Source organism: Chitinophaga pinensis, assembly GCF_007896845.1.
GTDB lineage: Bacteria > Bacteroidota > Bacteroidia > Chitinophagales > Chitinophagaceae > Chitinophaga > Chitinophaga pinensis_C.
The window spans coordinates 57,672-115,342 of record NZ_VOHS01000018.1 but is presented as its reverse complement, the minus strand read 5'-3'; the positions used below and the strand labels follow the sequence as shown (position 1 = coordinate 115,342).

General features: G+C 46.1%; 45 protein-coding genes and 2 pseudogenes (1 of these 47 only partly in view). 21 read left to right on the top strand and 26 right to left on the bottom strand.

The window, feature by feature from the left end; translation table 11 throughout:
- Positions 1-859, top strand: partial view of a hypothetical protein gene (locus FEF09_RS18145; RefSeq protein ID WP_146306426.1) — the 3' portion only. It extends 206 nt beyond the left edge of the window; the window shows 859 of its 1,065 coding nt (coding positions 207-1,065); its start codon lies off the left edge, out of view; its stop codon occupies positions 857-859.
- On the opposite strand, the gene FEF09_RS18140 is transcribed toward FEF09_RS18145, so the two are convergent.
- From FEF09_RS18140 to rmuC, 8 genes are all read right to left on the bottom strand, one after another.
- Positions 850-2,208 carry a RagB/SusD family nutrient uptake outer membrane protein gene (locus FEF09_RS18140; protein WP_146306425.1) on the bottom strand — a complete coding sequence of 453 codons (1,359 nt, stop codon included), beginning with the start codon at positions 2,206-2,208 and terminating at the stop codon, positions 850-852. The genes FEF09_RS18145 and FEF09_RS18140 overlap by 10 nt on opposite strands.
- 11 nt (positions 2,209-2,219) lie before the next feature.
- Entirely contained in the window at positions 2,220-5,390 is a 3,171-nt protein-coding gene (locus FEF09_RS18135) for a SusC/RagA family TonB-linked outer membrane protein (protein WP_186774395.1), read from the bottom strand.
- 124 nt (positions 5,391-5,514) lie between these two features.
- Positions 5,515-6,747 carry a FecR family protein gene (locus FEF09_RS18130; protein WP_146306423.1) on the bottom strand — a complete coding sequence of 411 codons (1,233 nt, stop codon included), beginning with the start codon at positions 6,745-6,747 and terminating at the stop codon, positions 5,515-5,517.
- A 52-nt stretch (positions 6,748-6,799) separates the two neighbouring features.
- Complete coding sequence (locus FEF09_RS18125) at positions 6,800-7,312, bottom strand: hypothetical protein (protein WP_146306422.1); 513 nt, start codon at positions 7,310-7,312, stop codon at positions 6,800-6,802.
- A gap of 140 nt (positions 7,313-7,452) precedes the next feature.
- Positions 7,453-7,833 carry a response regulator gene (locus FEF09_RS18120; protein WP_146306421.1) on the bottom strand — a complete coding sequence of 127 codons (381 nt, stop codon included), beginning with the start codon at positions 7,831-7,833 and terminating at the stop codon, positions 7,453-7,455.
- 28 nt (positions 7,834-7,861) lie between these two features.
- Entirely contained in the window at positions 7,862-11,476 is a 3,615-nt protein-coding gene (locus FEF09_RS18115; protein WP_146306420.1) for a response regulator, read from the bottom strand.
- An 84-nt stretch (positions 11,477-11,560) separates the two neighbouring features.
- Complete coding sequence (locus FEF09_RS18110) at positions 11,561-12,253, bottom strand: basic secretory protein-like protein (protein ID WP_146306419.1); 693 nt, start codon at positions 12,251-12,253, stop codon at positions 11,561-11,563.
- A gap of 61 nt (positions 12,254-12,314) precedes the next feature.
- On the bottom strand, positions 12,315-13,736 hold the full coding sequence (rmuC, locus tag FEF09_RS18105; RefSeq protein ID WP_146306418.1) for a DNA recombination protein RmuC: 1,422 nt from the start codon (positions 13,734-13,736) through the stop codon (positions 12,315-12,317).
- 298 nt (positions 13,737-14,034) lie between these two features.
- On the opposite strand from rmuC, the gene FEF09_RS18100 reads away from it, so the two are divergent.
- The gene (locus tag FEF09_RS18100; RefSeq protein ID WP_146306417.1) at positions 14,035-14,640 is read left to right on the top strand and encodes a porin family protein; all 606 of its coding nucleotides are present in this window, start codon (positions 14,035-14,037) and stop codon (positions 14,638-14,640) included.
- A gap of 81 nt (positions 14,641-14,721) precedes the next feature.
- Here the strand turns inward: FEF09_RS18100 and FEF09_RS18095 are convergent, their stop codons facing one another.
- Genes FEF09_RS18095 through FEF09_RS18085 form a run of 3 tightly spaced genes read right to left on the bottom strand, consistent with a single transcriptional unit; the run spans position 14,722 to position 18,685 of the window.
- Complete coding sequence (locus FEF09_RS18095) at positions 14,722-16,419, bottom strand: DUF885 domain-containing protein (RefSeq protein WP_261387577.1); 1,698 nt, start codon at positions 16,417-16,419, stop codon at positions 14,722-14,724.
- An 8-nt stretch (positions 16,420-16,427) separates the two neighbouring features.
- Positions 16,428-17,675: an NAD(P)/FAD-dependent oxidoreductase gene (locus FEF09_RS18090; RefSeq protein ID WP_146306416.1), complete on the bottom strand. Its 1,248-nt coding sequence runs from the start codon at positions 17,673-17,675 to the stop codon at positions 16,428-16,430.
- A gap of 8 nt (positions 17,676-17,683) precedes the next feature.
- A complete protein-coding gene (locus FEF09_RS18085; protein WP_146306415.1) occupies positions 17,684-18,685 on the bottom strand; it encodes a 4-hydroxyproline epimerase in 1,002 nt (333 codons plus the stop codon).
- 227 nt (positions 18,686-18,912) lie between these two features.
- Between FEF09_RS18085 and FEF09_RS18080 the strand changes: the two genes are divergently transcribed.
- The 9 genes and pseudogenes from FEF09_RS18080 to FEF09_RS18050 all read left to right on the top strand — a co-directional run bounded on the left by FEF09_RS18080 (position 18,913) and on the right by FEF09_RS18050 (position 29,334).
- Positions 18,913-21,333, top strand: a complete 2,421-nt coding sequence (locus tag FEF09_RS18080) for a PAS domain S-box protein (protein ID WP_222597019.1) — start codon at positions 18,913-18,915, stop codon at positions 21,331-21,333.
- Positions 21,309-22,523, top strand: coding sequence for a response regulator (locus FEF09_RS31595; protein WP_222597018.1), 1,215 nt, complete (start codon positions 21,309-21,311; stop codon positions 22,521-22,523). Before FEF09_RS18080 ends, FEF09_RS31595 begins: the two co-directional genes overlap by 25 nt.
- A gap of 261 nt (positions 22,524-22,784) precedes the next feature.
- Entirely contained in the window at positions 22,785-23,660 is an 876-nt protein-coding gene (locus tag FEF09_RS18075; protein ID WP_222597017.1) for a helix-turn-helix domain-containing protein, read from the top strand.
- A gap of 122 nt (positions 23,661-23,782) precedes the next feature.
- A complete protein-coding gene (locus FEF09_RS18070) occupies positions 23,783-24,601 on the top strand; it encodes an efflux RND transporter periplasmic adaptor subunit (protein ID WP_146306414.1) in 819 nt (272 codons plus the stop codon).
- Positions 24,602-24,626: 25 nt separating this feature from the next.
- Positions 24,627-24,842: a hypothetical protein gene (locus FEF09_RS18065; RefSeq protein ID WP_146306413.1), complete on the top strand. Its 216-nt coding sequence runs from the start codon at positions 24,627-24,629 to the stop codon at positions 24,840-24,842.
- A gap of 9 nt (positions 24,843-24,851) precedes the next feature.
- Positions 24,852-26,891 (top strand): annotated as a pseudogene (locus FEF09_RS33225) (efflux RND transporter permease subunit).
- A gap of 54 nt (positions 26,892-26,945) precedes the next feature.
- Positions 26,946-27,959: an efflux RND transporter permease subunit gene (locus tag FEF09_RS31580; RefSeq protein WP_222597030.1), complete on the top strand. Its 1,014-nt coding sequence runs from the start codon at positions 26,946-26,948 to the stop codon at positions 27,957-27,959.
- A 20-nt stretch (positions 27,960-27,979) separates the two neighbouring features.
- Positions 27,980-28,516, top strand: a complete 537-nt coding sequence (locus FEF09_RS18055) for a TolC family protein (RefSeq protein ID WP_146306412.1) — start codon at positions 27,980-27,982, stop codon at positions 28,514-28,516.
- The gene (locus FEF09_RS18050) at positions 28,498-29,334 is read left to right on the top strand and encodes a TolC family protein (protein ID WP_146306411.1); all 837 of its coding nucleotides are present in this window, start codon (positions 28,498-28,500) and stop codon (positions 29,332-29,334) included. The genes FEF09_RS18055 and FEF09_RS18050 overlap by 19 nt, the downstream gene beginning before the upstream one ends.
- Positions 29,335-29,402: 68 nt before the next feature.
- On the opposite strand, the gene FEF09_RS18045 is transcribed toward FEF09_RS18050, so the two are convergent.
- The 4 genes and pseudogenes from FEF09_RS18045 to FEF09_RS33215 form a co-directional block, all read right to left on the bottom strand.
- A complete protein-coding gene (locus FEF09_RS18045) occupies positions 29,403-29,717 on the bottom strand; it encodes a T9SS type A sorting domain-containing protein (RefSeq protein WP_146306410.1) in 315 nt (104 codons plus the stop codon).
- A pseudogene (locus FEF09_RS18040) lies at positions 29,681-31,560 on the bottom strand (DUF6055 domain-containing protein). Before FEF09_RS18040 ends, FEF09_RS18045 begins: the two are co-directional and overlap by 37 nt.
- 213 nt (positions 31,561-31,773) lie before the next feature.
- On the bottom strand, positions 31,774-32,670 hold the full coding sequence (locus FEF09_RS33220) for a TonB-dependent receptor domain-containing protein (protein ID WP_261387589.1): 897 nt from the start codon (positions 32,668-32,670) through the stop codon (positions 31,774-31,776).
- Between the two features lie 5 nt (positions 32,671-32,675).
- Positions 32,676-34,154, bottom strand: a complete 1,479-nt coding sequence (locus tag FEF09_RS33215) for a TonB-dependent receptor (protein ID WP_261387576.1) — start codon at positions 34,152-34,154, stop codon at positions 32,676-32,678.
- A gap of 271 nt (positions 34,155-34,425) precedes the next feature.
- Between FEF09_RS33215 and FEF09_RS18030 the strand changes: the two genes are divergently transcribed.
- The 4 genes from FEF09_RS18030 (at position 34,426) to FEF09_RS18015 (ending at position 38,626) form a co-directional block, all read left to right on the top strand.
- Entirely contained in the window at positions 34,426-35,112 is a 687-nt protein-coding gene (locus FEF09_RS18030) for a response regulator transcription factor (RefSeq protein ID WP_146306408.1), read from the top strand.
- Between the two features lie 169 nt (positions 35,113-35,281).
- Entirely contained in the window at positions 35,282-36,727 is a 1,446-nt protein-coding gene (locus FEF09_RS18025; protein WP_146306407.1) for a circularly permuted type 2 ATP-grasp protein, read from the top strand.
- Positions 36,728-36,749: 22 nt separating this feature from the next.
- Positions 36,750-37,691, top strand: a complete 942-nt coding sequence (locus tag FEF09_RS18020) for an alpha-E domain-containing protein (protein ID WP_146306406.1) — start codon at positions 36,750-36,752, stop codon at positions 37,689-37,691.
- Positions 37,692-37,699: 8 nt separating this feature from the next.
- Complete coding sequence (locus FEF09_RS18015) at positions 37,700-38,626, top strand: transglutaminase domain-containing protein (RefSeq protein ID WP_146306405.1); 927 nt, start codon at positions 37,700-37,702, stop codon at positions 38,624-38,626.
- Here the strand turns inward: FEF09_RS18015 and FEF09_RS18010 are convergent, their stop codons facing one another.
- From FEF09_RS18010 to FEF09_RS18000, 3 genes are read right to left on the bottom strand one after another with little or no spacing between them, the layout of a single operon-like run.
- On the bottom strand, positions 38,627-40,045 hold the full coding sequence (locus tag FEF09_RS18010) for an APC family permease (protein ID WP_146306404.1): 1,419 nt from the start codon (positions 40,043-40,045) through the stop codon (positions 38,627-38,629).
- A 13-nt stretch (positions 40,046-40,058) separates the two neighbouring features.
- Positions 40,059-41,510 (bottom strand): aldehyde dehydrogenase (NADP(+)), encoded by a 1,452-nt coding sequence (locus tag FEF09_RS18005; RefSeq protein ID WP_261387575.1) that lies wholly within the window; start codon positions 41,508-41,510, stop codon positions 40,059-40,061.
- A gap of 6 nt (positions 41,511-41,516) precedes the next feature.
- Positions 41,517-42,431, bottom strand: a complete 915-nt coding sequence (locus FEF09_RS18000; RefSeq protein ID WP_146306403.1) for a dihydrodipicolinate synthase family protein — start codon at positions 42,429-42,431, stop codon at positions 41,517-41,519.
- Positions 42,432-42,762: 331 nt separating this feature from the next.
- On the opposite strand from FEF09_RS18000, the gene FEF09_RS17995 reads away from it, so the two are divergent.
- Together FEF09_RS17995 and mgrA are read left to right on the top strand one after the other, a co-directional pair.
- Complete coding sequence (locus FEF09_RS17995; RefSeq protein ID WP_146306402.1) at positions 42,763-43,638, top strand: AraC family transcriptional regulator; 876 nt, start codon at positions 42,763-42,765, stop codon at positions 43,636-43,638.
- A gap of 344 nt (positions 43,639-43,982) precedes the next feature.
- Positions 43,983-44,978 (top strand): L-glyceraldehyde 3-phosphate reductase, encoded by a 996-nt coding sequence (gene mgrA / locus FEF09_RS17990; RefSeq protein WP_146306401.1) that lies wholly within the window; start codon positions 43,983-43,985, stop codon positions 44,976-44,978.
- A gap of 66 nt (positions 44,979-45,044) precedes the next feature.
- Here the strand turns inward: mgrA and FEF09_RS17985 are convergent, their stop codons facing one another.
- From FEF09_RS17985 to FEF09_RS17975, 3 genes are all read right to left on the bottom strand, one after another.
- Positions 45,045-45,875, bottom strand: coding sequence for a hypothetical protein (locus tag FEF09_RS17985; protein ID WP_146306400.1), 831 nt, complete (start codon positions 45,873-45,875; stop codon positions 45,045-45,047).
- A gap of 275 nt (positions 45,876-46,150) precedes the next feature.
- Positions 46,151-46,924: a phosphosulfolactate synthase gene (locus tag FEF09_RS17980; protein WP_146306399.1), complete on the bottom strand. Its 774-nt coding sequence runs from the start codon at positions 46,922-46,924 to the stop codon at positions 46,151-46,153.
- 68 nt (positions 46,925-46,992) lie between these two features.
- Positions 46,993-47,937, bottom strand: coding sequence for an EamA family transporter (locus FEF09_RS17975; protein WP_146306398.1), 945 nt, complete (start codon positions 47,935-47,937; stop codon positions 46,993-46,995).
- A 115-nt stretch (positions 47,938-48,052) separates the two neighbouring features.
- On the opposite strand from FEF09_RS17975, the gene FEF09_RS17970 reads away from it, so the two are divergent.
- Positions 48,053-48,685, top strand: a complete 633-nt coding sequence (locus tag FEF09_RS17970) for a CGNR zinc finger domain-containing protein (RefSeq protein WP_146306397.1) — start codon at positions 48,053-48,055, stop codon at positions 48,683-48,685.
- Between the two features lie 54 nt (positions 48,686-48,739).
- Here FEF09_RS17970 and FEF09_RS17965 read toward each other — a convergent pair whose 3' ends face one another.
- From FEF09_RS17965 to FEF09_RS17950, 4 genes are all read right to left on the bottom strand, one after another.
- Entirely contained in the window at positions 48,740-49,606 is an 867-nt protein-coding gene (locus FEF09_RS17965; RefSeq protein ID WP_146306396.1) for an aldose 1-epimerase family protein, read from the bottom strand.
- Between the two features lie 46 nt (positions 49,607-49,652).
- The gene (locus FEF09_RS17960; protein WP_146306395.1) at positions 49,653-49,862 is read right to left on the bottom strand and encodes a hypothetical protein; all 210 of its coding nucleotides are present in this window, start codon (positions 49,860-49,862) and stop codon (positions 49,653-49,655) included.
- Between the two features lie 53 nt (positions 49,863-49,915).
- Positions 49,916-51,328: an MBL fold metallo-hydrolase gene (locus FEF09_RS17955; protein ID WP_146306394.1), complete on the bottom strand. Its 1,413-nt coding sequence runs from the start codon at positions 51,326-51,328 to the stop codon at positions 49,916-49,918.
- Between the two features lie 93 nt (positions 51,329-51,421).
- Positions 51,422-51,829, bottom strand: a complete 408-nt coding sequence (locus FEF09_RS17950; RefSeq protein WP_146306393.1) for a response regulator — start codon at positions 51,827-51,829, stop codon at positions 51,422-51,424.
- Between the two features lie 664 nt (positions 51,830-52,493).
- Between FEF09_RS17950 and FEF09_RS17945 the strand changes: the two genes are divergently transcribed.
- The 3 genes from FEF09_RS17945 (at position 52,494) to FEF09_RS17935 (ending at position 57,170) form a co-directional block, all read left to right on the top strand.
- Positions 52,494-53,552 (top strand): sensor histidine kinase, encoded by a 1,059-nt coding sequence (locus FEF09_RS17945; RefSeq protein WP_146306392.1) that lies wholly within the window; start codon positions 52,494-52,496, stop codon positions 53,550-53,552.
- A 168-nt stretch (positions 53,553-53,720) separates the two neighbouring features.
- Entirely contained in the window at positions 53,721-54,434 is a 714-nt protein-coding gene (locus FEF09_RS17940) for a LytR/AlgR family response regulator transcription factor (RefSeq protein ID WP_146306391.1), read from the top strand.
- Between the two features lie 135 nt (positions 54,435-54,569).
- Positions 54,570-57,170 carry an outer membrane beta-barrel family protein gene (locus FEF09_RS17935; protein WP_146306390.1) on the top strand — a complete coding sequence of 867 codons (2,601 nt, stop codon included), beginning with the start codon at positions 54,570-54,572 and terminating at the stop codon, positions 57,168-57,170.
- Between the two features lie 88 nt (positions 57,171-57,258).
- On the opposite strand, the gene FEF09_RS17930 is transcribed toward FEF09_RS17935, so the two are convergent.
- The gene (locus tag FEF09_RS17930; protein WP_146306389.1) at positions 57,259-57,660 is read right to left on the bottom strand and encodes a hypothetical protein; all 402 of its coding nucleotides are present in this window, start codon (positions 57,658-57,660) and stop codon (positions 57,259-57,261) included.
- Between the last annotated feature and the right edge of the window lie 11 nt (positions 57,661-57,671).

Below are 57,671 nucleotides of genomic sequence, written 5' to 3'. Positions count from 1 at the left end.
TTTTTCTGTATTACGCCAGCCGGCTATGATCATCACAACATCACTCAAACCCGGCGCTGTGACGGACACTTTCTATATTCCTCTCCGCCCTTCTTTCCGTGATGCTGTCAGTGAATATTTCTTTACACAAGTGAGCAATAACAACTGCTTCGTATTTGGTTATAACATTCCCGCTATCTGCAGGACCGGACGTAAGGACAGCAGCACCCAGCTGTTTACCACACTACCCGCGGGTGGCTTCTCACAGGGATATCTGCTGCGCGATGAAAAACATTTTGTATTGCGTAAACTGCACATACAGGAAAAAGATCAGTTGTTCGTACGCACAGATTTTGAAAGTGATAGTCTGCTGATGGAAAACGGTCTCTCTGAACTGCACAGAGACGGTGGTATGAGCACAGATGGCACACTGACGTACGACAGAAGCACTGGTTTATTTACGTACATCCACTTTTACAGCAACCGGTTCTTCACTTTTGACAGCACGCTTCAACGCCTCAGCAGCTATCATACGATTGATACGTTTGCAGTGTCACGGTTTGCCGCAGCTGGTATTCAGGACAAAGACAAACAGGTATACACGAATGCCGGACCTGATCAGATGATCAATGGGTTCAGCTGTGCGGATAAAGGTATATTATATGTACAGGGGAAATTAAAAGCAGATAACGAGACAAACGAAATGTTTGCGGAACACTGTGTGATAGATCTGTACGCCATCAGCTCAGGTAAATACCTCGGCAGCTTCTATCTCGACATTCCCGCGCGTACGAAGGTCAATCAGTTGTTTGTACAGGGGAATAAACTCGTCGTACACTGTGCTGATAAAATTTATGCAATACAACTGGCTCACTCGTAGCCATCATTCTGCGAAAGGTTAGGATTCCGGTTCCGCTCTTCCTGCGGAATCGGATACAGGGCAGCGGTTGGCTTCCACGTAGGTTTTAACGCCCGCATCAGAGAATCAATCTCATCTGTGCGTTTTAAGGTGATCCAACGGTCACCCCATTCTGTAAACAGTTCCATACGTCGCTCCCGCTCCACATACATCAGGCAGGAATCTCTCATCGTACCAGCATATAACGGTGGTAATCCGGCTCTGGCTCTCAATACATTAAGATCTGCAACAGCACTGGATATAAGGTTCAGTTTTGCCGCTGCTTCCGCACGGATAAGATATTGCTCTTCTATGCGCAGCATCATCACATATTCTTCCCTGCCGGGCAAAGCAGCAGTACGATTACGATACTTACAGGAATTATAATACAATGAACCACCATAAAAAAAAGGACTCGTCCAGCTGGTTCTTCTTTTATCATCCGTTTCGAAAGTGCGCATAAAATCCGTTGTAAACGGATAGAAGGAAAAGGCGCCTACCCCCGTTGCTGGTAGAAAAGTCTGGCCGGCATAAGTATATCCTTCATTACGCCATAACTGCAATATCGCCGGACGGCTATTCCGCAGAAAAACGCTGTCTAATGCAATCAGAGGTGTATACTCACCGGAATTAATCACTTCTGAAGATATAGCCAGCGCATCCTCCCATCTCTCCTGCTGCAGATAAACCCTTGCCAGCAATGCCATCACCGCCCAGCGGTTAGCCCTCACTTTCTCACTGGTCACATAGTAGGGAGCCAGTAACATCGCCGCATCAGACAGATCAGTAACAATCAGCTCATACACCTGATTGACAGGTGCTCTGCCTGCGAGGGCCGTTTCTTTCACATCGGTTGTCGTAATCAATGGTATATCGCCCCAGCAATTCACGAGATAGTAGTAACAGAATGCGCGTAAAAAACAGGCTTCTCCCTTCAGTTGCCGGGCCTTTCCACCTGACAGGCCCGTATTGGTTGCAATGCCTTCCAACAAGGCATTCGCACCATATATCACCTGATACATCCTTCTCCAGCAGGACAATAGTTGTATATCTGATGAGGGAATCGCATTAGTGGGATATTTCAGCTGACTGGTATTCAGGGTGGTCAGTTCATCTGCTGTCATCCCATTGATCAGTGGCAGGATATTGCTGGGAAAGTAGTCTGATAACTGAAAATAAAGATCCGCTACCGCCGCATCTGCCAGACGGTCATTGTTATATACGTCTTCAGCCGGAATTTCGTCTGAAGGCGAATCTACCTCTATCAGTTTCTTACAGGAAACTGTGAGTAAAAAGCAGCAAATGATAAAATACAATACACGGTACGACATCTCTTCTCAGCTTATAATGTTAACTGCACACCACTGGTGATCACTCTCAACACAGGCATAAATATCTGTGTCTCCGGATCTGCTCCTTTATATCCTGTGATGGTCAGCAGATTCTGACCTTGTAGATATACTCTGCATAACTGTAATCGTAGTCTTTTTAATACCGGCTCCGGCATGTTATAAGAAATAGCCACGTTCTTTAATCGCAGATAGGAGGCATCCTGATAAATGGTATTGGAAGTAGCCAGCTTACTGCTCAGATCATATGCTTCACTCCCCACGGTTGCTGTTGCACGCGGAATATTGGTATGATCTCCGGGCTGACGCCATCTGTCCAGACTCTCTGTCAACTGATTGGCAAATTCCCCGGGACGTATCGCAGGTAATGCACCTTCCTGTTTAACAAACTGCCAGAAAAAACCCAGACTGAAGTTTTTATACCGCAGGTCATTCTGCACACCACCATAATAGTGCGGATCCAGATTAGCGATCGTCACAAAATCATTAAGGGTGGATAGTTTCCCGTCATGATTTACGTCTTCAAATCTCGGGTTGCCTGTCTGCGGGTCTATGCCCATAAAATGATACCCTCTCTTGATATTAAGCGACTGCCCTATTACAAAAGCATTGGCGTAAGAGGACACAGCCAGACTCTGAAAGCGTTTTAAAGTATTACTGAAGAAGGATATGTTCGCGGCTGTTGTCCAGCTGAAATCCTTCCCGTTGAAATTATTCGTGCGTAGTTCCAATTCCCAGCCGGTATTCTCCACGACTGCCGGCAGATTGGCCTGATAACTGGTAAAGCCGGTTACACCGGGCAACTGATAACCTACCAGTTGATTACTACTACGGTTACAATACTTTGCCGCCGAAAAGAAGAGTTTATCATTCAAAAAGCCCAGCTCTATGGCCGCTTCCATCTTCTTGTTGGCTTCCCAGCTATATTTATCATCCGCAATACGCAGCGGCGCCAGTGTATTATCACCGATATAGTTGCCATTGCTGCCATAGTTACGCATGTATTGATAATCCGTGATCTGGTCATTTCCTGTAAATCCGCCACTGGCTCTTAGTTTACCAAAACTCAGCCATGACAACCGTTTCACAAATGGCTCTTCTGTAAATACCCATCCTAATCCGACGGCACCAAAATCGCCAAATTGTCTCCCCGGTCCGAAACGCGAAGACCCGTCACGTCTGTAACTCACATTCAACAGATACTTCCGCTTCCAGTCATAGGTAAAGCGACTAAAGAAGGAGATATACCGATACAAGGCATAAGTATCCGGCCGGTGTATGATTGTATCTGCGCCTTCCAATGAATGCATCGCGGCTTCGTCCGGATATCCCTGACCGATGGACAGTGTGCCATTACGCGTTGTTTGTTGCCAGGTACCGCCTATCAATGCATGCAGATTCCCTTTGGCAATACGCATGTTATAGTCAGCCTGCGGTTCCACAATAAAAGACTGCCTTTTGTTATCAGCAGAACGGATAAAGCTGGTAGGCGCATTATTGGGATGCTGGGCTGACTGTGGGAACGAGAAGAACTGCTTCATCCGGATGTCTGCCAAACCCAGACTGGTCTTCAGCATCAGTCCGGGTAACAGTCTGTATCGCAGTACCAGATTACTCAACAGATTATTAGTCTTGCTATTGGATTGTTGTTGCAGATAGGCCAGCGGATTATCAAAGGAGGAACCCCAATAAAGATGACCACTGCTGTCAAACAAAGGATAATTAGGCGGGAGATTATAAAATGCAAAAATATCATTGGCGATACTCTTGTTATTGTCCGCCATAAAGCTTGCGGTAAACCCTGTTTCGAGCCGGTGTTCCGGATGATGATGCTGATAACTCAGGTGAAAACCGCCACGGTTATATCCCAGATCTGCGGGCAATACGGTCCCTTCTCTGTAATAATTCCCGCTGAGCAGGAAAGTATTATAATTACTGCCACCTGAAAGGCTGAGCTGCGCATTTGTAACAGGTGCTGTACCACCCATTAGTTGCTTAAACCAGTTTGTATGTTGTGTCGTATCCCAGATCTTCAGATCAGGAGCATTAGCGGCAGTCGGCTGTACCCCATCATTGGCAAACGCCTCTCTTCTGATCCTGAGATAATCACCGATTTGCAGCATATCCATATGTCCGGCGGTCACACCAATACCGGTACGTACATTAAGATCTGTTGTCAGTGGTCCGGCTTTCCCTTTTTTTGTCGTAATCAATACGACACCATTAGCACCTCTGGAACCATAAATAGCGGTAGCATCTGCATCCTTGAGTACATCAATACTGGCGATGTCGGCGGGATTGATACTGGTAAAAGGACTGATACGTCCGGCAGCGCCGAACAGGTCTTCTGTATTATTAAGTGGTGTGATATCGAATGGTACACCATCGATGATGAAGAGCGGATCATTCCCTGCGGCAATGGAGTTCCGGCCACGTATAAACAGTTTTACCTGTGCACCGGGCAATCCGTTGGTGCTGGCCACCTGTACGCCGGGTATTTGTCCCTGCAGGGCTGACAATACATTCGCTATGGGTTGACTGGCCAGTTGTTCGGCCGTCATTCTGCTGACAGCACCTGTCAACCTCCTGCGGCTGCTGGAACCATATCCGATTACAACTGTTGCATCTAATGTATTGACCGCGTCTCCCAGCTTTATTTCGTGCAGGGGTTCGTTGCTGAGGAGGGTGTCTATGGGACGGTAACCCAGTGAAGAAATACGTAACATGGCTCCCGGCGATATGCCGGCTAATACAAACTCTCCGTTTGCGCCGGTGGTTACACCACGGGAAGTACCTTTTACAAGAATGGTAGCACCGGGAACCGGCTGGTTGCTGATATCTGTAATATGGCCACGGATGGTGACCATAGTTTCTACTGTATTATTGAGTTCGTTTTTTCTGTTTGTTTCTGCTACCTGCAGATAAATACGTTTCCCTTGTTTTAGCCAGCTGATATTCCTGTTCTGCAGCACATAAGTGAGCACTTCTTCCCAGGCGGCATTTTTATAATTGAGTGAGATCTTTTCACTGCCATCGATAATGGCATTATCAAAAACGAAATAATACCCGGTTTGCCGGGCAATACTTTTAAAAACGTTGGTGAGTGGAATATGCTTACCGGTAATAGTGACCCTTGCCCCATCCGTTGTGCCCTGTGCTATCATTCGGGTAGCTGGAAACAACAGACAGCACAGTATCAATAGGATTCTGATCGCCTTACAAACATGCTTTACCATTTTTTCAATTTATGGTACGGATATCATAGTTGGCTTTCGATTCAGATGTGGCTTATTTTGTCCTAAGATATATTTTATCATCCGAAATTCTATACGTTATACCGGATGTTTTGTCAAGGCTTTCCAAAAATTCCATGAGCGGTTGATCACGTTCAATCACCCCTGTCAGCATTTTGTTGGCCAGTGCCGGGTCGTCAAATAACAACTGCTTGCCGTACCAGTGGGAGATGACGGCGTCCAGCGTACCTAATGGTTGATTATAATAGGCATATTCTCCTTTTCTCCAGCTCAGGGTAATTGCTTCATCAAAGCTTTGCTGTTGCTGGCGGTAGCCTTTGCGGTATATTGATGCCATACCCGGTTTCAGATAAAGGCTGTCATTATCCTCTGCATCGCTCACGACGCTTCCTGATACCAGTGAGGTAACAATCAGGGAATCATTATAAGCGTTGATGTTAAAGGATGTACCCAGCACTTTCACAGAAGTTCCGGTAGTATGTACGATAAATGGCTGATCTGCTTTTTTTGCGATATCGAAGTAAGCCTCTCCTTCCAGATACACTTCCCTGTTATTACCATCAAAGGAGAAAGGGAAACGGAGGCGGGAAAATGCGTTCAGGTGTACGACAGAACCGTCTGACAATTGCACCTTATAGTCTTTACCGGTAGGAACGAAAAGCGTATTCCAGCCACCCGCACCATCTCCCGGCTGGAAAGACAGCATACCGTCCCGCTGGTGTAACAACGCATTCTGTGTGTTGATATCAGCTGCGGTTGCAGCGGAAAGATGTACGGTGTCTCCCTCTTCCAGTAAAAGACGTACATCGCCCCATGCAGGAGTGGCGGCGATCTGTGTGCCCCTGTCATCCTTCACAGCTGCTGAACGACCACCCAGCAGATAGTATCCGCCGGTAGCGATCAGTAAAGTAATGGCTGCTGCCAGCCACCATCTGTTGCGGGAACGGATTTTACCTGTTTCCTGTAAGGGAATCACGGTTTCATCCACGGCGGCAGGTATAATAATGGTATTTTTCTTTTCGGGGTCTTTTTTCTCCTGGTCGGCATGCAATAAGGAGAGTACGCTGCTCCAGGCCCGCTCATTATGAAGATCATTCATAAATTCGGGCCCTGCTACGTCACGGGCGCCTTCCAGTTCTTCAAGACAACGTTTTACGTTGGGATCTACCCGGGATATCTGCTCCAGGTAACGGTTGTCTTCATCGCTGATGTCGCCGCTTAATTTTTCCAGTATCAGCTGGAAGATATGTTCTTCGTTATAACTCATGTGGGAAAAACAAAGTTCTTACTCATCTGGGCAATAGGTTTTTCGTTGGCACTCATAGTCTTATCCGGAGTATCAGGGATTTTAGGGCTGCTGTACTTTTGCTTATTAAAACCTGAATACGATGTAATATAATAGAAAAATCCGGTCGAAATCTATCGTCTGATAATAAAGACAAACTGATTCCTTCACTACAATCCACCGACACCTGTCTCCTTCGCAGCATCAGAAACCCCTGTAAAGGTATAAGGATTGGCTGCATCAGTAAGAACCCCGGATCGTTTGTTAAACGGTTATTGGAACCTTTTTTTAATTGAAGTACACAATTATTATGTACCAATCTATAAAAATAACCTCCAACCGAGTGTTCTATTTCCAAATATAATTTCTCTTCCCATACCTTCACAAAAACACTTCTTACCAGCCCTTCCGCATCCTCCATATTGTTCAGCATCATGCGTGCTTTCAAACAGAGCGGCTTATAATACTTCATGAAGAAATACTGATAAGCTTTTATTTCGCCCTCTTTAAGCGCACTAAGCATTGCCGAATCATCCATTTGCTGCATAAGAGTTGTTTTGGGGGGTACGTTAACAGTTGTTAACGTAAATATCCGTTTTCCAGCAGCTTAAAAGAGTTAATTACATGTTAACACGCATATATTATGCATTGTTTCACAGGTGAAAGATAGTTAATATTTGGGCTTTATTACATATTGAATTTATTTTTCAGGATGTCGAGTAGTATATCCTGATCGATGGGCTTGGAAACATATTCGGACGCACCGGCTGCGAGGCATTTTTCCCGATCCCCCACCATTGCCTGTGCGGTAACGGCAATTACAGGTATAACGGCTGTACGGGCATCCCCCCGTATCTTACCAAGTGCTTCATAACCATCCATTTCGGGCATCATCATGTCCATCAGTACAATACCGATGTCCGGCTGATCTGCCAATAATTGTAACCCCGTCTGTGCATCCATCGCTGTAATACAGTCATATCCTTTGGCTTTCAACACCATGCGCAACGCATAGATATTTCTGGTATCATCATCGATGATCAGCACTTTCTTTGAAGAGGAACCCATGCTATTTGTATTCTTAGTCTTTTAATGATCAACCTCTTGCATTATCATACAACCACACCCGTAACAGTGACACCAGCTGATCTATATCTACCGGTTTGGAGATATAATCGGAGGCGCCGGCTTTGATACATTTCTCACGGTCACCCAGCATCGTCTTGGCCGTCACTGCCAGTATCGGCAGGTGTCTGTATTTAGGGATGTCCCTGATTGTCCGGATCGTCTCATAGCCATCCATTTCCGGCATCATCATATCCATCAGTACGATATCTATCTTAGGATTATTTTCCAGCTGCTGCATGGCTTCCTTCCCATCCAGCGCAGAAACAATCGTCATCTTATGCTGTTCTAAAGCTTTCGTCAGGGAGAAGATATTACGTACATCATCATCCGCGATCAACACTGTTTTACCCTGTAATACTTCTTTTAATGGCGCCTGTTGCTTTTTTGCCGGCTTGTTATGACCCGCTTTCTCTTCTACCAGATGCAGGAACAACGCTACCTCATCCAGCATACGCTGATAAGAATGAGCCGTTTTGATCACAATAGAATCTGCATACTGGCGGATACGGTTTTCTTCCGCACGGGACAGGTTCTTACCGGTGAAAATAATGATCGGCAGATTCTCCAGTCCGGGATTGCTCTTCACTGTTTCGAGCGTCTCATAGGCATGCTGGTCTGGTACACCCATATCCAGAATCACACAATTGACATCCTTCTTCTGTAAAGCAGCCACGCTGCTACTTATATTACCGGTAATTTCCGTACTGACATTAAAGTTTTCAAGGAAGTAAGCCAGTGCTTCCGCGTGTTTCGGATTCTCCTCCACGATCAGCACTTTCTTCGGATTCTGCATCAGTGCATTCTCCAATTGCTGGAAGATCTGTGGCATCCTGTCCAGTGCCATCGGCTTGTTGATAAAATCTACGGCTCCTTTCTGCAGGCTCTCCTTCTTTGCTTCCAGTGAAGAAATAATATGCACCGGAATCGGACGGGTAACCGGATTGGATTTCAACGCTTCCATCACCTGCCATCCACTTTGTACCGGCAATACGATATCCAGCAGGATAGCCGCCGGCCTGTAACGCTGCGCCATCTCTATACCATGGTCACCGCGTACTGCCACAATACCTTTATAACCACGCTTACGGGTGAAGTCCAGCAGAATACCTGCATATCTGGTATCATCTTCTACGATCAGGATGGTCTTATCTTCCGCTTTCAGATTATCTCTGTCATCCGGTATTTCCTGTGGTATTTCTGTCGCGATATAATCGTCTCTTTTCTCTTTTGCTTTTACAGCTTCGTGATACACTTCTTCCGCCTGTTGCTGTGTAACCTCGTGTACGGGTTGTTGTTCTCTGCTGTCCTGCGGACGAAGCGGAATCGTTACCACAAACTCACTGCCATGTCCGGGCTCACTATCCAGACGGATCTCTCCTCCCAGCAGTTTCGCCAGTTCACGGCTGATGGAAAGGCCCAATCCTGTACCACCGTACTTACGACGGGTAGAACCATCTGCCTGTTTGAAGGCTTCGAATATCACCTGCTGTTTTTCAGCCGGTATACCAATACCTGTATCTCTTACTGCAAATCGTACAACAGACGGATCCTGCGCAACGGCAGTCACCTGAAGGGTAACAGCACCTTTCGCTGTAAACTTCAGAGCATTCGACAAGAGGTTTTTCAGGATCTGTTCCAGACGCATCTTATCCGTTTCTATCAGCGCCGGTGCATCTGCCATCACCTGAACATTCAGTGCAAGGTTCTTTTCACGGGCAATAGGACCAAATAAGGCCTCCATATCATTACAGATCTCATGTACCGGTACCGGTGCAAATTCCAGATCCATTTTACCCGCCTCGATCTTGGATAGATCCAGAATCTCATCAATCAGGTTTAACAGGCCCTTACCGGAACTCTGGATAACCTGTGCGGATTCTATCTGATCATCTGACAGGTTCTTTTCATTGTTCTCCGCCATCAATCTGCTTAACAGCAGTATAGAGTTCAATGGCGTACGCAGTTCATGGGACATATTCGCCAGGAACTCCGATTTATATTTCGTGCTGATCTCCAGCTCTTCTGCTTTCTTCTGTATTTCGAGGTTACGCTCTACAATCACCTGATTGCGGTCTTCCAGCAAACGGGAACGTTCTTCCAGTTCCTGATTGGCCTGTTGCAGTTCTTCCTGCTGTACGCGTAATTCCTCTTCGGAAGCCTGCAGCTTTTGCGCCTGTGCTTCCAGTTCGGTATTGATGTTTTCCAGTTCTCCGTGTTGTACCTGCAGCTCTTCTGACTGTGCCTGTGTTTCTTCCAGCAGTTCCTGTACACGACGGCGGTTTTCGGACGTATTGATCGCCACTCCGATGTTATGTGTCACTGATTCGAGGAATGCGAGGTCATTTGGCGTGTAGGCAGTGAGTGATGCCAGTTCGATCACACCTCTTACGTATCCTTCATAGTGAATTGGTACTGCTACAATATTCCGCGGACGGATCTCTCCGCTGGCGTAGCTGATTGTAATATTGTCAGGGCTGATATCCTGTAATAATAATGTTTTACCACTGGCTGCACATTGGCCCACCATTCCCTGTCCCACAGGAATTTCCCGGCGGTTTTCCCTGTTAGCCAAAGCAAAACTACCAGTCAGGTATAATTTATCAGCAGGACCACTGAGGTATAAAGCGGCTACCTGACTATGTGTATATTCTGCGAGGAATTCGATGATATGCGCAGTCAGTGTCTCTACCACTTTCTCTCCTACCATTTTATTGTTCAGACCAGCCACACCGGTCTGATGCCATTCCTTATCTGCCAGTTCATTAAAGGAGGTTTCCAGTGATGCCGCCATTCTGTTCAGTGATACGGACAGGCTGCCCAGACCATCTTTCTCTTCATCATTTACGCGGATACTGTAATCTCCGGCAGATATTTTCTCTGCGATACTCTGTATGATATTGATACGACGGGTAATTTCACGGTCTTTCTCTTCCAGTTCCTCCTGCAGGCGGGAGCGTTCTTCAAAGTCCCGCTTGACACGTATATAAAAGACGGAGGTAATTAACAGGGCCAACAATGCGGCTATCACGATAAGAATAGGTGTATAGCCGGAAATGCGATTGAGGTTTGCTGTACGGACAGCGAGTAATTTCTTTTCCCGGTCTTCCATGTAATTCACCAGCCTGCGGGCATCATCCATGATAATACGCCCGTTCTGTAAAGTATCGAAGCTGATGGTCTGTCCGTTTTTACGGGCCTGAATAGATTCACGTAATAATGACTGGCGGCGTACCACCAACAGACGTAATTGCTCTACGGCAACCTGCTGTTCGTTGTTGTCCTGCGTAAGATCCTTCAGATTATTCAGTGTGGCCTGCACACTATCATAGGCGCCTTTATAAGGGTCGAGGAAACGCTCGTCTCCTGTAAGCAGAAAACCGCGCTGACCGGTTTCCGCATCCTTCATAAAAGACAATGTACTTTCCAGTTTGAGTATCACCGTATTAGTGTGATCTACCCAGTAGGCACTGGCGAGGAGATTGCGAATACTAAAAAAAGAGGCAACGGAGCTCACCACCAGCAGTAGCAGGGATACTCCAAATCCAATCAGCAGATTCCTTTTAAAAGTAGCTTTCACTTTCATCCATTATAGTTAAAACCTGTAAATACTTAAGCCGTGTATATCATCAAAAGGGTCCCGCCCCTTACGAGACAGGACCTTTTGGAATTAAATCGCCGGATTGGCAGCATATTCTTTCCACAGTTCATCGAGTGTGCTTCCTGTAAGCTCCTTCCAGATATCAGCTGTGTATTTTTTTTCACGCATTGAGGAATCTAATTTCCTCACTATGTTCTTGTTCTTATGTTTTTCAATCCATATGAGGAAACGGGCAGTGATCCTGTAGCTCTGTGTGTAGTGCTGTTTTTCGTTAAATTCAGGCAAAGCCCATTTAGCGCCCGCATTATCTACACCCATCTCATTTCTCACATAATCAGCGATTCCTTCTGTGATCCAGCCCGGACCTGCATGGTGAGGATAAGCCTGCACGATGTGCATGGCTTCATGCGTTACGACATCAATATCACCCGGATGACTACGGAACCAGGCAGGATTGAAAGTAACGACATCTCCGCTGGTGGCTGCAACGCCGTCATAGGCAGGATCGATCACAAAAGTTACTTTTTTAGCTGTTTTCTTGTTGTAGCGCGCAGCTTCTTTCGGATAAACCTCAAAAAAAGCCTCGATCAGCCGTTTTCCGACAACAGTATCGAAATCAGGCGCCTTGTTCGTGTATTCGAGCGTATAGCCTTTACGGGTGATCGTTTCTGTCTGCTGCGCATGTGTCAGCGCCGGCAGTGTACAAAGGGACAGGCATAGCATCCCCACAGTTCTTTTCAGACCTTGAGTAGAGTGGACCATTAATTACGTGGTTGTTATTTAATACAAATTAAAAATCAGCCACAAAATAATCAATATTGTTTCACCTGGTATCCTCCCCTTCTCCCGGCTGCAATTCATCCTGTTGCAATGCGCTGTATCTCACACCCGCCTCTATTGGCTTTACGTCAGGCAGCGGATGCTTGAGCGCTGGTCCCAGACTGTACAATTTCCGTGCCTGTGGCACAAATCTGCTTTCGAGGGAGGCAACGGCATCGTTGTAGTGGTTGAGTACCGTTTTCAGACTGCCGCCTATGTTAGTGAAGTGTCTTAATAATACGTTTGTACGGTTGTACAATTCTATACCTGCCATCCGGATATCTTCGATATTCGCAGCTACATGCAGCTGTTGCCATACAAAACCGACCGTACGCAGCAATGTGATCAGCGTAGTCGGCGTGGCAAATACCACCTTATTGCGGATACCATCTTCTATCAGGGTCGGATCAGCCTGTAAAGCAGCTCCGAAGGAAGATTCGATCTGCATATACAGAATGACGTAGTCCGGAGAATGCTGCCACTGGCTCCAGTAAGCTTTGGCACTCAGTTTCTTCAGGTGATCGCGTACTGCCGCAGCATGCTGGTTCAGGAACACTTTGCGTTCTTCTTCGTCTTCTGTTTCAAATGCACGCATATAAGCGCTCAGCGGTACTTTAGAGTCAACGATGATAGTCTTTCCTTCCGGCAGTTTGATGATCATATCCGGACGTAATACACCATCTTCTGACTGTACAGACACCTGTTCATTGAAATCACAATGTTCTGTCATACCGGCAAACTCCACCACCCTGCGCAATGCAATCTCTCCATAACGCCCTCTGATATGCGAGGTCTTCAGTGCACTGACCAGATTATGGGTTTCCTTCTGTAACTTTTCGGTGCTTTGCTGGATACCAAGTATAAACTGGTTGATCTGTCCGTATTGTTGCTGACGGTTACTTTCCAGCTGACGCATATTTTCGTCAAAGCGGTGTAAGGTCTCATTCAAAGGTTTCACCAGCGCATCTATTGCCTGCTGGCGTTTCTCCAGATCACCCTTTGCATCTGTCACCTGCGTTTCAAGCACTGACTTCGCCAGCGCCACGAAAGAGGCATTGTTGTGTTTCAATGCTTCCGCAGAAATAGCATTAAAGGCTTCCTTCAGCTTCTCATTGGAATGATCGATAAACTCCTGCTGCTCACGCAACCGGTTCTCCGCCTCCCGGTAACGCGCCTCCCCGTTACTTTCTATACGGATAGTCTCTTCCTGCATGATCTGCAGACGGGTATTCAACTGCTCTATTTCAGATTGTTTATCCTGCACCTGGGTACGCAGGCCCCCCGCTGTCTCATTGAGGGCTGACAATTGAGTTTCCAGAACGGCAATGCTGGTTTTTAACTGATTACTCCTGATGACAACCTTAATAACCGCTCCCAGGGCGGCACAGGAGATCAAAGCGAAAATTATTACGATAAGATGGTCCATATTCGACCACAATGTTACTGGAAAACAATAATAAATAAAAAAAGAAGAGAAGCGTCCGGCAGGCAATAAAAGATACTTTTTTGCTATTCGTCGATAATTACGGCGGTTCTGTCCTGTTAGTGCCAGGTCATTTTAAACTACCGGCCTTAAACGACATCTAAGATCTGACAAAACTTTTAGGACATAATAATTATGATCTAGCATGAATTACGTATGTTTGCCCGCGAATTTTTTAGCCTGAATTGCGGACAAGCGACGTAATTCATTTTTGATCATCTGTAATCGTCAATTAGTATCTATGAAAAAAGGATTATTACTGGCAGGGATCCTTGCAGTAATTACAGGAACGGCAGCTACTGCACAACGTGTAAATTACGGGTTGAAGGCCACGTTAATGTTCTCTAACGTTAAGGGTGAGGGCATTAATCCGAACTATAAACCGGGATTTCAGGGAGGAGCTTTCTTCGAGTTCGATCTGTCAAAGGACAAAAAATGGGGTATCCAGCCGGAATTGCTTTTTACACAGACTTCAGCTAAAAAAGGAAATGACTTTGCCCAGAAATATGTGACCTATCACAATACCGAAGGCAGAGACAAGATCAAGATCAGTGCAGCAAGCATTCCATTACTGGTACGCTACTCACCGATTCAGGCGCTGACCTTTAATCTCGGTGCACAGTACACATATATGTACTTCATTGATGAAAATCTGCTGAAAGCTAACAGAGACGCCTTCAAGAAAAGCGACATCGGCGCTGTTGCCGGTGCACAGGTCAACGTTGGTAATGTTCGTTTCATCGGCCGCTACGTACTGGGCCTGACCAACATCAACAATGTTCCGGCGCCTCAGTACGACTGGAAGACACATCAGATTACACTGGGTATAGGAGTTGCTTTTAAATAAGCACTGCTACATCATCCGTATTGTACAATATTATCGGGCCTGCACTATGCTGCAGGCCCGTTTTTATTGAAAGTACAAAGCTTATAAGCTGTAAAAACGCCAGTTTGTTTTAAAATCCTTTCCAATCTGCTGATTGGTCAGGATGACACGGACCATCTCCACCGGCAGCGAATTCTCCTTCATCACCGCATCATGATATTGCTGATAAGTCATTTTACCGCTGTCTACCAGCTCTTTTTTCAGCGCCATAAACTGTAAGCCGCCAATCATATAAGCCACCTGATACAAGGGACTGTAATCGCCTTTAAATGAGCGACGCACTTCTCCCGCCGCATTCGCTCTCTCATGCCCTACCCTGTCCACCAGAAAATCAATACACTGCTGTGGTGTCCATTTACCCAGATGATAGTTCAATGAGAAAAGGATACGTGCACAACGGTGCATCCGCCAGAACAACATACCGATACGGTCTTCTGGTGAGCGGGGAAATTTCATATCCCACAGCAACATCTCCCAGTATAATGACCAGCCCTCTATCCAAAAAGGAGTATCGAAATTCCGGTAGGTCTTATAACGGTTGTTCATGAACTCCTCCAGTGCATGACCGGCAAACAGCTCGTGGTGTACAGTGGCACGCGAGAAATGCGGATTATTCCCTCTCATGCTCATCAGCTTATCTGCCTCTTCCATATCATTGACAGGATAGGAAATGCTCAGCACCTCTCCTCCTGTAAAAAAGGGATTCACCAGCTGTCTGTCAGGCGTCATCATTATCATACGCCAGGTCTCCGCGGCCAGTGGTGGTATCGTAATCAGGTTCTTTTCTTTCAGAAAGGCCATGGACTCATCATATATCTTCATGATGGCATCCGGCTGTTCACCGGCAGGCACATAGGTATTCTTCACCTTTTCCATCGCTTTATGCCAGTCTTTACCGAATCCCATTTCCTCACTGGCCTTCAGCATTTCTGCGTCGCAGAAGGCAAACTCCTTATTGGCAATTTCAATTAATTCTTCCGGTGAATAAGGAATCAGTTCATTTCGCAGCTGACGCACCAGCTCCTCTCTTCCGATCGGATAACCGACAATTCCACTCCCATCATCCTTGCCTCCCGGCATCGTTCTGATCTGTTGCTGCCAAAGCTCTCCATAGGCTTTTAACACACTATCGAGTTGTTTATACGGCGCCGGGATCCACCATGTAAACTGCGGATCATAGCCATCATAAAAATCATGAATACTATGTAACGCTGTCTGTAATCCTTTGGTGATAGCAGCCCCTCTGCGGAGCTGAACGATATTCAATCCTTTTGCTGTGCCCAGTTGTTTCGCTTTCTCCTGCAATCCCACAGACATCTCCCGTAAGGTCAGGGCCAATGCCTGTGCATCCTGTTTCGTGCCCCTTCTTCTCAGCTTCTCTGATGCATAGATCTTGTCTGCCAGTGGAAACCAGTCCGCCACCTGTTTATATTCTGTCTCTTCTACTTCCAGCTGTCTTACTTCCTCCTGTAGTTTAAGCCTGAAGAGGACATAATCTACACGTTCTCCGACAGCCAGTTTATCGAAATCCAATCTGTTCAGCTGTTGCAGATAATCATTGTAAAAGACTTTAAATCTGTCTCTTCGTTCGGGCGCATTTTCTATCCGGTAGAAACGCAGCAGACTACCCCTGTCAGCATTATAATGCTGTTGCAGCGATACCATGTCTTTTTCCTGCGCAGTGACCCGGCTGGTTATCAGGCAACCAGCTGTTAACAAGCAGTAAATCAATTTCATCATAAGTTCGTTTAACTGAATCTTTCAACTTTAAAAGGTGAGATATCCATGGATAGTGGTGCCTTGGATACCAGTTCGCCCACCAGCTTACCGGTCCCTGCCCCCAGACTGATCCCCAGCATAGAATGCCCGGTCGCTACGGTCACATTCGGATACCGTTCCAGCGTTCCGATATGTGGGAGGCCATCAGCGCTGCATGGACGATACCCATACCAGACATCCTCCGGTGATGGTAATGGGATATCATAAGCCGGAAAATATCTTTTTACAGACTCCAGAATGCCCTGTACCCGCTGCATACGTGGCGGTGCATTGAGTCCGGTAATTTCCATTGTACCGCCAAAGCGGATCTTGTTGCCATTCATAGGAGAAATGGCCACCCTCGCTTCGCTGAGAATCACTGAATGCCTCACTTTATAAGGCGCATTTTCAAAGGTTACAGAGTACCCGCGACCGCCTACCATCGGGATTTTTAACTGTAATTCCCTCGCCAGTTCCCTGCTCCATACGCCTGCCGCAACAACAATATGATCAGCTGCATATACGCCTGACTTTGTTTTGACGCCTTTTACCTTGTTGCCATCCGTAATAAACCCTGTTACCTCTTCATTGCCCCTGAACTGCACCCCATGACTACGTAACCAGTCTTTCAGGCTATTCATCAACTGATTCGGATATAACTGTGCATCACCGGGGAAATAAACCGCTCCTAACGCATTTATAGCCGTATCCGGCTCCATTTGCTGCAAGGTGGCCTTATCTATCAGCCGGGCATCCAACCCCAGCGCACGGGCTTCTTTAATGGTTTCTTCCGCATGGTGCGCATTCTCTTCCGTATTGAACAATTCCAGCATTCCCTGCGGATCATAAGAAAAATCCAGTCCGGGTACCTGTGTCCAGTCTTCATAGTGACGCTTGCTTAACAAGGCTATATCTCTCAGAGGTACAGCAGCACGCGCTACATGTTCTCTGGTCGCGCTTTTCATAAACTGCCATCCCCAGCTGATCATATCCGGACTCAGACTGGGCCGGATATAAAAAGGACTTTTCGCGTTCAGCATCCACTTTAATCCTTGTCTGACAATCCCGGGTGTAGCTAATGGCACGAAATGACTGGGACAAATGTATCCCGCATTGCCATAGGAACATCCCTGCTGCATATCTGTTCTGTCGATTACAGTCACTGTATATCCTGCCTGTTGCAGATAAAAGGCACTGCTCAGACCAATAATTCCTCCGCCAATAATGAGTACTTCCATAGTGTAGTTTAAATCACCTGTAATCCATATGCATACGGATCATCTTCCGGGTCTATTGTAATGGTATTATATCCGTAAATTCTGGCCCATCCTTCTATACCCGGTCTTATCGCCGGTACACCGGCTACCGTGGTCTCTTCTTCTATTGTTCCTATAAAGCGGGAACCAATGATACTCTCATGAATGAACTTGTCGCCTTTTTTCAGTTTTCCCTTTGCATACCATTGCGCCATGCGGGCGGAAGTACCGGTACCACAGGGAGAACGGTCTATCGCCTTATCACCATAAAAAACCGCATTACGGGCAGTAGACGAAGGGTCCATTACCGCACCGGTCCATAATACGTGTGAACAGCCATTTATATGAGGATTGTCCGGGTGTACGAAGGTGTATTTTTCGTTAATGCGCTTCCGCAGCTCTCTGGCCCATCCGATCAGCTGAGAAGCCGTATAATGCTCCAGTCCGGGGAAGTTCTCCTGTACGTCTACGATCGCATAGTAATTACCTCCATAAGAAACATCTACTTTCAGTGGCCCCAGATCCGGACATTCTACCACAAGGTCCGTTGCTGCCAGATAAGAAGCCACATTCGTCAGCTTAACGCTTTTCACTTTCTTTCCTTCCTGTCTGTACTCAATCAGTACCAGCCCTGCCGGTGCTTCCATGCGTACCAGTCCGGGTGTCTTCGGCTGGATCAGGCCCTCTTCAATGGCAATCGTAATTGTACCGATAGTGCCATGTCCACACATCGGCAGACAACCACTTGTCTCGATAAACAGCACGCCCACATCATTCGCCGGATCATGCGGCGGATACAGTATGCTGCCGCTCATCATGTCATGCCCTCTGGGTTCGAACATCAGGCCCGTTCTGATCCAGTCATATTCTTTCAGAAAATGATTCCGCTTTTCACTCATATTATTTCCGTGGAGCGCAGGTCCTCCTCCGGCTACTAACCTGACGGGATTACCACAGGTATGCGCATCGATACAAAAAAATGTTTTCTTCACGAGTCCTTTTGGTTCTGTTTAACAAGATTTGGTTGATTACCCTTTTTTCAAAAATACCGGTTGGGTCTGAATAGGATATTACAGGTTTTCACCAATGGTGTGCAGAAATTAACATAAATAAGTGAGACCGCACCAGATAAGTTTCTCCTGCCAGTCCCTGTCTTTTTTATTGAAAATCAGTATGTATTGATTATCTGACTATATTGCATCTATAGTTCCATGTCCATATGAATGAGAATGCTGCCCCCAAAAGTGAGATGGAAAGGTTAAGAGCGCTTCAGGAGTACGGGTTACTGCAGCTCATACCGCAGCCGTCCCTCGATCAGTTTAGCATACTGGCGCCCCTTATCTGTCATTTTCCCTTTTCCGCAATCTGTATTGCCGGAAATGACCAACAACTGATTATATCCGCTACCGCTGTACCCGGTGTACAGGAAACAGCGCCTGACTGGGGCTTTATGCAGCAGATCGTGCATAAAGGCTTGTTCACCGAAGTAACAGATACTTTAAATGATCCCCTCACACGCGATAACAAAGCCGTAGTGGCTGCACCCCATATACGCGCGTTCGCAGGTTTTCCGCTAAAGGACAAACAGGGTTTTCTGCTGGGCGCATTCATCGTCATGCATACCGAACCCGCCAGTCTTTCTGCTAACGAGCAGACCGCGTTATCCATCATTGCAGAAAAGATTTCAGATACGATCCAAACCAACCGGCGAAAAGAAGAGATGCATTATTTCACCAGACTATTCGATCTTTCCGAAGGACTGGTATGTATCACTGATTTCTCCGGCAGGTTATGGCAATTTAATAAGGCTTTTACCACAGTGCTCGGTTGGCCGGAAGCCGACCTGCAGACAATGTCAGCACTGGACCTTGTACATCCTGATGATACCGCCAGCACAGCAGCAGAACTGTCTAAAATGGGAGAAGGTCAATCAACCATTTCATTCTCCCATCGCGTCAGGACCAGCGACGGTGACTACCGCCTCATACAATGGGTAGCCACTCCCGAACCGCATACCGGAAATATCTTTGCCATGGGTAAGGATATCACCAGCGAAACACGCAAAGAACAGGCGCTGATTGAAAGTGAGACCAATGCCCGGACCTTCTTTGAAAACTCCCTTGGCATGATGTGCAGACATGATCTGGAGGGTAATATCACTTACGTTAATAAAGCCAGTGCCGATAGCGTCGGATACAGCATTGAGGAACTACTGCAGATGAATCTTTATCAGCTGATCCCGCAGCAATATCATGCTGATCTTGACCAATATCTCAGCAATATCCGGCTCAAAGGGAAAGTGACAGGACTGATGCATACCCAACATAAAAAAGGTTACATCCGTATCTGGCTGTTTAACAATGTACTGATCAATGACGGCAAAGGCAGCGCCTATGTCATTGGCAATGCCGCTGATATCACGGAAAGACACGAACTGGAAACAGATCTTAAACGTACCAAAGAACTGCTGGAACGTACCAATCAGGTGGCCCGGATCGGTGGATGGGAATTTGATCTCAGCAACCAGCGTTTATACTGGTCAACCGTCACCTGTGAGATACATGAAGTCCCCGCAGACTTCCTCCTCACTCCCGAAAATGCCATGTCTTTTTATACCGATGGCAACCGCACAGAACTGGACGCCGTTGTACAACAGGCGACCATCAGCGGTACACCATGGCAGATAGAACTACAAATTACCACCTGGCGCGGCAGAAAGTTATGGATCAGATCCATCGGACATGCGGAGTTTGAAGATGGCGTGTGTAAAAGACTATACGGTACCTTTCAGGATATCGACGAAAAGAAAAAAGCGGACCTCGCCATTCAGCAATCCCGTCAACTACTGGAAGATGTATTAGAATCTGCCTCTGAAGTCAGCATCATCGCGACGGACCACGAAGGCATTATCACCCTCTTTAACAAAGGTGCAGAACGCTTACTTGGCTACCATGCCGGCGAAGTCACCGGAAAGGAATCCTGGACCATTCTGCATGCCGAAGAGGAGATCATTAACCGGGGCATTGAATTATCCGCTATATCCGGACAGCATATCGAAGGTTTCGGGGTATTTACTTACGTCCCCGAACTGGAAGGCTCCGAACGAAGGGAATGGACCTATATCCGTAAAGATGGTTCGCAGATCATCATATCAATGGTGGTAACACCCATAAAAGACAATGCCGTCATTACCGGTTATCTGGGTATTGCGGTGGATATCACTGAAAGAAAAAAGGCAGAACGCGACCTGAAAGAAGCCAAAATACAGGCGGAATACGCCAGTAAAGCCAAGTCCGAATTCCTCGCCAATATGAGCCATGAAATACGTACACCGCTCAATGGGGTAATCGGATTCACCGACCTTGTACTCAAAACCGCATTAAATGAGACACAACAACAATACGTGGCCATCGTCAATCAATCTGCCAATTCCCTGCTGAGTATCATTAATGACATACTGGACTTCTCCAAGATAGAAGCCGGTAAAATAGAGCTGGATATCAGCAAATGCGATATCTATGAATTCAGTAGTCAGGCCAGCGACATATTAAGTTTTCAGGCCCAGCAGAAAGGGCTGGAAATGTTGTTAAATGTCTCCCTGAACTCCCCCGATTTATGTGGGCAGATATCGTCAGATTAAAACAGATCTTACTGAACCTGTTAAGCAACGCGGTTAAATTCACCGAAAAAGGAGAAATTGAACTGGAAATAAAACCGATCGCCTACCCCTCTCTAGGTATGACCACCATCCGTTTTGAAGTAAGAGACACCGGTATCGGCATCCGTAAAAATAAGCAGGAAAAGATCTTCGAAGCCTTCCTGCAGGAAGACATCTCAACAACTAAAAGATACGGTGGTACCGGCCTCGGTTTAAGCATTTCCAATAAGCTGCTGGCCCTGATGGGGAGTAAATTACAGCTGGAAAGTGCAACGGGGAAAGGCAGTACCTTCTTCTTTGACCTGAATGTCAGAACGGAAGACGGCGAACCAATCGAATGGGGTAACATGGATCTGGTCAGGGATGTACTGATCGTGGATGATAATATCAACAACCGCACGATCCTTAAAACCATGTTGCAGCTAAAAAACATCCGTTATGATGAAGCGGCCAATGGCATTGAGGCCCTGCAATTCCTGATGACCAGTCAGCATTATGACGTCATCCTGATGGATTACCATATGCCGGTCATGGACGGCATCGAAACTATCCGCAAAATCAGAGAAAATTTCAGCGATCTCGATAAAGACCCTGCTATCATCCTGCTGCATAGTTCCGCCGATGACGAAAAGCTGATCAAAGCTTGCGAAGAACTGCATGTCAATCAACGGCTGCTCAAACCCATCAAGATACAGGAGATGTTTCATGCCCTGTCCCATTTGTTCATTAAAGAAGACGCTGAGAATACACTACAGGTGAATAAAGAATCCAGAAAAATCAAGGGCAATATCAGAATACTCATTGCTGAAGATAATCCCATCAATATGCTGCTGGCCAGCACTATTATCCGTAAAATCGCTCCGGCGTCCCAGATTGTAGAAGTAAAGAACGGCCGGGAAGCCGTGGAAAGCTGCGAACAGCATCTTCCTGATATGATCTTTATGGATATCCAGATGCCGATCGTGAATGGTTATGAAGCTACCGGCCGGATCAGAGAACTCAGTCCCCATGTACACATCCCTATTATCGCACTGACAGCCGGTAATGTGAAAGGAGAACGTGATAAATGTATAGCAGCCGGCATGGACGATTTTGTGACCAAACCTTTTGTAGAAAGCAATCTGGTAGCAGTATTTGAGAAATGGCTTACCCGGCGTTCCGTCGGACGGTAATTTTCTCCGTGCAAATGCCCGTCTGTTCTGTACTTTTTACCTTTTTCCAGCATTAAACCCTTACTACATCGATATTACGTCATTATTTGTCCGTTCATAAACGAAGGAATAGCGTCGTAATGCAGGTGTAATAACGGTATAATACGGAGAACAGACACAAACATGCTATGTTTGATTTTTGCAGCAAATGGATTGAATATGGTAGCCATCCTCCTTCTCAAAGGATATAATTTTGCACCATCATCATTCAATTTCTACATCATGGACCAAATATATACCGTTGAGGATTTCTACCGCGCCAAACTTAACTGGATGCCGGAAAATCTGAAGAACGAACTGGGTCATTTCAATGTATTCCGGCTGAGTGATTTTGTACACAATAGTACCAAATGCGGATCCTACGTCAGAAAGGAATACTTCAAGGTAAGCCTGATTAACGGACGGCATAAATATGAATATGCAGACAAGACCATCCAGATAGAAGACAACGCACTGATCTTTGGCAATCCCAACATTCCCTATCACTGGGAACCGTTGGATGATGCGCTATCCGGCTATGTGTGTATATTCACGGAGTCTTTCTTTCATCAGTTCGGAGCTGCAAAGTTCAACGAATATCCGGTATTCCAACCCGGCGGCCATCCGATTTACTTTCTCTCTGACACACAAAAACAACGTATCACGGAACTGTTCAACCGTATGTTTGACGAGATTGGTTCTGAGTATACGTATAAATATGACGTCATCAGAAACCTCGTATTCGAACTCATACACGAGGCCATGAAAATGGAACCGGCTACTACCTTATTTACCAGCAGTAATGCATTCGCACGCATCTCGTCTCTTTTTATGGAACTGCTTGAAAGACAGTTCCCGATCTCCTCACCGATGCAAAGAGTGAAATTCCGTTCTCCAACTGATTTCGCCGGACAACTCTCCGTGCATGTCAATTCACTGAACAGAGCATTGAAGGAGACGACCGGCAAAACCACCTCACAGCTGATATCACAACGTATACTACAGGAAGCCCGCTCCTTACTGAAGTATACAGACTGGAATATCTCCGAGATCTCGTGGAGTCTTGGTTTTGAAGAACTACCACACTTCATCAATTTCTTTAAAAGAATGTACAGGTAACACCAAAGTCTTACCGTAGCTAAGCAGCCATAACAACAAATAGCAAAGGAATGACCGGCATCCATATGCCGGAGTGACTTTGTCATGCCCGTACATCACCATAAAACATAAAATACAATACGATGAGCAACGATCTTATCAGACAACAAACACAACTATTATTCGCAGGCATCGTAATAACGCTGTCTGCCTGTACAACAGCTGCTTCTGACAAAAAGCAGGATCATACAACAACAGCCACTCCCGGTATTCCCGTTGATGCGATTATACTCAAACCGGAAGAGCTCTCCGAAAATATGGAGATCTCAGGTACACTTGCTGCTGTGCAGGAAGTCAATATCATGAGTGAACTGAGTAAAAAAGTAAGCACAGTGTATGCCGCAGAAGGTAAACAGGTAGCCGCCGGTACACTCCTGTTTAAACTTGATGATGCTGACTTACAGGCACAACTTGATCAATATTTGCAACAGGAAAAACTCGCTATCATTAACGAACGCAGACTGGCAGATCTGATCGCGAATCAGGCCGCTATACAACAGGACTATGATCAGGCATTGACCACTCTGCGCGTATTACAGGCACAGATCAGACAGATCAGGGTAAATATCGAAAAGACACGTATAACGGCTCCATTTGCCGGTAAAATAGGGTTGGTGAATATACATCCCGGCGCTCTCGTCACACCCGGACAAACACTCACCACACTGGAAGACAACAGCAGGATAAAAGTAGACTTCTACATCCCTGAAAAATATGCCGCCAATTTCAAAACCGGCGATCCTATTCACTTCAAGGTGGAATCTAACAGCAAAGAATACAACGGTAACATCATCGCACAGGAAGCAAAGCTGAACAATGATACCCGCACCCTGATGCTAAGAGCTATCACCGGCAATACGGACGGCGACCTGCTGCCGGTCAGAGCGCCAGAGGGCTGTTAGTCTGCATAATGTCAAAGACGCTGTTATGGTACCTAATCAGGCATTAATGCCTTCAGCAGCCGGCTACAATGTCTTCGTGATAAAAAATGGGCTGGCGGATATCAAAACTGTCAAAACGGGCGAACGTAATGCCAATACCGTACATATCACAGAAGGACTCAATACCGGCGATACGGTTGTCATCAGTAATATGCTTCGCCTGTCAGTAGGTGCTGCTGTTCAATTTACTTCCATCAAATAATTCTCCATCATGGCATCTTTATCTAAAATAAGTATCACCCGTCCGGTACTCGCCGCCGTCATGTCAGTATTGATTCTGCTGCTGGGTATCGTCGGATATTTCTTTCTGGGTACCAGAGAATATCCGGTAGTAGATTCACCGGTAGTCACCATCACAACAGTCTACCCCGGCGCCAGCGCCGATGTGATCGCGTCACAGGTTACCAAACCTCTGGAAGAAGCCATTGCAGAAGCAAATGGTATCCGCACCATCAAATCCGTTTCCCGTGAACAGGTCAGTGTCATTTCTGTCGAATTCAACCTGAATACAGATCTGGAAGCCGCTGCCAGCGATGTACGCGATAAGGTATCCAAGTCGAGAATGCAGCTACCGACCGACATAGAACCGCCTGTTGTGGAGAAATCAGGTCCTTCGGAAGCACTTGTATTCCTGATCGTACAAAGTAAAACAAAAAGCCTCGAAGACATCACTGACTTCGTCAACACCAATATCAAAGAAAGGCTGCAATCTATTCCCGGGGTAAGATTAGTCAATGTCTACGTAGGTCGTAAAAGATCTATGCGGCTGCGCATGGATCCGGTTAAAATGAGCGCTTATGGTCTGACACCATCTGATATACAACAAGCCTTACAGCGTGAGAATGTAGAACTGCCCAGCGGCAGGATCGAAGGACAAAATGCAGAAGTCTCTCTGCGTACAAAAGGCAGACTCGTCACAGAAGATGATTTCAATAACATGATCATCAGTCAGAAAAACGGTGCAATGATCCGTTTCAAAGATATAGGAACAGCAGTCATGTCATCCAAAAACGAGCGTACTTCTATGATTACCTTCAGAGGTCCTACTGCCAATTTGCGTGGGAACGAATGTGAGTCCGCAACGGGGTGCTAACTCGCTGGCTATCGTGGATGAGTTCAACAAACGTTTCGAAGAGATTAAAAGACAGCGCCAAAAGACTACGAAATCACACTTGGTAAAGACTTTACCGAACCGGTACGCAACTCTCTGGCAGAAGTGGAGGAATCACTTTTTCTGGCTTTTATGCTGGTGTCCCTGATCATCTTCATCTTTCTCCGTGACTGGCGTAGTACCATTATTCCGTTGGTGGCCATTCCGGTATCTATTATCTCTGCATTCTTCATCATGTATGTGGCCAACTACTCCATCAATGTGCTGACACTTCTCGGCCTTGTACTGGCGATCGGTCTGGTAGTAGATGATGCCATCGTGGTACTGGAAAATATCTACAGTAAAGTGGAAGCGGGCATGACGCCAAAAGAAGCGGCGATCAAAGGCTCTGATGAGATCTTCTTTGCCGTGATATCTACCACTATCACATTGGCCACTGTGTTCCTGCCTATTCTTTTTCTCGGTGGGGTAACCGGACAACTGTTCCGTGAATTCGCCGTAGTGGTATCCGGCTCAGTAATGGTCTCCGCATTTGTAGCGTTGACATTATCTCCGATGATGAGCGCCTATCTGTTGAAAGCGCATACGGGGCATAACTGGTTATACCGTAAAACAGAACCTTATTTTATCGCCTTCAACAATGCCTACGAAAGGTCATTAAAAGCTTTCCTGCGGGTACGTTGGGTCGCATTTATATTGCTGGCAGCATCATTCGGACTTACGTTCTGGTTACTGCCCAAACTACCATCTGAGCTGGCGCCACTGGAAGACCGTTCCAGTATAGGTATCGCGGTCATTGCGCCGGAAGGTACTTCTTTCGAAAGTATGGAGGCAACCATGAAAGAAATAGGTCAGTATATCAAAGATTCTATTCCTGATCATAAGGATGATATTACCTATGCCGTTACCGCCGGTGCACTTGGCGATCTGGAACAACCGGTTAACAGTGGCTTCCATTGGATATTCCTTGAGAAACCAGCACACAGAAAGAGTAAACTGACACAGGCACAGGTCTATGATAAACTGGTAGCTGCCTCCGGCAGATTCCGTAAGTGTTGTTCATACCGATCCAGTTCCCTACCATCAGTACAGGCGACAATACACAACCAGTACAATACGTGGTACAGGCACCCGGATTAAAAGAACTGACAGACCTCATGCCGAAGCTCATGGCCGAAGTATAAAAGCAAAAAACTGGTATTCTCTGACCCTGATTTTAAGATTAACCGGCCGGAAGTAGGGATCAGCATCGACCGTGACAGAGCAGCGCAACTCGGTATTTCTACAGAAGAAATAGGTCGTACACTGCAACTGGCACTAAGCGGGAGAAGGTATGGCTATTTCATCTACAACGACAGACAGTATGAAGTGATCGGACAACTGGATCGTAAGGACCGTTCCGCACCTGCTGATCTACGTTCCCTGAATATCAAAACACCAACGGGCGAAATGGTATCGTTAGACAATCTCGTACAACTGAAAGACGCGATCAGCCCATCTGCTATCTATCGGTATGATCAGGCATACAGTGCGACCATTTCTGCAACACCGGCACCGGGTGTGAGTCTGGGAGAAGCACTCAAAGAAATGGATCAGATCACGAAAAAGGTATTGCCAAAAGATTTCCGTACCAGTCTCGCCGGACAAAGCCGCGACTACGCAGAAGGCAGTTCAAGTCTGATGTATGCATTCCTCTTTGCTATAGTACTCATCTATCTTGTACTGGCCGCACAGTTTGAGAGTCTGCGGGATCCTTTCATCATCCTGCTGACTGTTCCTATGGCACTGGCAGGAGCATTGCTGAGCCTCTGGTTCACCGCACAGACGGTCAACATCTTCAGTCAGATCGGTATCATTATGCTCATTGGTCTGATCACTAAAAATGGTATCCTGATCGTGGAGTTTGCTAACCATGCCAAACAGGAAGGCGCCTCTCCACTGGAGGCAGCCAGTGCCAGTGCCGTATCCCGGTTCAGACCTATCCTCATGACCACCCTAGCTATGATTTTAGGCACACTGCCTATTGCACTCTCACTGGGCGCTTCTTCCGGCAGTCGTAAGTCATTGGGCATTGTCGTAGTAGGCGGATTGGTATTCGCAGGTATATTGACGCTCTATGTCATCCCTGCGGTCTACTCCTACTTCTCCGCCCATAAAAAACCAGCTGCTCATGCGAAGACAACAAATGAAAGCATCGCAGCGGTATGAGGATTTAAAACAAACAGATCATGAAACAGTATCATCATTTAAAAGCTTATATATTTACAGGCCTGCTTGCACTCCATATACTGGGTGCAGGCAGTAGCCACCTGATGGCGCAGGCTATCAGTCTGGACAGCGTTATCAGTAAAGCGCGCAGGAACAATAACAGTCTGAAGGCCGATGCACTAGAAATTGACCGTGCGCAATCGCAGACGATCATTTCCAGAACTTATCTCAGACCTGAAGTGAGTTTCTCGTCTGCTGTGAATCACTACTTTCAGCAACCTCTTTTCTTTGGATTCGGCGACGCAGGTACAACACCCGCTGACAAGATCGGTTATGGCCGCTTTGGTGGTAAAGATCAGGCGAATGCCTCACTCGATGTGAGCATACCTATTTACAGTCCGGTGAACAGATCTACTATAGAAAAGAATAAACTGGAAGAAACACAAAGCCGGCTGCAACACCGCATGAAAGAGGCGGATATCACAGCTGCGGTCAAACAGGTTTATCTGCGCATACTCGTACTGGAAAGAAGGAACAATTGCAACAGGAAAGTATAGAACGAAACAAACGCGCACTGGCAGATGCGAGATCACTGTATATACAGGGTAAGGCATTATTAGTAGACACCCTCAGGGCATATACCTCGTGGAAGAACCTTGAACCAGATCTGCTGCGGATCAGCTATGCGATCGACGTCAGTAAAGAACAGCTGAATATCCTGATGGGAGATGATCCGGCAGCACAGATCAGTCTTGCAGATACCTTAGAGGCGCCGGGAAATAATATACTCCCTGATGAATCTTCTTTACTTGCGCAATCATTACAGGAAAGACCGGAATTACAATTACTCTCTCTGCAACGGGACATTCGCGGAAAAGAAGTCAGTACGGCAAAGAATGCCAAATTACCTGTCATCACAGGTGTAGGGCAATACCTGTTGCAAACACAGGCCGGTAGTTTCAGATACTATGATGCCTACTACCCTTCTACTTCCTTCGTGGGGGCCAAAATCACACTGCCGATCTACGCAGGTGGCAGGCACAATGAGCGTATCAAAAGAGCGCAGATAGCACAACAACAGGCGAATATTCAATACACTGATGCAAGCGACAAACTACATGGTCAGGTAAAACAGATCGTTGCCAATCTGAATGAAACCTATCAGCGTATACAAACACAAGCAACGGTGACCAGTACAGCTGAAAGCAGTTATCGCCTGACTAAATACCGCTATGAAAGAGGAGCAGCCACAAGGCTTGAACTGGTAGACGCAGAACTGTCATTGACAAGCGCCAGATCAGCTTATCTGGAAGCTGTATATGATTTTGAAGCTGCGAAGATAGAGATGGAAAGGCTGCTGGGGAAAACGAACTAAAAATTAAGCATTAAGAATCAGGAGTCAGGCTGCTGATAAAGCCACAACTCCTGATTCCTGATTGTCATTTATCTGCTGATTACTATCTTCCGTACAAATTCTTTCTTTCCACTCACCTTCAAAATATACACGCCCGGCTGCAGTTTCTCAGCTACAGCGTCCAGCGTAAAATTAGGGGTGGCTTTTATTCTCCTATTCACCACCACAATACCTGCACTGTTATATAATGATATCAGCACATCTTCATCAGTATCAAAATTACGCATGCTGATGTTCAGCTGTCCGCGGACAGGATTAGGATATACAACCACATCTTTCAATGCACCAACAGCTGTATGCGCAGCAGCTAAAGCAGTACAGGCCACACTACCGGAGAAGGCCATCTGTGCATCTGTAATTGTGTATAAGCAGCATTTACATCTGTATTGGAAGTGTGTGAGACGGGTCGTCCATCACATTCAGTACGGCCATTGTTGGTATGCGGCACCTGTAAATAAACGCCCGCTGTGCTGCAACTGCCTATTTCAGCATCTCCTCCTACAGTGACACCTGAACCGAAGCTAACGCCCCATTCCATCGCATTGCCTTTTACAATAGCAGTACCTGATACCGTACAGTTATTCAGGATAGCATTCTCACTAATATTCGCAGAACCGGTGTAAGTGCCACCCCATACATTCGCATTGCCGGTGATCACTACATTATTCTGCACAGTGGCATTTTCCACCCATGCTGTACCTTCTATCCGTGCATTACCAGATACGTTGGAAGAACCCCTTACAATAGCTTTCGGTCCTACGTAGGCAGTTGCGGCGACAGTCGCCGTATTGGATACCCAGCCACCACCGTTGCTATGAGTATGTCCATTTGTTTTATAAGCAGCCCGGTAATCACTTTGATATCCTTCGGGAAGCGCATTCGCAATACGGAGTTCGTAAGGATATCTTTTTATTTTCGGCCATCCCGGTTCCCACACATAAGAAGTGTGCGTAGTCGGCGCTCCCATAACAACCAGATATAATCCCGTTTCATTACTATTCAGCTGAAAACTGATCTGACTCTCATTCGCGCTATTCAGTGCGCCATAACGGGACACTGTACCATTGGCATTTGTCGCCACAAAACCATAGCGCCATCCGGCTGTACTGTTGACCTCTGTATGTCCTTTGAATTTCACCGTTACGGTCCGGGAACTACAGGTAGGATACAGCGGAATGATATTATAACCATAGTCTTGCGGCGCAAATGCATCAGGTACTACATAGCGGCCTGTTGATGCACTGATCTGCGTCAACATCGTATACAGCCGCCATACATAGTGCGGTTCAGACGTTTTCAAAGCTTCTCTGGCGGCACGCATGATACTGCCGAAGTTATTACTGGTATAGTCGTAGGTCACCTCTTTCTTTGCATAGTTGAATAGAAAGTCATTCAGCTGGGATTGGTTCCAGCTTTTCAGGCGGCGGTAAGTAATAAGGGGATGCTCATTGGCGAGTGACTCTTTCCATAATCTGTTGACCATATTAATGCCTTCCGCATCCTGTATGGTATACAACCATTTGAAAGTACCATAGTGATGACGGGTAGAGCTCAGGTGAAAGCTTTGGGTACCCATCCAGCGGGGCAGGTCATCTCCTGCAAAACGCGGATACATCTGCGTACGCATATAGTTGGCGTGCGCTTCCCAGAAGAAGCCGGCCGGTTCCCAGCCTACATAACCTCCACCTACGGTATTCTCCTGTATAGAGATCATCCCCTGCAGAGCATGCGTCAGCTCATGACTGATCACTGCACCATCACGGGTAGCATTCGGATGTACCCACATAGCGCCGATCGTATTGCCATATGTGCCGCCAAAAGCCCAGCCGGAAGGACCACCGGAACCCCATGTGTCATTCATGACAATGATGATTTTGTATTTACCGAGGTTCTTTGTGGCGGCGTCAGAACAGAAGGCCAGTTCAGTGACAAATTTTGTATAGATCTTCTCCAGAGTATCACAGACGGACTGCGGGTTAAAGCGCAGATTAGGGTCTGAATAGGTTGCAGGACTGGTACCCACTATATTTCCCAGAATACCACAAAATTGGCAGACTGATATGACTTACTGTAAGACCAGGTGTTTAACGGAGCAGACGAAAATTCTGACGGAATAAAAACAGTTTTTTGTGCAGCAATACGGCCTGTCAATAACAGGCATAAGAATAACAGTACATGTGTTTTCATGAATTGTGTTTTTAATACAGCGGTTAACGATTAAAGTGGGATCGGGCTACAGACGACTCAGGGCTTTTCTACAGGTGACTATGACGGAAATAAAATTAACGGAAAAGCATACGGGGGTCATGACAGATATTAACGCATATGGACAGGATTTTAACAGAAACAGCCGGCGCTGCAATGCGCCGGCTGTCATCCTTACTTTGGGAGTAGCAACAACTAGAATTTATAAGATACTGTACCAACAAATTGGGTTGGCGGTATCGGATTAATACTGTAATTCTCGTGTACGTAGTAGTTATAAGTATTGGTGATGTTGGATACTTTCGCCATCACGCCAAAACGTCTGAAAGAATAACCGGCACTCAGATCCAGTGTGGAGAATCCGGGCACAGAGATCAGGCGGTTATATTTTTGTGACTGATTGATGGTATTATTCCAACCCGCAAACCGTTGTCCGATATAATAGTAACCCACACCAAATTTCAGTCCTTTCAGTGCAGATTGCTGCAACGTGTAAAACACACTGGCATTTGCCGTATGATTTGGATTACCCACCAGCCGTTCTCCTTCTACTGCACCACCTGCTACACCGCTGGTGCTTTCAATAGTGATGTTGTTATAGCTGTAACCTGCGATTACATCCAGACCAGCCATAGGGTGACCTGCGATATCTACTTCTACACCACGGCTGAGGGTTTTACCGATCAGCGCTTTCAGGTTTGCGTTATTATTAGGCGTCACACCATCTTTCTGGAATGGAGATGTCTGCGCATAGTTATTATTTCTGATCTGGTAAGCCGTTACGTTTACTGACAGTTTACCTTTCAGGAAATCGTTTTTGATACCCAGCTCATACTGGTCAATCACAGATGGCTTCAGGGCATTGCTGTCAACATCTAAACCGTTATTAGGCGTAAAGGAGTTAGCATAGCTGACAAATACTGCTGTACTCGAGATTGGTTTGTATACCAGTCCGAAACGAGGCGAGAACGCATGATCATATTTTGCCTTCGTCTGTGTAGACGCGTTGGTTTTGAGATCAAGTGTGGTGGGTGCTTCATTCTGCAGATAAGAGAAACGTACACCTGCGAGGAAATTCAGTTTACTGTTGATCCTGATCAGGTCCTGTACATATACACCCAGACGATTGATCGGAGTCGTGACGCTCTTGATTCTGGAAGCCTCGGGATATCTGTACGTGGGGTATACAGATCAGGGTGCAGTATATTGATAGTATCGTAAGTGGCAGGCTGATTATAAGAAAATGCTTTCGTGTAATAGCGGTCACCATCGATACCTGCGAGTACATTATGTTGCAGACTACCGGTTTTGAATTTAACCGTCAGGTCTACCTGCGCGATGTAATAATCTTCGGAGTTATATGCTCTGTTCAGCGGACGTGCCCATTTACCGGTCGCATCTGCCTGTATTCTTTCTATTGCATAATAGTCTCTGCTATAACGCTGATAAGTGAACATACCATTGAGGGTCCAGTTATCGTTCAGTTGATGTTTGACAGAGGCGCCTGCAGAAGATTGCTGTGTATGCGCATATTGCCATGGTGTACCATAGAAGTTGTTACGCGGCACATCTGCAATCTTTGTATTATCCAGAGAACCGATACCGAAATCAGGTGTAAAATCATGTTTCAGGTAATCACCCTGAACAACCAGTTCTGTACGTTCGCTTAATTTGAAGAGCAAAGACGGATTAACATAATAACGTTTGGAATGTACTTTATCGCGATAGCTGTCAGTAGTTTCAAAAGTACCATTAACACGGTAAGCTATTTTAGAAGATAGCGGACCATATACATCAAACGCGGGTTTAAACAGGCCATAGCTACCCGCACGAATGTTCAGTTCACCGCCAAAGTTAAACTTAGGCTGTTTGGTCACCATATTCATGACAGCACCCGGCGCAACGTTGCCATACAGGATAGCTGCACTCCCCTTCAGGATCTCTACTCTTTCCAGTGAACTCATTTCAGGCATCACACCGGAATTCACACGTGCACCGTTCTTAAACATATTGGAGCTGGAGAAACCATATCCTCTTGCATTAAAAGACTCCTGAGTACCTGCCCTGCTGGAAGCCATATACACACCGTTTACACTTTTCACGACATCACTCATACGCTGTACCTGCTGATCTTCCAGTACCTCATGACCAATAACAGCAACACCCTGTGGCAGATCGATAGCAGCTACCGGCAATTTACTTACACTGACAGGACGTTTGTTGATCGTACGTGTTCTGCTGCCTTCTACGACGATTTCATTCAGCTGGGCGGAAGTCGCTTCTAATGAAAGGGACATATCGGTGGTCTGGTCGGCGGTAACGCTTACCGGTTTGTGTACTGTTTTCATACCTGTACAGGAGATGACCAGTACATGTTCACCTTGTCGGATGTTCTTCAGTATAAACTCACCCTCTTCACTGGTAACAGCTCCTTTTTTGGTGTCTTTCAGTCCGACGGTGACGAATGCGGCCGGATGGCCATCAGCAGAAGTGATTTTTCCTTTAATGTTGCCGTTTTGTGCAAATGCGGCGAGATTAAATAAAGCTAAGATCAGAATCAGGTATATATGTTTCACGCGGTGATAGAATTTTCTGCAAAGAAAAAATGTATGCACCGCTCTGCCGAGACGTATCCGGAAAAAAACAGCACTATGATTTTGGATAGTCCGGCGACAGAAAAAACACGTTCAGAATTAAAACAGATTCCAGCAAATCCTTCACCACAGAACAATACAGCATCACATAATGTTTTATCATAAAGCTATGCAAAGGTGGATCAGGCATTATTTGTCCATAAAGGGCCTTCAAATTCAAAATTGATTTAGAATTCAGAGATAATATTGTGGTATGAAAATACTGATCATTGATGGCGAGTTGTCTTTATCGCAGGTGATGATCTCCTATTTATCAGCCGAAAACTATATATGTGAGTATGCCAATACTTACAAAAGAGCACAGTCGAAGATCGCGGTATATGACTATGATTGCATTTTACTGGACCTGGACCTGCCCGATGGTGATGGAAGCAAGCTGCTGGAGGAAATCAAGAAGAGAGACAAACAGGAAGGCGTTATTATTATCTCCGCGAGACAATCGTACGAAGATAAAATCTACGCTTTACAAAACGGAGCAGACGATTACCTTACTAAACCGTTTTATTTACCTGAATTGGGTGCCCGGATCTTCTCAGTGATCAGAAGAAGAAAATACAACAACTCCAATATTATCAGACAGGGCGCTTTAACGGTTGACCTGCTGGCAAAAACCGTCTACATTCATGAAGTACCTGTGCCGCTTACGCGCAAGGAATTTGACCTCCTGATCTACTTTATCGGTAACAAAAACAAAGTGCTGTCCAAACAGGAACTGGCCGAACAGCTCTCCGGCGATATTGCCGGTTTGCGGGATGACCATAACGTCATCTATGCCCATATCAAAAACCTTAAGAAAAAACTTCAGGAAGGTGGAGCAGGCAACTACCTGAAAACGATCTACGCTACCGGGTATAAGTGGGATTACTGTACGCAGGATTAAATACATTAAAATAAAATCAATACGAATATTTTATCCATAAAAGATATATTTTATTGGATCCAATCCCTTATTTCTACACTTTTTTGCAGCGAACACTGGCATTTATCCCTCTAAAAGATTAAATTGTAGCTGTCACCCATATACTTACTAACCCATTAAATCCACTGGAATGAGTCTGCCAACTTTACTGGAACACTATGATCAGGGCACCGGCACCTGGGATGAAATGTGCGACCGCCAGCAGATACGGGAGCAATACAATAAGGTCATTGCCACCCTCCGGCAGTTCAGTATCAACGATCTGCAACGGAAAGACAGACTGGCCGGCGAGCTTTTCATGAATCAGGGCATCACCTTTACCGTGTACAGCGAAGATGCCGGTATTGAGCGCATTTTCCCCTTTGATATCATTCCCCGTATCATCACCGGAAAAGAATGGCAACATATCGAAGCCGGCATCAAACAACGCCTCAAAGCCCTTAACCTCTTCCTCAAGGATATCTACAATGAACAGCAGATCCTGAAAGACAAAATAGTACCTGCCTCACTGATCGCCTCCTGTCCGCATTATACCCGGGAAGTATTCGGGATCAGGGTGCCGCATGATATTTATGTCCATATCTCCGGTATTGACCTGATACGGGGGGAAGATGGTCACTTTTATGTACTGGAAGATAATCTGCGTACCCCCTCCGGGGTCAGTTATATGCTGGAAAACAGGGAAGTCACCAAAAGGATCTTCCCCGAACTACTGGCTGCCAGTCATGTGAGAAGGGTCAGTAATTACCCCCTCATGTTGCATGAAATACTGCAGCAGATGGGCCCCGGACAATTATCCAATCCGCGGGTAGTATTACTGACACCCGGCATTTATAACTCCGCCTATTACGAACATACCTTTCTGGCCAGACAAATGGGTATTACCCTCGTAGAAGGCCGGGACCTGCTGGTTAACAACCATAAAGTGTACATGAAGACCACTGATGGTCTGGATCAAGTCCACGTCATCTACCGCAGAATAGACGATGAGTTTCTGGATCCGCTCATGTTCCGGCCGGATAGCGCACTGGGTATACCCGGCTTGATGAGTGCCTATCGGATGGGGAATGTCGCCATCGTCAATGCCATCGGTAACGGTGTGGCCGATGACAAGGCGGTATATGCCTACGTACCCGCCATGATCCGGTATTACCTCAACGAAGAGCCTATTCTGCCCAATGTGCCTACTTACGAAATGAGTAATCCTGACGCCAGACATTATGTGTTTGAAAACTATACCAATATGGTGATCAAACGTACCAATCAATCCGGCGGCTATGGGATGGTCATGGGTAATAAAGTCTCTCCGGAAGAATGGCTGAAAGCCAAAGCTGCCATCGAAGCAGATCCCCGCAGCTTTATCGCTCAGCCGATTATCAGACTCTCCACTGTACCCTGTTTCATAGATGGCACCTTTCAGGCCAGACATGTAGACCTGCGCCCTTATGCACTTTGCGGTCCGCAGGGCGTACAGATCGTCCCCGGCGGACTCACACGGGTTGCCCTGCGAAAAGACTCCCTGATCGTTAATTCCTCCCAGGGCGGAGGCAGTAAGGATACCTGGATTATAGATTGACCTTTAAAACGAACTCATATACATGCTAAGCAGGATTGCTGATTCACTGTTCTGGCTCGCCCGTTATATGGAGCGGGCTGAAAGCTTACTACGCGTTACGGCTACGCATAATCTCCTTTCGCTGGACAAAGACGTCAATGGTCCCCTGACATGGCGACCGGTATTGGAAACCTTTACCAACACCAACGCAGAAGAGATCAACAATATCTCACACAACAGCGGCGCTGCCCTGAAGAAACTATTGACAGATCCGGCCAACAGTAATTCCCTGAAAGCCATCATCGGCAAAGCCAGAGAAAATGCCCGCGGTATACAGGATTATATCACCAAAGAGGTCTGGGAAGAAGTAAATTCATTTTATCACCTGATCAATCAGCCTTCGCTGGACAGCCGGCTCACCAATTATGAAGCCGCCGATGTACTTGACCTCTTCACCCGTCATTCTGTGCTTTATACCGGTATTACGGATATCACTATGGCAAGAGGCACCGGCTGGGGTTTTATGAATCTCGGGAAATACATAGAACGTTGTACAGAAACCATCGTGCTGACCGACAAACAATACGCCCTGAACCACTACCGTGTAGACGATACCAAGGATATCATGCAATGGCGGCATCTCCTGATGTCCCTGTCCGGTTACGAGCTGCACTTAAAAACATACCGCTCTTATCAGTATACCCACGACGTATTGCATCAGGTATTATTTAATGAAGATTTTGCGCATTCCGTTATATATTCGCTGGGCAGAATTGACCGTCACTTACAGGATGTGACCAAAGGTCATATTTCTGAAGAGAATGCAGCACTGATCCGTAATTTCGGGCGCCTGCACAGCAAAGTGAAACACATGGAAATTGACGATCTGACCAACAGGAGCCTGCAACCATTTCTGGAGACTTTACGTCATGATCTCCTGTATTTCGCCAACCTCCTGACGCAAAAATTTTTCTCCTACGCATAAACCAGCATATGGCCATTTTCAGAATACATCATATTACCAGATACGAGTACGACAGACCGGTCAAAGAAAGCGTCAATGAAATCAGGGTATTTCCATTTCAGTGTCCCGATCAGGAAATACTACAGCATGAACTGCTCATTACCGGTCAACCGGAAATCCATACGTTCACTGATTATTTTGGTAATAAGGTGGGTAACTTCAATCTGCTGCCACCACATAAAGTGCTGAGCATTGAAAGTAAACTGCTGGTACGTACCACCGCCTCTTCGCAGTTACAGATCAATTTCCACTCCGGCTTTACACAACTGGAACAGGAAATGACAGATAGCCTCCTGCTGCTCGAACTGGCCCGTCCGGATATGATCAGCAACCAGAGCGCTATTGACAATATCATCACGGTGATCCGCCAGCCGGAGAAAAGTGTCGCCGCTGTAACAGAACATTGCAGCGAATACATCTTTAAAAACTTCAAATACCTGAAGGGTATTACCAATATAGAAACAACTGTTGATGAGATCCTGCAACACCGTGCAGGCGTCTGTCAGGATTTTGCACACCTCATGCTTCACATACTCCGCTCCTGTGGTATCCCCTGCCGTTATATCAGCGGATATATCTGTCCGAATAAGGACGGTATGCGCGGAGAAGGCGCTACGCACGCATGGGTGGAAGCATGGATACCCGGATACGGATGGGCAGGTATTGACCCGACCAACAATATCTGGGTAACTAATAAACATGTGAAATTATCTGTCGGAAGGCATTTCAATGATTGCAGTCCGGTGAAAGGTACCTTCAAAGGGCCCGCCAGACAAAAACTCTCCGTATTTGTCGCGGTCGCCTATGAAGACGGAAAAGTATTCGAAGAAACCAACGACGTACACCTGCACGGCGTAACAGCAATGTCGGTGGAACCGTTTTCCGGTCAGCAGTAACTACTGCTCCTTTTTCCATACCAGATAATACACCGGTATACCCAGCAGGACGATACATAGTCCGGGCCATGTATAAAGTGGTTTATAGACCAATAGCGCCACGCAAATGACACTGGCCGACACAATATACAACAAGGGTAATACAGGGTAACCAAAGGCCTTATATGGCCTTGGAAGATCAGGTCTTGTCCGGCGCAGCCGGAAGATACCCGCAATGGTGAGGATATAGAAGATCAGTACGACAAAGATGACATAATCCAGCAACTGACCATACCTGCCGCTCAGGCATAACAAAGAGGCCCAGATACACTGGATCCACAATGCTTTACCCGGCACAGCGTTCTTATTCAATGTTGCCAGTTGTTTAAAGAATACGCCATCCTTCGCCATCGTATAACAGACCCTCGCACCAGATAGTATCAGTCCGTTGTTACAGCCGAAAGTGGAGACCATCAGCAGACCGGCAATAATATAGGTTCCCCTGGCGCCAAAGATCTTTACGGCTGCGGCTACGCCTACCCTTTCGTTTTCTGCGAATGCAATTTCCCGGAGGGATAACACTCCCAGATAAACCAGATTGGTGGCGACGTAAATGACCGTCACGATCAATGTACCGAGGAAAAGACTTCTCCCGATATTACGCTCCGGCCGCTTGATCTCACCTGCAATGAAAGTAACATTGTTCCAGGAATCACTGCTGAACAGGCTCCCTACCATACTACCGGCAATGGCCCCCAAAGCGGCAAATCCCGCACCGGCGTATGCGCTTAAATGCGTTATTCCTCCCTGTGCAGTCATTTGTTGCAATGAGAACCCGGTCTGCCAGTTGGCATCCCATATCGTCTTATCAGCCGCAAAACAACCGAATAAGATCAGGGCCAGTAAGGCAGCAATCTTCGCCAGTGTGAAACCGGTCTGTATCAGCTTCCCTTCCTTTACCCCAAGGGTGTTAATGAAAGTCAGCAGGACGATCAGCAGAATAGAAGTGAGTTGTGCGGCAGATATGGTAATAAAGCCCAGATCTGCCACAATATTTTTCTCACTCAATACCGGAAAGATATACGCAGAAAACTTCGCAAAGGCCACGCCCACTGCTGCAATAGAACCAGCCTGTATCACTGTAAAGAAACTCCAGCCAAACAGAAAGCCCGTCAGCCGGTTAAACGCTTCTTTCAGGTAAACGTACTGTCCGCCTGCATGCGGAAACATGGCGCTTAACTCTCCATAGCTCAGCGCTGCTGTCAGCGTCAGGAGACCGGTAATCATCCATATCAGCACCAGCCAGCCGGCGGAGCCTACATTGCGGGTAATATCGGCGCTTACCAGGAAAATACCTGAACCGATCATAGAGCCGGCTACAATCATCGTAGCGTCCAGCAGTCCGAAGGACCGCCGGAAAGATGTTGGTTGATCTGACATAGGGTATCTGGGTTTATCGCACAAACTGATTATCCACCTGGCGCCATATGCCGAGGGGATTAGCTGCCTTCAATGCATCGGGCAACATATCATCTGTGAAGTTCTGGAAACATACAGGTCTTACCCAACGGCGGACAGCACTCGTGCCGACGGAAGTAAAACGTTGATCGGTGGTAGCGGGGAAGGGTCCTCCGTGTACCATCGCTGCGCATACTTCCACACCGGTAGGCGGGTTATTGAGAATTACACGACCAGCAAGGGTCGATTGTATAGTGATAACATCTTTCCATTGGGTGGTATCTGCCGGTGTACCGACGATGGTAGTGGTGAGCTGTCCGTGCAGACTTTTCAATACCGCTATCAGCTCGGCTTTATCCGCACATTCCACGAGCAGGGAATATGGTCCGAAGAGCTCTTCTTTCAAAGCCGGATTCACCAGAAAAGCATTGGCAGTTGTTCTTGCAAGTGCCGGCCATGCTTCCATGGTGGCGGGTACGGCTGACTCATTGACCAGCGTTACCTCCGGTTCTGTCAACATACGGGTACGGCCTTTATCATAGGCTTCGCAGATACCTTTGTGCAGCATCTTCTGCGGTGCAACAGCCGCGATAGCCGTTCCAAGCTGCTGTATAAAGCTTTCCAGTGCATCACTTTTCAAACCGATCAGGATACCCGGATTCGTACAGAACTGTCCCATTCCCAATGTAATCGAAGCAGCAAAAGTCTGTGCCAGTTGTGCGGACTGTGTGGCCAGTGCATCCGGATAAAACACCACCGGATTGATGCTGCTCATTTCTGCGAATACCGGTATAGGTACTTCCCGTTGTGCTGCATAATCCAGCAGGGCTTTACCCCCCTGAAAAGAACCGGTGAAGCCAACACCTGTCGTCAGCGGATGCATAACCAGCTCGCGGCCGATCGCATTCCCCTCTCCCGTCACATGTTGCACTGTATCCGCCGGCATACCGCTTTCTTTGATAGCAGTCTGTATAGCGCCATACATTAACTGCGAAGTACGCGGATGCGCCGGATGCCCCTTAATAACAACAGTAGCCCCGGCTGCCAGTGCGCTGGCGGTATCTCCTCCTGCGGTAGAGAAAGCAAAAGGAAAATTACTGGCGCCAAAAACAACTACCGGCCCTACGGGCAACAGCATGCGGCGGATGTCCGGTTTAGCCGGTGTAGCATCCGGTTTTGCAGTATCGATTACGGCTTCTACCCAGCTACCTTCTTTTATCAAAGTTGCAAAAAGCTGTAGCTGCGAAGTGGTACGGGTGATCTCCCCATTTAGTCTGGGTAGTGGCAGATTAGATTCTGCATGGGCCGCCTCCACCAATGATTCCCTTTGTGTTTCAATAGCGGCAGCAATTGCGCCGAGAAACACAGCCCTTGCGGCAGGCGTCGTATACCTGTATTCCTCAAAAGCTGCCGCTGCGCGCTGCATGATTTCATCTGTCTGCATCATAGCTCGTTAAAGTGAAAGATAATCAGGTAATACCGGTCTGCTGGCAATAGCATCATCTATCACTTTCAGGATCCGTGTTCTTTCTTCTCCTACCAGTGCGAGACGTGGCGCTCTTACCGTTTCACTGCCTAATCCCGCCTGTTGTTCTGCCAGTTTGATATACTGCACCAGTTTAGGATGCAGGTCCAGTTCCAGCAATGGCAGGAACCAGCGGTAAATAGCCAGTGCTTCTGCGATACGACCTGCTTTTGTGAGTTTATATATTGCTACGGTTTCCGCAGGGAATGCACATACCAGTCCGCCGACCCAACCATTCGCACCCAATATCATCTCTTCCATTGCCAGTGTATCTACACCACACAGCAGACTGAAACGATCACCAAAACGACTGATCATACGTGTTACGTTAGATACATCGCGGGTAGACTCTTTTACCGCCTGTATATTGCTATACGCCTGCAACTGATCAAAAATCTCCAGTGTCACTTCCACTTTATAATCAACCGGATTGTTATAGATCATAATCGGCAGTTCTGTAGAAGCAGCCACTGCCTTAAAGTACTCCGCTGTTTCACGTTCATCGCTTTTATAACGCATCGGAGGCAACAGCATCAAACCTTTTGCACCCCATTCAGCTGCCAGTTTTGCCTGTCTGATCGCTTCCGCAGTAGCACCTTCTGCGATATTCATGACAACCGGGATCTTCCCCGCTACCTGTTCTACTGCATACTTCGTCAGTGTTTCCTTTTCTGCAGTCGTAATAACACTGGCCTCACCCAGTGAACCGCCTAAAATAACCCCATCAATACCGGCAGCGATCTGGGCTTGCAGGTTCTTTCCGAACAGCGGCAGGTCCAGTTCATCAGCGGCTGTAAACTTTGTGGTAAATGCGGGAAATATTCCTTTCCATTCAATAGCCATAGAAGAACAATTTTTTGTTCAAAAGTATCAGAAAGAGATAAAGGGCACCTATCTGATAGTAATCAATTATTACCTGATATTAACCTGTTTTCAGGGGCTCTGGTTCATATATTCCGGGACTTAACCCTTTTTTGACCTGATCTTATATTTTTTTGCAAAATCCGGGTTAAAATTTGTAATATTGGTACACAGTGAATAATTGTAAGATTCACACTCATTAGTGTCAGAAGTATCAACCAATATAACGCGTACTTACTACGTAAGAAAGATTCAAGACCTGTAAATACATTCCTGCAAGCCAACTTGCGATTACTATTAAAATTGCTACCAGATGAAAGTGTTACAGTTTACCATACCTGTTCCGCTGGACAAATCCATTATTGTACAGAAAGATGTACTGCCTTACTTCTATCCCCATCTGCACAGGCACCAGGAGATCCAGCTCACCTGGATTCAGCAGGGTGAAGGTACCCTGGTGGCCGACAATAATATGCATCCGTTCCGCCCCGGTGAACTCTATTGGTTAGGGGCCAATCAACCGCATATTTTCAAGAGTGAGGCCTCTTATTTTCAACCCAAAAGCCGGAAAAAAATAGTGGCGCTGGTAATATTCTTTAATCCCGACGGTGAACTGGCAGGCTTCTTTAATCTGCCGGAGATAAAGGTGCTGAAGAACTTTATCCAGCAGCATCAGTCAGGTTTTAAAGTACCACAGGACTATGCTACGGAGATTTCCAGCCGCATGTTAAAGGTCACTAACAGTTCAGGCACAGAACAACTGTTACAGTTTGTCGAACTGCTGAAACAGTTATCTGGTTGCCCGGATATGACACCGCTGGCTTCCGGTCAGCGTGCACAACCTGTCAGTGAACATGAAGGCATCCGCATCGGGAATATCTATAACTATATCATGCATCATTATGATAAACCCATCACACTGGAAGATGCCGCCAAACAGGCTTGTATGACACCGCAGGCCTTCTGCCGCTTCTTTAAAAAGCATACACTGCATACCTTCGTATCCTTCCTGAATGAAGTAAGGATCAATGAGGCCTGTAAAAAACTGACAGATGGCAGTTATGATAATATTGCTACAGTGGCATATACCTGTGGGTTCAACAGTATTACCAATTTTAACCGGGTATTCAAATCTGTTACCCAACGATCTCCCAGTGAATATATGAACAGCTATTTCCAGAGTGTATAAGTACTTACAACATATGCTACATGCCGAAAGACTGACAGACAGATCAACTGAAGCAGCGTAGCGTTCAATAACATTATCTTTATCACTGTTTCCCTTCCTGTATATAGTCAGACTATACTTATCCTTCGTTAATGCTACGTAAAAAAGGTAGCATTAACGAAGGATAAGTATAGTCTGACTACTATCAAAGCAACTCCCCTTCCGGTCAGCCCGGTTTTACCGCTATCTGCGGATGTCTTTACGCTCGTTTTTAATAGTAATCTTCTCTCTTTTTACCAACAATACCGGCATAGCTGTTTTTCTTACAAATAGCACTATCTTGTACGTCCAAAAAAAACCACATTATGAGTGCTTATGTTCCTGCAAGTGACCGGTATGATACTATGATATACAACCGTTGCGGTAAGAGCGGTATCCGCCTCCCGGCTATTTCACTGGGTCTATGGCATAACTTCGGGTCTATCGATAACTTTGAAAATGGCCGTGCTATCGTACGTCGGGCCTTTGATAAAGGAATTACCCACTTTGACCTCGCCAATAACTACGGTCCGGTACCCGGATCTGCAGAAGAGAATTTCGGCGCGATCCTGCGAAAAGATTTTACAGGCAACCTGCGTGATGAACTGATCATCTCTACAAAAGCCGGCTATCATATGTGGCCCGGTCCATACGGAGATTGGGGCTCCCGCAAATATGTACTGTCCAGCCTCGATCAGAGTCTGCGTCGTATGAAACTGGATTATGTCGATATCTTCTACTCTCACCGTCCCGATCCGGAAACACCGATAGAAGAAACGATGGGCGCACTGGATACGGCTGTTCGTCAGGGAAAGGCATTATATGTTGGCTTATCTAACTATACTGCAGAACAGACAAAAGCAGCATTGGCAGTATTAAAATCACTGGGTACTCCCTGCCTGATCCATCAGCCTAAATACTCTATGTTTGAAAGATGGGTAGAAGGTGGTCTGCTGGATGTACTGGAAGCCAATGGAGTGGGTTGTATTCCATTCTCTCCGCTGGCGCAGGGCTTACTGACTGACCGTTACCTGAAAGGTATTCCGGAAGGTTCAAGAGCCAGCAAACCAAGCGGCTTCCTGAAAGCAGATCATATCACAGATGAGAAACTGGATAAGATCCAGCGATTGAATGCCATTGCATTGCAAAGAGGTCAGACACTGGCACAAATGGCACTGGCGTGGTTATTAAAAGACAAACGTGTGACGACTGTACTCATAGGTGCCAGCTCCGTAGAACAGCTGGATAACAACCTCGGAGCCCTGCACAAGGTACAGTTTGATGCAGCAGAACTGAAGGAGATTGAAAGCATTCTGCAATAAGCAGCAGATCTGATAATAAAAAAGGCAGCATGATAATCATGCTGCCTTTTTTTAAGATGTATATCCTTATTTTTTGATGTAAATCATGGTACGATTATCAACACTGGAACCGATCTCTATACCACCCTGTACCTCTTTTCTGGTAGATATTTTGGTAATAGGATAGTTCTCCGCATCATACGTATACACGTTGGTAATAGTCTGTTTAGATAGCTCGAACTGGGTTGTTGCTGTCAGAATATTATTGGCAGAAAGTGAAGCTGCAACTTCTTCCACATCGATCAGATAAAGCTCCAGCTGCTTTGCAGTGTAGTTTACTTTATCGTCATAAGTCAGTATGGTAGTAGTTGTATCTGTTGCTTCTTTACCGTCAGCGAAAGCAATTCTGTGTGTTTTCACAACATTGCCTTTTGCATCCCATTCAAACACGTTCTTTTCAAAGAAACCAAGATGGTTAACTACAGCCACTTTTTCTGCAATATATACAGCAGATACGCGACCATCGGCATTATAAGCAATACTATCGTACTGGTTCAGACTTCCGTCTTCTACATCGTAAAAGTTTACAGTAAACACTTTACCCGCAGTATTATAACCAAAAGCTACCGCTTTGTGCGTAGCTGTCTGTTCATTAGGACCAGTAAGGAATGCAATAAGCTGGTTATTTTCATATGACGGTTTTGCAACCATGATGTCATCATCGCTGTCAAAACCATAATACTTATACAATGACAGTTTTTTACCTGCATCATAAGTAAGTACTGTACTGTCGTATTTAGAGGTCTCTTTCGCCAGCAGTTTTACAGGAACATCAGGTTGTGGGGTATTGGTCTCATCATCTTTACAGGCAGTAAAGAACAGTCCGAGTACAGCAGCACTCAAAAGAATTCTCTTCATAGGTTTTCTGGTATATTGTTCTGATTAAAAATTTGTGTGGTTATGTATGGGTTTAAAAGTTGGGAGAATTATCGGGTCTTTTGTTATCAATGAGATGCATATATATATATTTATTTTTAAATATCTATGCTATTTTTAGTACTTCAGACGGACAATCTTCCGGTCAGGAGGCAGAACTTACTGATAATCTTATCATAGCGTCCGGGATAAATGTTCTTTTTACAATAAAAAAAGCCGGTCATTAAGACCGGCCTTCCTGCATATCTGCCATTATTTTATTTCGTTCCGTCCAGATAGAAGTGGAAACTATCCCCGCGTAAACCTACGCGCATCGCTTCGAGGGAAATCACTTCGTTATAAGCAATATTACCCAGATTCGCATTACAACCCATCAGATCGAGGAAATACAGCTGCTGGTCCTTTCTGGGTGCTTCCCAGATGATCTTCTCTCCGGCAACCTGTGTCAGGATCTCCTGTACCAGTCCTTCTCTTACCTCACCGGAGTCACGATACAGGCCTACTGTACCTGTCTCCCTTGCTTCTGCGATGATGTATTCAGAGCCTGCTGAAAGCTCCGTTTTGATCAGTTCTATCCATTTGTAAGGAGGTGTGATATGCTCACGGTCTTTATCTTTTGAACCGATTTCACTCAGTACGGTGCCCAGTTTTGCCAGTTTCTCGATATACCCGCATTTCTCTGCATGTGGGATAGAAAGAGAGCCGTCAGACACTTCAAAATAATTGATGCCATACTTTTTCACTACATCGATGTAATCATCAAACTGATTACGGATGATGAAAGCTTCGAGCAACAAACCACCAAAATAAACAGGGATATTATATGATTGATATACTTTGATCTTTTCATCCAGGTTAGGCGTGACATAAGCCGTACCAAAGGCCAGTTTCACCATATCCACGTGTGCTGAAGATACGGACAGGAAGTCTTTTGTATCCTGCAGGCTCAGCCCCTTGTCAGTCACCATTGTAATACCATATGAACGAGGTTGTTTCGTACGTTCAGGAATTTTGTCCAGGTTAAAATTCATTTTCCTAAGTTTTGCTGCGTTTACTTCCTTATTTAATAAACTCACGGACAAAGGTATTTAAAAAATGCTCAGGCACGTTGTCTGTTAAAAGATAGTTTATAGTTGGGGAAATTAGTTAACAATACGCCTACCAGTATCACAAACATACCAAGTAACTGCATCCAGCTAAGTTGCTCATTTACAAAAGCCCAGCCCATCAGCACCGCTACTACGGGATTAACGTAGGTGTGGGTGCTGACCAATGCCGGCGGACGCACTGTTATGAGCCAGGTAAATGCCATATAGGCTATCAGGGAGCCAAAGAAAACGAGATATAATAATCCGGCCCATGCGGCGGCCGGCACCTGTGCTATGTGAAAGCGGGACCACTCTCCCGTCGCACCACTCAGTAAACCACTGGCCACAGAAGCCGCCAGTAACTGAATAGCACTACTGAGTATATTGGGTGTCCGCTTATCCAGTTTACCTTCTGCATGTAATGCACCTGCCACCCAGAATACCGTTCCCACCAGTATCGCACCATATCCAACCCATTGCATCGTATTATCACCTGCCTGCTGTGCAGCACTATTTCCTCCCCCGAAAAACAGGATGATGCCTGCAAACCCTACCAGCAACCCCGTAATAATAAATGCATTACCAAAATATTCGCGCCAGCGCTTTCTGTCTGCCAGCAAAAACACAAATGGCTCTGTTGCAATCATAATCGCCGCCTGTCCTGAAGTAACATACTGCTCCGACCATGCCACAATACCGCTACCACCTACGAGCATCAGGATACCGCTCACCACACATACCCTCACCACTGACCATCCCGGCCATGCAACCCTTCTGACACCGCACCATCCCAGCAACAGTATAGCCGCCAGCAGATAACGCAGTCCGGACAGCATAAACGGAGGAAATCCCCGCAATCCATAGATCACAGCCAGATACGTTGTGCCCCAGACGATGTACACCGCCATAAAAGCCAGTATGATCAACCACTGCGGCGCATTCCGTTCAGCATTCATGTCTCCGTTTTTACCTGTTAAATCGTATTTACTGGTATAAAAGTAATATTTTTTTATTACCAGCAAACTATTTTTTGATGGTAATAATATCAAATGCCGTATTTTTGAGTACGCAATGAGTAAGGAAAGATCAATAGCAACATTATCCCTTGATGGCGGCGCCCTCTGTTTCCATTTTATCAATACGGTAAATGCATGGAGGGGGATCAATCTGCATGAATATCTGGGTAGCTATCAGGAAGTAGTAGAATGGTGCAAAAAGGTAGACATCCTCGATGAGGCACAACGTAATGCACTCCTGCAGGAAGCGGCCAAAGATGCAACAGCCACGGTACTCGCCCTGCAGAAACTAAAGAAAACAAGAGAAACACTATACCAGTTCTTTTCCGGTATCGCGGAAAATAATGGCAGTACACTCAGCACCGGTGTACTGGATAAATTTAATAAAGCGCTTGCCACCGCACTTTCAAAACTGCAGTTTGATCCTTCCGATACGGGTATACGTGCTATCCTGAAACAGGAATATACCGATCTTCTTGCACCGCTGTGGACGGTGATGAAATCAGCTTATGACGTACTCACTACGGAAGAGCATACACGTATTAAAGAATGTGAGACCTGTGGATGGATCTTTCTGGACCAGACCAAAAACAATAAAAAACGCTGGTGCAGTCCCGGCAGCTGTGGTACTGCGGATAAGTCAAAACGCTATTATCAGCGTAAAAAAGAACAATCAGAAGAAGAATGAAAAACGGGATACCAGTTAATACCAGTACCCCGTCATCAATATATTGACCACTGCTTAAAACAGTGTTACCGTCCAGCTTCTTTCGAAACGTTTGCCGGCATCCAGTATATGGATACCTTCCTTGCCGGTAATATCACCTGTAGCATTTACACTATCAGCAATACCATTCCATGGTTCAATACATACAAAATTGGCGTCTTTAGCCGCCCAGATACCCATATAAGGGAATCCTTCGTATTGCATTTTCAACCCGCGTGGTGACTTATCACTCTTCAGTTCCATAATAGTAGATGCCAGAGTTTTAAACACCAATGCGTCTTTATAGAACAGATGATGTTTTAATGCCAGTTTGTGCGTCTTTACCAGAAATGGCTCCGGCGTCAGTTCTATTAGACCGTCGGCAGACAATGGCCATACGCCATCATTTTCCTCTTCATTAAAATGCAGGTAATAATCCTCATAACTGGTCCCTTCTGTCAGCGGCACCTTAAATGCAGGATGCGCACCTACGGAAAAATACATGGTATCCTTACCGGTGTTTTCTACTATATAAGATACCTGCAGGGAAGTATCATGTATGGCATACACCACCTGAAAACGGAAGTGAAAAGGATATACCTGCAGGGAATCTTCCGACTCCGTCAGGGTGAACACCAGCTTATCCGCCGTCTGTTCTGTCAGGGTAAACACCTTATCACGGGCAAAACCGTGACGGCCAAGCGTGTAGCTTTTCCCTTTATATGTGTAAGTATTGTTCTTCAACGTTCCCACTATCGGGAATAATACGGGGCTTTTCTTGGCCCATTCCGGTCCGGCATGCCACAGGTATTCCTGCTGAAGGTCCTTACGGACGATGCTCTGTAATTCGGCTCCTTTCTCTGCAACAACTACCTGTAGCTTATCGTTCATTAATTCAGGCATACGAAACTTTTTTTCAAAAGTAACCATTCGCCTGCTTATTTGAACCTTATTTTTTCCTGTCGCTCAATACCAGTACCAGCCCTACTACGGCTACAATACCGCCCGCATAGGTAGGCCATCCAACCCAGCGGTTTTCGGTTTTATTCACTTCTACGGGACCCAGGTCCACTACTTTCTTTTGTGTTTTTACGGAGAAGCCGCGGATTACAATCATCGCAATACCGGCTACAATAAGAATGAGACCAAATGTTTTCATGTGTTGCAGATTTAATACTGATGATTAAACAATACACATGCCAGCCCATCCGATTATGTAGCAGAAGGTGTAAAGTAATCACTCAGCTGAAAAAGTCCGCTGTCTTTCAGTGCTTTCATCCCTCCCTGTACATCGACAAAATTATGATAGCCCCGCATACGCATAATGGAGATAAAGATCACAGAACGGTATCCGCCGGCACAATGCACATAATACAACTGGTGTTTATCCAGTTTTCCGATATAATCGTTGATATAGTCCAGCGGTATATTGACAGCGCCGGCTATATGTTCGCTACTAAACTCATTCCTCCTGCGTACATCCAGCAACTGCAAGGGAATCCATGACTGACGTTCCGCCAGTGCGGCCGGTGTAATTGTCACAATATCATCTATTGTACGTCCGGCTGCCCGCCACGCTTCAAAACCTCCTTTCAGATAACCCAGCGTATGATCAAAACCGATACGGGCCAGACGGGTTACCACTTCCTGTTCCCTTCCCGGATCTGCAATGAATAAAATGGGTTGTTGTCCGCCGGGGATCAGTGTACCCGCCCACGGCGCAAAATTGCCATCCAGACCAATATTAACGGCGCCGGGTATAAAACCATCTACAAATACTTCTGGTCCGCGGGTATCCAGTATCACCGCTCCTGTTTCATTTGCGACGGCTTCAAATGCATCGGGTAACAATGGCTGGGTGCCACGTGTGATCACATCGTCTACATTTTCATAGCCCTGTTTATTCATCTGTACATTTAAAGGGAAATAAGCTGGTGGTGGTGTGAGTCCGTCGGTAACGGCCTTTATAAACTCCTCCCTGCTCATGTCAGTCTGCAGGGCATAGTTGGTACGTAATTGTCCGCCGAGGGTATCTGTCCGCTGACCGCTGATCATTTTGCCACAGGCACTACCTGCGCCATGCGCGGGATAGACCGTAATCTCAGGCGGCAAAGGCATCACCTTATTGCGCAGCGAATCAAACAGAATGCCGGCGAGTTCTTCGCGGGTCTTACCGGATGCCTGTTGTGCGAGGTCAGGCCTTCCTACATCTCCGATGAATAAAGTATCTCCGGAGAAAAGTGCCGTCTCCTTCCCGGATTCATCGATCAGCAGGAAGCAGCTGCTTTCCATGGTATGCCCCGGCGTATGTAATACTTTGATCTTTATATTTCCGAGTGTGAGTATTTCTCCATCTGTAGCAATGTAAGCGGGAAAGGCAGGTGCTGCTCCCGGACCATAAACAATATTTGCGCCTGTAGCCGCGGCCAGATCAAGATGTCCTGACACAAAATCGGCGTGAAAGTGTGTTTCCAATACGTATTTAATCACGGCATTATCCTGCTGTGCCCTGCTGATGTAAGCAGCGACATCGCGTAAAGGGTCAATAATTGCCGCCGCGCCATTACTTTCAATGTAATAGGCGCCATGTGCGAGGCAACCTGTGTAAAGCTGTTCTATTTTCATAAATCAGTGCTTGTACAACAAAGGTCCACCTTATGCAGCAGCAGGCAGATGACGGTCATCAGACCTTATACTGATATTGATACAGGAAAAGACTTAGTGCTGTTCTGCTCCTACGAGGATTTCGCGGATCATATTTTTTCCGATAGGTTTCACGAGATAACCGGATAAGGTTGGGAACTCGCGGGCTTTCTGTAAATCACTTTCATGTGTTGAACTGGTAAGGATATATACCCGGATATGTTTTCCGGCAGGTAATTGCAGGCGTACAAATTCAGTCATAAACTGCCAGCCGTCCATATACGGCATATTAACGTCCAATAAGATCAGATCCGGCAATTCTTCCGGATGATCAAGGTGAGACTTGATATAACGAAGCGCCTGTTCGCCATCTGTAAACTTATGGACGTGTTCTACAAGATCCAGCCGCTCAAAGTGCTGCCGCATTACAAACTGGAATAATTCATCATCATCGACAATGCAAACGTTCTTTACTTTACTCATCTGCTGTAAGGTGTATCGCGGTTATTAATTAATAAACGTAGAGCTCCTCTCCCTTCTTTGTGCTCGCCTGACTACAAAATCGCTCAAACGTACGGACCTGGTTTTTAATTTAAAGGCTTACGCCATAGCATTCATAACCGCGGTGTATGCTGTTACTGATATTGGAATAGATGTTTTCGTACTGTTTAATGCCCAATCCTTATGCCATATCCCTTGAAACAGTAAAAACATCATCTTTACCCGTGTCGGAAACTATCCCGGACCACATGTACGATATTGCATTATCGGTCAAATTAAATAAAAAAAATTCTAAATATACTTTCCCATAATTTATAACAGGTATTACTAGTTTGAATGTGGAATGGGCATTTTTTTCAACAAGTTGCGGACTTAGCATGTTCCACACCGTTATTCCATGCCTTTTGTTTGCCTACAGGGATGATTTACATCAATATTTGTTATTTTGACACACCTGGTTACCTTGTCGCCGATTAGTAATAGTTTCTCCGGGGTTCGGGGCATGATACACTTCCTAATTCACTAATAAACAGCAATATAACGAAAAGTACAGGTTTGCCGCCAAAAAACCGGCATTCATCTCAATATTTGCCTGAATGATGGATTTTTTTGGTTCTTTTGAGGTTGTTTAATGTCACACACCGGAATGACTACACTTGTTAACGATACCAGACAGGCTTGGTATTCCAGGAGATGGGCGCAGATTTTCCTGCATGCCGTAGCCTGGATCACGCTCTTTTCTCTGCCTTATCTTTTGCGTCCGTCTCCTGATCAGCACAGAGGGCCTGATCCGGATGAGCGCTACTGGCATATCCATTTTATCATCAATGCCATTTTGCTTACGCTCTTTTTCTATCTGAATTCAAATATTCTGATACCAAAACTGATCTATCGTAAGAAATACCTGCAGTTCGGCGGTGTATTACTCCTCCTTTTTGCCACACTTATCTACTTACGGTACCTTTTTGTACAGTCATTTATCACACATAAACAGGCTGAACTAAAACCAACCATCCTCTTCACCTTCTTTACAGTGCTGTTCATACTGGCCTGTAGTACGGCATGGCGGATGATCAGAGATAAGATGAATGCAGACAGACTGGCAAGCGCCAAAGAGAACGAAAATCTGAAAACAGAACTCTCTCTCCTGCGTTCACAGGTAAGCCCCCATTTTATGTTCAATGTATTGAACAACATGGTGGCACTGGCCAGAAAACAGTCGGATCAGCTGGAACCGTCCCTGATCAAATTATCCTCCCTCATGCGCTATATGCTGTATGAGGCAGATGAAGATACCGTGGCGCTGGATAAGGAAACAGATTATCTGCAAAGTTATATCGACCTGCAACAACAGCGTTTTGGCGCAAAAGTACAGGTCAATGTCTCGATGCAGTTGCCCGAACATGGTTACGAAATAGAACCCATGCTGCTGATCCCTTTTGTGGAAAATGCGTTTAAACATGGTACCGGACTCATTCCCGACGCACGTATCGATATCGAACTCCGCGCCAGACAGGGTTTACTCCAGTTCTCCGTCATGAATAAGTACAATCCTGAGTATACCGAGATCAAGGATAAGACCTCCGGTATCGGACTGACAAACGTAAAACGCAGACTCAACCTGTTATATAAAGACAACTATCAGCTGCTGATCAGCAAAAAAGAGGGATGGTTTGTGGTATCTTTGCAGTTACATTTACATTAAGGAACGAGGCAGGAATTAAAGATTAAGATTTAGCTTTACACAATATGATTATGAAAGAATTATTGAAGGATACAAAAGAAATACAATACACCATTGATAATAAAGTGTTTATATCACTGCTGACGGCTAACCAGTTACTCATTCTTAATTCCTGATTCCTGATTGATTATGACATTAAGATGCATAGCCGTAGACGACGAACCACTCGCGCTTGACCTTCTCGAAGACAATATCCGACAGGTGCCTTTCCTTGAAATGGTGGCCAAATGTGCGGACGCCTTCGAAGCCATCAAGGTATTACAGGAAACTACTGTTGACCTGATCTTTCTTGATATCCAGATGCCCGGACTGACCGGCCTCCAATTCATACAAAGCCTTGCCCATAAACCAATGATCATCCTCATTACGGCATATGAAAAATATGCACTGGAAGGATTTGAACTGGATGTGACTGATTATCTGGTGAAACCTGTCAGCCTGCCCCGCTTTATCAAAGCATGTAATAAAGCCAGAGAACTGCATCAGCTGAAACATCAGCAGCTGACCGCCGCTCCGGGCAGCACACCGGAATTCTTCTTCGTGAATTCAGACTATAGTCTACTGAAAATCAATATAGCAGATATCATCTGGATAGAAGCCTTAAAAGACTACATCAGGATCCATCTGACCGGCACTGCCAAGCCCGTGGTAACGCGTATGCCGCTGAAACAGGTAGAAGAACAGCTGCCACCGGCCAGATTCATCCGTATACATAAATCCTATATTATAGCGGTTGCCCACATCACTGCTATCCGTAAAAACAGTGTTTTTATCGGTACCATGGAACTGCCCGTAGGTGATAACTACCGGGAAGCCGTAGCAGCGCTGACAGGCACTAAATAAGTCATTACCAGCTTATCAAGTAATACAGCCAACACCATTTTTCATGTTTTTTGTCGCGTTATTTCCTTGCATTGTCTCATTTGCTATGTATAATGGAACCGCGCTATTAGTTTTGTGTCTATAAGAATGTTACTTATGCAAAGAATTCTCTGGCTATTCGCCATGTTGACCTTCTCCTTTTATGTATCCGCGCAGCAGCGCCCGGGAGCCGGAGCCGGCCCGGGAGGATTTGCAGGCGGTAAACCACCAAGTATAGGACGTGTCTATGGAAAAGTCCTTGACAACGAAGGGAAGCCAATGCCTTACACCTCTGTGATCGTATTCCAGAACAGACTTGACTCCGCCACCAATACCAGAAAAGATATTCTCCTGAAAGGTGTTATCACACAGAACAATGGTGAATTCAATCTGGAAGATCTGCCGATAATGGGACCATTGATCCTGAAGATATCTGCTACCGGTTTCAAGCCTTACGCACAGACTATTTCTTTTATGACAAAGAAACCTGCGCCGGGCACCATGCCTTCATTTGACAAAGACCTGGGCAATATCAAACTGACCAGCGATATCAGTCAACTGCAGGGCGTTACCGTAACCGCTTCCAAACCACTGATGAAAGTGGATATGGATAAGAAAGTATTCAACGTTGAACAGAATATTTCCAGCGCCGGTGGTACCGCACAGGACGTAATGAGAAACGTACCTTCTGTAAACATCGATATCGACGGTAAAATGACCATGCGTAATGCAGCCCCACAGTTGCTGATCGATGGTCGTCCAACTACCCTCACCCTTGATCAGATCCCTGCGGATGCGATTGAAAGCGTAGAAGTAATGACCGCTCCAAGCGCCAAATACGACGCTTCTGGTGGTGGTGCAGGTATCGTGAACATCGTCCTGAAAAAGAACCGTAAAACCGGTTATAATGGTAATATCCGTGCAGGTGTAGATAAACGCGGCGGTATCAATGGCGGTATTGACTTCAATGCACGTCAGGGTAAATTTAACCTGACCGCCAGCGGGATGATCAACCAGATGCGCGATCGTACCAACGGTCATACCGACAGGCTGGATATTGCGGACGATCCCAATATCCATACCCTGCAGGAAAACACCTCTAAAACAAATGGCGGTTTCATGTTCGGCCGCCTCGGACTGGACTACTTTGCCACCAACCGTACCACCTTATCAGTGTCCGGTATCAAAGTACACGGTTCATTCAAACCATCCAGCATTCTCGACATCAACAGCGATACCCTTTACTCCGGTACAGCTATGACATCCTTCAGCCGCAGGACAACCGAAGGCGAACGTACCTTTAACGGTAACGGTCTGGTATTAGGCTTAAAACACCTCTTCCCACACGAAGGTGAGGAACTGACGATGGACGCCAACTACTTCGGAGGTAAGAGTGACAACAGCTCCAATTACAACACTGACTACTACAATATCAAAGGTGGTGCAGTAAGCGGTAATGAACTGGAAAAGATCGATGGTAGCGGTAAGATGCGCAACATCACCGCACAGACTGACTACGTAAAACCACTGGGTACAAAGAGTAAACTGGAAGCTGGTTTACGTGCGGCCTTCCGTCACATCGAGAACAATAACTACAATTATCTGTTCAACGAAGGAACTGGTCAGTATGACCTCACTTCCGGCAACACCAGCAACTATAAAAATAATGAAAGTGTGTATGCTGCCTATGCGACCTTCAGCAGCAGCATCAAAAACTTCAGCTATAAATTAGGACTGCGTGGAGAAAGTTCGGAATATACGGGCGAACTGGTTCAGACTGGTCAGAAATTCAGCAACAGCTACCCTATCAGCCTGTTCCCGACTGTCTTCCTGAGCCAGAAACTGAAACACGATCAGGAAGTACAGATAAGTGCGACCCGTCGTATCAACCGTCCCAACTTCTTCCAGCTGATACCATTTGCGGATTCTACCGACAAATTCAATATCACCAAAGGTAACCCGGGTCTGGTACCAGAGTTCACACAGTCTCTGGAACTGTCTTACCTGAAAACATTCAAAGGTAACCATACCTTCCTCGGTTCCGTATACTACAAACACACCGATAATACCATCACAAGTTTTATCGATCGTCAGACAGACCCGACTACCGGCAATACAGCACTGATCAATACATATATCAACGCCAGCAGCAGTTATACAACAGGTGCAGAGATCACGGTACAGAACTATTTCACAAAATGGTGGGATATGTCAACCAACATCAACCTGTATAACTCAAAGATCAACGCCAACGCAGGCGCTCAACAGGACGCTCTGTGGAGTATGTTTGGAAAGATCAACAGTAATTTCAAACTGCCAAAAGCATTTGATCTGCAGCTGACCGGTACCTATCAGTCTAAAACCAACCTGCCGATCAATACCAATACCGGCTTTGGTGGTGGCCCTCCGGGTCTGGAAGCACAGAGCGCTTCTCAGGGTTATATCCGTTCTTTCTATGGTATAGACATCGCCCTGAAGAAAAGCTTCCTGAAAACAAAGGCACTGACGGCAACTCTGGGTGTAAGCGATATCTTCCGCTCACGTAAAACCAGTCAGTATTCTTACAGCGACTACTTCATACAGAACTACGAACGCCTGAGAAACCCGCAGATGATCAGACTGAACATCGCCTACCGCTTTGGTAAAGTAGATGCCTCCCTGTTCAAACGCAAAAGCTCAGGAGCCGGTAATCAGGGTATGATGGACGGCATGCAATAACAGCTCTTTCACGGGAACAACATACAACAAACAAAAAGCGAATGGTCAGACAGCCATTCGCTTTTTGTTTTTATAAGCAATTCAGGGGTTAAGCATTCATAAATTCAAGGTCGAAATAGTACTCCCTGTGATCAGCAGGATTCACATAAATAGAGATCTGTTTGTGCCTTTCCAATAAGAAACTGACCGTCATCCTGTCTTTGTAGATATAAGGACTTAACAGCTCCATATGGGTATGCGTATCGGGCTGATAAGCGCAGGAGAGATAACAGATCTCCTTTTCACGCATTTCAACGCTCCGGAGGCCAATCAGGCCATCCAGCATGTGTACCTCCAGTCCGTCACTGTCAGAAGATTCCTCATAATAATTGGAAGTAATAACGGTACAATCCTGTGCACTTACCGTAATCCGGCTCCCCGTCGTCTTAAGGGAGGCATGCGGCTCCGGCGGGCTTTGGGGAAATAGCAGTCCTATGATTCTTTTCAGCATAAACAATTGCT

Excerpts from the sequence above, each read along its gene's own strand:
- FEF09_RS18130 (WP_146306423.1), bottom strand. The coding sequence starts at position 6,747 with ATGAGTTATAACGAAGAACATATCTTCCAGCTGATACTGGAAAAATTA.
- FEF09_RS17930 (WP_146306389.1), bottom strand. The coding sequence starts at position 57,660 with ATGCTGAAAAGAATCATAGGACTGCTATTTCCCCAAAGCCCGCCGGAG.
- FEF09_RS18115 (WP_146306420.1), bottom strand. The coding sequence starts at position 11,476 with ATGAAAGTGAAAGCTACTTTTAAAAGGAATCTGCTGATTGGATTTGGA.
- mgrA (WP_146306401.1), top strand. The coding sequence starts at position 43,983 with ATGAGTGCTTATGTTCCTGCAAGTGACCGGTATGATACTATGATATAC.
- FEF09_RS18080 (WP_222597019.1), top strand. The coding sequence starts at position 18,913 with ATGAATGAGAATGCTGCCCCCAAAAGTGAGATGGAAAGGTTAAGAGCG.
- FEF09_RS17945 (WP_146306392.1), top strand. The coding sequence starts at position 52,494 with ATGACTACACTTGTTAACGATACCAGACAGGCTTGGTATTCCAGGAGA.
- FEF09_RS18015 (WP_146306405.1), top strand. The coding sequence starts at position 37,700 with ATGGCCATTTTCAGAATACATCATATTACCAGATACGAGTACGACAGA.
- FEF09_RS18065 (WP_146306413.1), top strand. The coding sequence starts at position 24,627 with ATGGTACCTAATCAGGCATTAATGCCTTCAGCAGCCGGCTACAATGTC.
- FEF09_RS17955 (WP_146306394.1), bottom strand. The coding sequence starts at position 51,328 with ATGAAAATAGAACAGCTTTACACAGGTTGCCTCGCACATGGCGCCTAT.
- FEF09_RS18025 (WP_146306407.1), top strand. The coding sequence starts at position 35,282 with ATGAGTCTGCCAACTTTACTGGAACACTATGATCAGGGCACCGGCACC.
- FEF09_RS17995 (WP_146306402.1), top strand. The coding sequence starts at position 42,763 with ATGAAAGTGTTACAGTTTACCATACCTGTTCCGCTGGACAAATCCATT.
- FEF09_RS17935 (WP_146306390.1), top strand. The coding sequence starts at position 54,570 with ATGCAAAGAATTCTCTGGCTATTCGCCATGTTGACCTTCTCCTTTTAT.
- FEF09_RS18000 (WP_146306403.1), bottom strand. The coding sequence starts at position 42,431 with ATGGCTATTGAATGGAAAGGAATATTTCCCGCATTTACCACAAAGTTT.
- FEF09_RS17960 (WP_146306395.1), bottom strand. The coding sequence starts at position 49,862 with ATGAAAACATTTGGTCTCATTCTTATTGTAGCCGGTATTGCGATGATT.
- FEF09_RS18030 (WP_146306408.1), top strand. The coding sequence starts at position 34,426 with ATGAAAATACTGATCATTGATGGCGAGTTGTCTTTATCGCAGGTGATG.
- FEF09_RS18020 (WP_146306406.1), top strand. The coding sequence starts at position 36,750 with ATGCTAAGCAGGATTGCTGATTCACTGTTCTGGCTCGCCCGTTATATG.
- FEF09_RS17940 (WP_146306391.1), top strand. The coding sequence starts at position 53,721 with ATGACATTAAGATGCATAGCCGTAGACGACGAACCACTCGCGCTTGAC.
- FEF09_RS17970 (WP_146306397.1), top strand. The coding sequence starts at position 48,053 with ATGAGTAAGGAAAGATCAATAGCAACATTATCCCTTGATGGCGGCGCC.
- FEF09_RS18100 (WP_146306417.1), top strand. The coding sequence starts at position 14,035 with ATGAAAAAAGGATTATTACTGGCAGGGATCCTTGCAGTAATTACAGGA.
- FEF09_RS31595 (WP_222597018.1), top strand. The coding sequence starts at position 21,309 with ATGTGGGCAGATATCGTCAGATTAAAACAGATCTTACTGAACCTGTTA.
- FEF09_RS18055 (WP_146306412.1), top strand. The coding sequence starts at position 27,980 with ATGAAACAGTATCATCATTTAAAAGCTTATATATTTACAGGCCTGCTT.
- FEF09_RS18120 (WP_146306421.1), bottom strand. The coding sequence starts at position 7,833 with ATGGGTTCCTCTTCAAAGAAAGTGCTGATCATCGATGATGATACCAGA.
- FEF09_RS17950 (WP_146306393.1), bottom strand. The coding sequence starts at position 51,829 with ATGAGTAAAGTAAAGAACGTTTGCATTGTCGATGATGATGAATTATTC.
- FEF09_RS18110 (WP_146306419.1), bottom strand. The coding sequence starts at position 12,253 with ATGGTCCACTCTACTCAAGGTCTGAAAAGAACTGTGGGGATGCTATGC.
- FEF09_RS18010 (WP_146306404.1), bottom strand. The coding sequence starts at position 40,045 with ATGTCAGATCAACCAACATCTTTCCGGCGGTCCTTCGGACTGCTGGAC.
- FEF09_RS17965 (WP_146306396.1), bottom strand. The coding sequence starts at position 49,606 with ATGCCTGAATTAATGAACGATAAGCTACAGGTAGTTGTTGCAGAGAAA.
- FEF09_RS17985 (WP_146306400.1), bottom strand. The coding sequence starts at position 45,875 with ATGAAGAGAATTCTTTTGAGTGCTGCTGTACTCGGACTGTTCTTTACT.
- FEF09_RS18005 (WP_261387575.1), bottom strand. The coding sequence starts at position 41,510 with ATGATGCAGACAGATGAAATCATGCAGCGCGCAGCGGCAGCTTTTGAG.
- FEF09_RS18125 (WP_146306422.1), bottom strand. The coding sequence starts at position 7,312 with ATGCAGCAAATGGATGATTCGGCAATGCTTAGTGCGCTTAAAGAGGGC.
- FEF09_RS17980 (WP_146306399.1), bottom strand. The coding sequence starts at position 46,924 with ATGAATTTTAACCTGGACAAAATTCCTGAACGTACGAAACAACCTCGT.
- FEF09_RS18095 (WP_261387577.1), bottom strand. The coding sequence starts at position 16,419 with ATGATGAAATTGATTTACTGCTTGTTAACAGCTGGTTGCCTGATAACC.
- FEF09_RS18140 (WP_146306425.1), bottom strand. The coding sequence starts at position 2,208 with ATGTCGTACCGTGTATTGTATTTTATCATTTGCTGCTTTTTACTCACA.
- FEF09_RS17975 (WP_146306398.1), bottom strand. The coding sequence starts at position 47,937 with ATGAATGCTGAACGGAATGCGCCGCAGTGGTTGATCATACTGGCTTTT.
- FEF09_RS18135 (WP_186774395.1), bottom strand. The coding sequence starts at position 5,390 with ATGATAGCACAGGGCACAACGGATGGGGCAAGGGTCACTATTACCGGT.
- FEF09_RS18045 (WP_146306410.1), bottom strand. The coding sequence starts at position 29,717 with ATGGCCTTCTCCGGTAGTGTGGCCTGTACTGCTTTAGCTGCTGCGCAT.
- FEF09_RS18075 (WP_222597017.1), top strand. The coding sequence starts at position 22,785 with ATGGACCAAATATATACCGTTGAGGATTTCTACCGCGCCAAACTTAAC.
- FEF09_RS18070 (WP_146306414.1), top strand. The coding sequence starts at position 23,783 with ATGAGCAACGATCTTATCAGACAACAAACACAACTATTATTCGCAGGC.
- FEF09_RS18090 (WP_146306416.1), bottom strand. The coding sequence starts at position 17,675 with ATGGAAGTACTCATTATTGGCGGAGGAATTATTGGTCTGAGCAGTGCC.
- rmuC (WP_146306418.1), bottom strand. The coding sequence starts at position 13,736 with ATGGACCATCTTATCGTAATAATTTTCGCTTTGATCTCCTGTGCCGCC.